The sequence below is a fragment of the Paenibacillus sp. 598K genome (assembly GCF_003851045.1).
In the GTDB taxonomy this organism is placed as follows: Bacteria; Bacillota; Bacilli; order Paenibacillales; family Paenibacillaceae; genus Paenibacillus_D.
This window is the reverse complement of the sequence record NZ_BFBX01000018.1, coordinates 1-57671: the sequence shown is the minus strand read 5'-3', so window position 1 is coordinate 57671 and position 57671 is coordinate 1. Positions and strand designations below refer to the sequence as shown.

Genomic DNA, 57671 nt, shown 5'->3' with positions numbered 1-57671 from the left:
CGCTATAATCATAGCCTTCGATAACGAGACATTATTAGCCTTAGGGCTGTGTTATGGCGCTACCGATTGCCACTGCTGCTCCAACTCAGCCCCTCCTGCCGGCATCTGGACGATCTGATGCGTACCGGGGATCTGCTCGTAGTTTCGGGCGGGTTAGCCAGGAGGGGTAATGAACAGCCTCGAGCTTACAGGCAGGATTAATTTGCACTTGATCGACATGACACAGATGTCATATAATAAATTTATGACACTTGTGTCATGTCAGGAGGTCGAGCTATGGGTCCAAAAGCGGAAAGCAAGAGAAACTATATTCTCGCACAAGCGCAGCATGTATTCGCAGCAAAGGGCTATAAAGATGTAACCATGAAGGATATTATCGCCGCCTGTCAGATCAGCCGTGGCGGCGTTTATCTGTACTTCAAGAGCACCAGCGAGATTTATGAAGCGATCCTGCTCAGGCAAGCCAAAGAGAACCACTCCGATGAGACGACGGATACTGAAGATCCCAATCCTACTGCCACACGACTCATGCAGCGGTTCCTTGCACAACAAAAACAAGAGCTGCTGCATCCCTCCGACAGTTTAATTATTGCAACCTACGAGTATCTTTTTGCCCAACGGCAGCAGCTCGATCCCTCTGCCCTGGAGAGCCGGTTTTCAGCTGCTGCAGCTTATCTGCAAACCATAATTCAACGCGGTATCGAGAACGAGGAATTTGTTGGAAATGCCTCCACCGCGGCGCAGCATATTATTTTTTGCCTGGAGGGGCTTCGTATGTCCAGTACAGTGCTTGCTCTCGATGAGGCTCAGATCGATGCTCAACTGGCATATATGATGGATCAGCTTACAAGCAAAACGCATCACTCCGAATAATCGAAAGCTGGTGATCCATATGAGAATCTTGGTGGTGGGCCTAGGCGTTATCGGTACAACCTACGGCTATGTATTTCAAGCATCCGGGCACACGGTTGAACACTTTATCCGAGAGAACAAGCAGGCCGATGCGCCAAGCCGCCTGACGGTGAAATTGTTTGATGGCCGTTATAACGGTAAAGGAGAGGCAAAGCAGGCTGAGTATTCTCTTGCTTTTGCACAGCCCGATAACAGCTATGATTTCATTGTAATCAGCGTGTCGGCGGGGAAGCTGGCTGCAGCCATCCAGACCCTGAATGAGCACAACCTGCAGGGAACGATCATCGTGTTGAATGGAATATGGGAGGAAAAGTCCGTGGTGGATCAGTGGTTTGGCCACAGGCCATATATCCTGGGGTATCCTGTTGCGGGCGGGAGTATCGAGCATGGTGTATTGGACAGCGTCCTCTTCGGCCACCTCATGCTTGAAAGCCAGGAAAAAGCGAACATCGCCAACTATGCCGATCTGATGGCGTTGCTCTCCTCCTGCCATCTAAAAACCGAGGTTCCTTATGATATGCTGGCGTGGATCTGGATACACATGGCCATCAATGCCGGCGTGATTACGACGGCGGCCAAATACGGCGACGTCTTCGACCCTGCCCGTGCCGCTCAAACGGTAATGACCTCGTCGAAAGCTCTGATGGAGAGCGTATTAACGATCCGCGAGGCCATCCGCATCATCGAAGCACGAGGCGTCTCGTTTCGCCATTACAGGAAAGATCTGCTGCCCTACACAATCCCGCCTCGGATCGCCGGATGGCTGATGAAGCGAATGTTCGCCAACAACGAGCTGACGCGGCGGATCATGCAGCTGCATAGTAATGTCGACGATCTGATCTATGTGTGCAAAAGTGTCTATGACTGCGGCAAGGAGCACGGCATCCCCGCCCCCTTGCTGTATCCCAAGTATGAGCATTTCGCTGCGCAGCTGCGGAAGTGAAAACACGACCGATACAACTGTGTGCCCGATATGGCCACTGTACGGGAAATGCACAACTGTATCACTGTCCCTACTCCTGCGCAATGAACTTGCTTGCTAATTTGTACACCTGTTTTATTTCCTTCGACGATACATTCCACTGTTCTAGTTCCTTTGCGATTAACGCTGGGTGTTTTTTGCTAATATCGCGCAAGGCATTCCCGACCGACTTGCGCATATACAAGCTTTCGTCTTCCTTGTGCGCAGCTAACAAATCGATCGCCAGTTGGGGATGCTCTTTAAAGTAGGGCCGGCCCGTCCATATTCTCAATCCTTCCGAAACCGCTCGCCGCGTGTTGGCGATATCGCTCGCCAGCCAGTCTTTTATGATGGGCAATGCGGTCTCATACCCAATGAGGCTGCAATACCTATCAAAGGCTTTGGCCAATACCTCCTGCACTCGCCAGTTGTCATGTCGACTCACTTCTTCTTTCAGAAACAACAGCGCCTTGTCGTTAGCAGTAGCGGCATAACCGAGCAAATATACGCCCGCTTCCTGAACTTGATAATTACCGGATTGGTATAGCTCCTGCCCCATCGTATAACAGTCTTCCAGAGCATGAGCGGCGTAAAATTGTTCGGCGTCTTTTTCGATCAGCTTAAAGCTAACTTGCTCCGCATATCGTTCCTCCAGGGTTGCCCTATAATCGCTCATGGTTCCGCCTCCGATAAGATCTACTATTTTCTTACAATTAATTATAGCATATCGAATGAGCGGAGGTTATGATCTTGGACACAGTTGGCGCAGCGCTCGGATGTTGTTATTGTATAGATAGGTACGTCTAATATGGCGCGTAAAGGAGAGCTTCCCGTCTGATGAATACATTGGCTTTATTGCTCTCATGGTCCGAAGCGGATCTTGGTGAATGGCTCGAGCGCTTTCGCGCATGGGGTCCATTGCCGGGCATTTTCCTTACTTTCATGAAGTCCTTTGTACCTCCCCTGCCCACGATGGTGATTATCGGGCTCAACGCTGCCGTTTATGGCTTGTGGCAAGGATTCCTCTATTCCTGGTTAGGGATTGTAGGCGGCTGCATCACCACCTTTATCCTGGTGCAAAAGGCCTCATCCCTGAGATATGTCCAGCGCTGGACAGGCAAGCCCAAGGTCAACCGTGCGTTAGTGTGGGCGAGACGCAATGCGTTCAGCTATGTTTTTGTGCTCAGCCTGTTCCCGGCAGGGCCTTTTGTTGCAGTGAACGTCGCTGCGGCGGCAGCGGGTATGCGGCTACGCTCCTATCTGCTGGCGCTGCTGCCGGGCAAGGCCATCATGGTATTTTATGTGTCCTACGTCGGTCATGATGTGCAGCGCTTCATGGAGCGGCCTTGGGAGCTGGCGCTGATTCTCTTACTCGTAGCCGTCTGCTGGTGGCTAAGCCGCAGGCTGGAGCGGCATTTTATGGCTGATCATTGAACACTCCAATCGCTTGTGTTTCTTATGCATTTGCTTTACACTCAATGTCATATTGCAATCTCACCATGAGAAAGGAAAGCACCATGGATTTGTATGTCAAGTATTTTTTGATAGGCTTGGCGATTGCCATGCCAGTGGGCGCCATTACGGTGGAAATGACCAAGCAGGGCTTAAAGAATGGATTTATGCACGGATGGGCCGTCGGACTGGGAGGCATGACGGTTGATCTGGCTCTCATTTTCGCTATGGTTTTCGGATTCGCCTCCATCCTCTCCATCCCTTATGTGCAAGTTCCCTTGTGGATCATCGGCGCAGCCTTTTTAGCCTATCTCGGTTATGATTCCATCCGGAGTGCAGACAAGGATATTACCCCCGCCGACGAGAAAACGAACAAATCGTTCTGGCAGACGTACCGTAACGGCCTGCTGGTCGCAGTTTCTCCTGGCAATCTTGTCTTCTGGGTGTCCGTATTCGGTGCAGTCTTGTCTGATTCCTACAGTTCAGACCATTACGGCACTTTTATTCTTGCTTCAAGCGGCGTGCTGAGCGGTATTCTGGCGCACGATCTCGGTCTGCTATCCATTGTCGCGGTTACGCGCAAAATCATGAGTCGGCGGATGATTCAGGTCGTGTCTGTTGTAGCCGGCCTAATGCTTATCGGCTTCTCCTGTTATTTCTTGTATGAATTCGCGCTCGCGTTGCGATCGTTATAGTCACATCTACAGATGATTTTCACATCCATGAAAAGAGGTTATGCCAATGAAAGAGGTTGCGACATTTGCTGGCGGATGTTTCTGGTGTATGGTAACGCCTTTTGAAGAACAGCCAGGCATTCACGGCATCCTGTCAGGATATATGGGCGGAACTGTCGAGAACCCGACGTATGAGCAAGTGCTTACCGGCGAGACGGGCCATCTCGAGGTTGTACAGATAACCTACGACCCCGACATCTTTCCATATGAAAAACTATTGGAGCTCTACTGGCCGCAGATCGACCCTACCGATGCTGTTGGTCAAGGTAATGATCGCAAGAGCCAGTATCGCGCTGTCATCTTGTATCATACCGAAGAGCAACGTATGCTTGCCGAACGATCCAAAACCGAACTCGATCGGTCCGGGCGTTTTAGCCAGCCGGTCGTCACAGCTATCGAACCCGCATCTGTCTTCTACCCTGCGGAGGAGTACCACCAGAACTTTCACAAAAAAGATCCCGAGCACTATAAAGCCTCGCGCGTCTACTCCGGTCGAGATGAAATCATAAAAAAATACTGGAGCTAGGCAAAAGAACCTTCCCCCTATCTGCAGCAGGAGCGAAGGTTCTTTTGTTGTACAAATAACAAATATAACTATTCGTTGCGTAATTCTATCCTCATCCGATTTATAGCCGTAATAACCTCCTCTTCATCAGAACACACATGACTCGTCGCAATTTTGTTTAAGTCCTCATGATCGCCAACACAGATCGAGCGGCCAGCCATACGAAACATCGACATATCGTTGGCATCATTCCCAACGGCTATAAAAGCAGTCGGCTGAAATCCCAGCTCCTGCAAACCGGACCATTTATCAATATGACCGGGACTAATGTCTACTATGTTTTCCTTTCCATGCATGTACAATTGAACGGGCAATCTCGTTAATTCATCATACAGGCGCTCCATATCCTTGCTTCCAAGCACCACAACCTTCACTATACTTTCCAATTCCTCCAACGCTAGCCGACACGCCTTTCTGGCTGGATCTACATTCATCAGTATGGGATGCTCAAAACTGCAATGGAAAGAATAATCCCAACTGCCATCGACCAGATATTCGGCCTCGAATCGTAGAAGCAGCTCCTTGATCCGCGAAGACAACTCTGGAGTAAACTGATGGATCTTCATTGCTTTGCCTTCAGCGTAGACAAAAGCGCCGTTGCCGCCAATCATAGGGAGGCGTTTATATTTTGCAGGCAATATCGGCAATAAGTCTCGGATAGGCCTTGCTGATGCAAAGGCTATATGATGCCCCTCCTCCATAAGTAAATCAAGCTCTCTGACCATCCTTTTGCTCAACGGTTTCCCTCGAAAACAGATCGTTCCATCCAAATCAAACACAACCTTCATCTCACTCTTCCTCCTTGATTCAATCATACGCCTTTCCTTTATAATGAAAAGGACAGATGACCAAATAGAGGTGACAGAATGAAAATAATTGACCGGTCCAACGACATTCAACAGGAACTAATTACATATTCCTTGTCCTTCCTGTCAGCGCATACCACTCAGCCTGAGCATATTCATCTGCGAGAATATAATCCGGGTGAAAATATTATGCAAGAAGGCGACGAGCTCGATGGATTATATCTTCAAGTCCAAGGAGCATCACGAGTATCGAGCAGCATAGCTACAGGGAAATCGTTGTTGCTTCGTTTTGGCAGACCGTTATCCATATTCGGCGATATTGAACTCATCCGTAATGTCCCTGTTCAATCGCGGGTGGACGCCGCAACCTCCTCCCGCTTCATCTTTCTAAACAAAACATTCGTTCATCGTAAAATCATGCAAGAAACCGTTTTTCAAAACTTGCTTTTAGAACATCTTGCTTACAAGCTGCAGACTTGCACGACTGCGTCGCGTATTAATCTGTTAGCGACTGTTGAAGAACGTCTGGCCAGTTACCTGTTGACTACGCGAGGGAACGATCCTTTCGGACAAGAAATCTATTCTCCTCATATCGCTGACATCGCTTCTGTAATCGGCACCACGCCCAGACATCTTAATCGAGTCCTTCAGAGACTTCACATTGCGGGTATCATCCATAAATCACGACAAAGCCTGGTCATAGAAGACTGGAACCAAATCGAGAATATAGCGAATGGTCTTCGTTATGAATAAGAACGCAGTAAGATATGACCTTCACGGTCCCTCCGCCGCGGGTGCCGCCAAGATCATCCCGTTGAACAACGCCGGGTTTTTGGTCGCTCCGATGCCTGCGCCCCACTCGATCCAGCCGCGGCGGCCCGCTCCGTCATTATCATTGACGAGGACAGAGAACGACAGCCAACCGTCCGAGGTCATCACAGGGGCCAGCTCCGTCCACGGGAGCTCCAGATAGTAATAAGTGACCTGCTCCATCTCATCGCGCTCAATCATCAGATCGAAGCCCTGATCCACCGGACCGACCGGCTGATCGCTCATGCTGATCGAGCGATAGAACTGCGGCCCCTCGGCTGTCAGCGCCATGCCGAACTCATGCATCGATGCGCGCTCGCCCGGCAAGCCGGCGGTTACGGCGAACTGGATGGAGTCCCCTCGCCATATCGACACGCCCGTCTCATTCTGACTATGGACATCGTCGACGACCGTGCCTGTGACATACAGCGCCTGCTCATCCCAATGCACGCCGATCGACCCGCTCAAGTCCGCCTGTCCGCCATAACCGGGCAGCCAATCGTGGTTGCCGTCCAGGAACAGATCGATCGTGTTGTAATTGACAGCGTCCTTCCACACGGGCTGTCCGTAGGGCAGCAGCGGCAGCTCATCCGGGTCGAGCAGCGACAACGGCCCCTGCTTGACGGTCGGCATCCCTTCTGTCCAGATCAACGCCACCTGGTACGTGCTGTCTCCTGGCGTCAGCACGGGGAGCGTCAGGTCGATCTGCGCCGTACCGCCTGCCGTCAGCCCGACTGTCGGTTGGTCGAGCATCGCCTCGTCCCCCACCGACCATTCGATCCGATCCAGATTCATCGTCTGAGCGGACCTGTTCGTCAGATCTAGACGCAGCAGCTCCTCCCCATCGCTCCACACATGCTTCACATCCAGCGCTATCGGCTGGACGATGCGGCTGGTCGACGACAAGCGCCCCGTCCGGTGACCGCCTACCCACACCTCGGCTTGCACCGTCAGCTCCTGCTCGGCCGAGCCTCCAGGGACGGTAACGGCAAGCTCCGCGAGATGTCCGGCATCCGCCGTCAACGTATGGGAGACGCCATACATGCGGAACTCGGCGGTTAACGGCTCGGAGCCGGAGGTATTATCGATGCTGACGGCGACAGGCATCGGCGCGCCGATAATCGTATCCGATGTCGTCATCGCAAATACCGAATCGTCCGCCACCTGAGTTACCGTACCCTCGACGAATACCGGATAGGGCGTCAAGGTCAGACTGACTGCGCCAGTCGTAGGCAGCAGCGTTTGTTGATGACCCATCGCATCGGTCACGGTCAGTCCGGCCGGAGCCGCCAAGCTGATCGTCTGCGGCGTATCCGACCACATCGCTCGCAGCTCTGCGTTATCCTTGTCGAAGAGGTGACTCTTGATGCCCGCAGGCGCTTGCTCCGCTGCTACATAGCTCGCGCCTGTCAACTGACGAGTCAAGGCCGCGTAGGCCGCATATGCGGGTTTAGGCGCATATTTACCCTTGGGATCGTCCGGATGTCGGAAGATGCCGTAATTGTCCTCGACATAGGACGGGTCCATCCCTTTGTTCATCGAGTTGTACCAGAACATCTTTTGCACATTCGCCGCCAGCAGCTGCACCGTGCTCTGCAACAGATAGGCCGTCTGCGTCTCCTCGCTTACGCCATTGCTGTCGACATGGGTCGGCCATCCCCACTCCGTCACCCAGATCGGCTTGGGCTGTCCGTCATTATATTGCTTGATCAAGTTTTGCAGCCTCGTCATCTCGGCTTCCATTCCCTCTGGATGACGCGGGAATCGATAAGGATGGACGGAGAGGGCATCCAGATAGTCCAGCGCGCTGCCATCCTCATCCTCCATCTGGAACAGCTCCTCCAGCCACTCCCAATCGAGGCCTGCGCTCGATGGGCCGATGACGATGATGTCCTCGTCCACCGCCTTGAGCTTCGGATACACTACCTTCAGCATCTCAAAGTAACACGCCGCTTGCTGCGCGCAAGGACCCGAGGAGAAGGAGATATTGTACTCGTTATACACTTGCACCGCCTTGATCTGCCCTTGGAATCGCTCCACAACCTCCACGCCGTAATCCGCAAATGCCGCCAGACCTTCCTCCGAGTAGGGCGTGAAGTCATCGTCATAGTTGGGATTGTTGAACGACATAATAAACAGCGAGTCATGCCCGTAGTTGGCCGCCTCCTCCATATATGCTTCATGCTTGGGCTGTATTTCATAGGTGCCTTTGGTCGGTTCGACGGCATACCAGTACATTTCGTCCCGCAACGTCTTGGCCCCGAGCTTCTCCAACATCGGCATCATCTCTGGCGACCACCACTGACCGAAGTGGGTGCCGATCCCAAATGGCGAATGCGCCACTTGATCCAAATCAAGCGATGGACCTACAACAGCAAACGAAGCGGTCTTGTCGGCGAGCCATGCTCCTGCCTTCGAAGCGGTGACGTCCATCTCGTAATACCCGTTATTCAACGGGGGCAAGGCAATGACCGCTCTCTCGTCCGATACGACTGCCGTCCCCATGTTGACCGTCGCTCCCCAGAAATCCAGGACACGCCATGCCAGCGCATCTCCGTCGGTGCGCACAGGGAAGCTAATGGACTCTCCGCTCACGTATACATGACCAAGCTTCTCCTGTTCGATACGCAATTCCGTATCCCATGCGCTCTCCTCCGCCGTGAATCGATCGACCAGCATGCTGGCCTGGGAGGTACCATTGGTAATGTCATTGCGATCCAGCATAATCGTCAAGGACCGCATCGGACTTTGCCACTGTCCGTTGTTGGCGCCGCCCCAGTATGTGCCTGAGGTCACCTGCTGCACGATGACCTGCTGCCAATCGCCGCTCGCCTTCAGCGGGATGCTCTGGTGGAACGTTTGTCCGGTATGGTCTGTCGTCCGCACCTTCACTGCCCTTAGATCGGAGGTTTTGACCCAGAACGAAACCTTGGCCAGGTCGATGCCTCCCAGCATTTTGGCCATACTGACATAGGCATTTTGGGTCGGAACCGTGTTGGCAAAGTCGCCGCTTAGCCTCCCGACATAGTCCCCGTCATACGCATCGTTCGTCTCGATCCGCTCATATCTGCCGACGATGCCCGGCTGATCGCCCGCATTGTAGTTCCAGACGTCATGCGTCGCTTCGAAATTGCCGAGCGCCACGGGGAGCTCCACCGGTTCGGGCGTCGGGACGAGGGCCGTCACCTGGTCGATCCACAACGTGCCCTCGCTCGTACCGTTCGTAATATCGTTGCGATCCAGCATGATGACCAGCTCGCGGATCATCCCGGTCCACGCTCCGTTGTTCGCTCCCGACCAATACACGCCTGAGGTCAGCTCGGGCAACACCACTTGCTGCCAGTCGCTGGTCGCTGCCAGCGGCTTGTTATGATGGAACACTTGCCCGCTGCCGTCGACGACTCTCACTTTAACGGCCTTGACGTCTGACGTCTTCACCCGGAACGAGATTTGCGTCGCGTCGATGCCGCTGATGATCCGGCTCGCTCTGACGTAGGCATTGCCGGAGGGCGCGTTAGCGAAGCTGCCGCTTAACCGCCCGACATAATCTCCCACATAGGCATCATTGGTCTCGAGTCGTTCGAAGCTGCCTGCGATATTGGACACATCGCCCGATGCATACGTCCATGGAGAGACGCCGCTTTCGAAGTCGCCAAGCATTTCGGCAAAATCATTTGTCACGGCCGCAGCCACGTCAGGCTTGCCGAGCCCTGCGATCAATTGCAATGCGAGAGCGGCAATCACCGCATAACCGATCATTTTTTTGACCATCTATTTCACCACCGGATCGTATTTTGTCGTGCTTTCTATTCGTGCGTATCAGCTCGGAATATCGTCCTGTCGGACAGTTGTCTGCTTCTCCCGGAATTCGGTCGGCGTCATGCCGGTGCTTTTTTTGAAGATGCGCACAAAGCTGTTCACGTTCGTATAGCCCAGCCGCTCAGAGACCTCCCTGATCTTGGCATCCGAGCTCTGCAGCAGGTGGCGCGCCTTCTCCATCCGGTATTCCATCAGATAATCGATAAAATTGCATTCCTGCTGCTCCTTGAATTGCTTGCTAATATACGAGACGCTGAGACCGAACTGATCGGCCAGCAGATTAAGCGACAGATCGCTGCGCATATAGTTGTCATGGATGTACTCCAGCACCTGATCAATGACCGCGTTGCGCTCCCGGCGTCCGCGCTTGGCCCGGATCCGCTCGAGCGCATCCAGCAAGATCCTGCCGATCAAGCCCTCCAGCTCATCGAGACGCTCATAACGGTCGAGCATCTCATACGGATTGTGACGCGCCAGCAGCCCCTCCCGATCGACGCCGAGATCGTCCAGCTCGTTGGCTGCCTTCATCAGCGCTTGCACGACGAGATGCCTGATGATCGGAGGCGGCACGTTCTGCGCCGCGATCGCATCGAACCACTTGGCGATCAGCGCCTTCATACTGGCGGCATCGCCGGTGCGCAGCGCGCCTGTGATCTGGTCGGTCGCGGCAAATAACCGATGATACGCGGTTATCCCCTGCGGCGGCAGATCGTCATAAGCAATGATCGCATCCTGCCCCATGATCATCTTGTAGGACAGCGCCTCGATCGCTTGCCCATACGACAGATGGATATCCTGGATGTCATCGACCGGCAAGCCGATCCCGATCGAGATCGTCCGCTTGAAGTTATCGCTGACGTAATTTTTGATCAAGTCTCCGACAGAGACCGCCCGCATCAGCTGCTGCTCCGCCTCCACCGGATCTCTGAAGCTCATAATGACGGCGCATGCGCCATCCTCCAGCTCGACGGCAACGCCGAGATTTTCCGCATTGATGAGCTCCTCTGCTACATTGCAGAGGGCGTAGGCATACAAACGCAGATCGCTCGGTTGGTCAAATTCGGCTTTGTTGTCGAACTCGATCGCCATCGCGACCAGCTGATGCTCATACAGCTTGATGCCCAGCATATCCATATAGGCTCTGACGTTGGTGAAGCTGCGGCGGTAGTTGGACAACAGCTCGGTGAGCAGCTGCCACCTCAAGATCGGCTTGCTCTCGTTCATCTGCTGGTGCAGCTGCTCGCTGCTGGACACCATATTCTCTACCGCTCGCTCGAGATAGCCGAACTCATAGCTTGGCACGGCAGAGCCGGACTGGGGATGGTGGGCCGTCACATGCCTGGAGATGCTGTGCAGGAAGCCTTGCACCGGCCTCAACGACCAGCGGCTGATCACGATCGTCAGCAAGGCGGCGATGACCAGCAGGATCGGCACCAGCACAAACAACCCGTTACGGATCGCGATCACCGGCTGATTGAGCTGCATGTCGGGCACGACCCGCACGATGTACCAGTCCGCATACGCCACCTCGGCGAAAAATACGGCCGATGCCACCTCGTTGACCGCATGGCCAAAATGTCCTTCCGGGGCACCGCTCTGCAGGATGCGCCTTATGTATGGCGTCTCGCTCACGTCGCGCCCCAGTCTGCTCTTGTCCCGGTCCAAAATGACATGGCCCTCTCGATCGACGATAAACGTGTTCATGCTGCTCGGGCCAAGATCGTCAATCAGGGCATACAGCCGATCTTCCTTAATATTGACTGCAACGGCGCCGCGCCGCGACCCGGGCGAATGCAGCAGCGGATAGGTACGCACCAGCGTGACGACGTTGTGATACGAGCCGAATCGCACCTCATCGATCGGCACGCGGCGCGTCGGCAGCCAATCCGAGAAGCCCTCGTAGCTCTCGAACGGATAGATCCACTGCTTATCCGCATACGACTCCGTATCATTGACCGTTACAGCGCCTGACAGGAAACGCTGGCGCACAAAAGAAAACATGTCGATCGAGGAGATATAGTCGTCGCTGTTGACCAGATCCTCGAGCATGCTGTTGGCGCGATACGCGATCTCCTGATAGCTGCCTTCTTGCCGCTCCGCTTCGAAGAAATGGATCGCTTCCTTGCTGCGCAGCAGCTTGATCGTCGACTTGTCGATGCTCTTGAGCATGAGCTCCAGCTTGTCATCCACTTGCCTCAGCAACTCAAGATGGGTATCGACAAGCTGATGCCGCAACTGCTTGTTGATGACCCAGTAGGACATGAGGGCTACGACGGCGACCACCACTGTCAGCAGCACCGTAAACGTAATCGCCGTTTTTTTCAATAGCCCGTTATGCACCCTGTCATCCCCCTGTCCGTCCTGTCAAAACTGGTCTTTGTTAGCCTCGTACCACTCCTGTGCGATGCGCTCGGCCTCTGGGCCGCCCAGCCGCTCCCACTCCGCCCGGATCTCCGCCAGCGCCTGCTGGCCGCTTGACCCCGAGCTGTTCATGACCGTCCGCGCTCTAACCTCGTCGATGAACGTATCGAGCGAAGCGCGGATCTCGTTGATCTCGTCAAAGTTCGGCTGGTACGGAATATCTCTGCGGAATTCGAAGGCCATCGCCTTCTCCAGCGAGTCGGCCGATCGCCGCGCGATGTCTTGCGACAGCTCGTCTTGCGCCGCCTGGATGAGCAGATGCTCCGGCTGGAACGTATCGTTGCGCAGAACGGCGTATTCGGCCGCATAGGCTACCTCCTTCGTCCGAAGGTTCGGGTCTATCACCTGCGGCACGCCGTCGACGAGCTTGTAGTGCTCATTCTCCAACCCATGCATTAAGGTGAACCATCCGTCCTCGATCAACCAGTCCATATACTCGACTGCGGCCTTCGGGTTCTTCATAGCCTTGTTGAAGGCAATATAGAAGTGCGGCGGCGACTCCTGGAAATAGCCGTAACGCCCAAACTCCGATGCTACCGCAGGCATCGCCACCGGATCGGCCTCCGGCACATTGGTCAGCAGGTCCCGATTAAGGGAATCGACCGTGCCCGAGCCCCATTGCGAGATGAAAATGCCAGCCTTGCCTGTCGCCCATAGCTGATGGGCCCGCTGATTGTTGCTATCCGTCAGGTATTCCAGGTCGACCAGACCTCGCTCATACAGCTCCCGCTCCAGCTCGATCGCCGCAGCGAACCGATCCGTCGTCGCGCCGTATCGCATCTGCCCGGCATCGTCCAGATACCACAGATAGCTGATCGCCCCGTGCATCGCCGCATACACATCCTGCATCGTGTAGCCGACGATCGGCGTAACCCCTGGATAGCTGGTCTTGAACGCCTCGGCGACCTCGATCAGCTCCTCCTTCGTCTCCGGCATCTCGAGCTGCAACTCCTCCAGCCAGTCCTGGCGAATCCAGATGCCATGGTTGGCAACCGAATTGACCGGTCTCTTGGCCGCCATCGCATAGATCTCTCCGTCGAACATAAGATACGGCAACAGATCCGGGTTTTGCTCCAGATACGCCTTGTAGGCCGTGCTGTATTGCTCGATATAATCGCCGATCGGCTGGATCACGCCTTGGCTGACCAGACGACCGATATAATTGCGGTCAAAATCCCATACGAGATCAGGCGCTTGCTTGGAAGCAAACATAATATTGAGCGTATCCTGCGCCTGATTGCGGGGCACCGGGACGATGCTGACGTCGATGCCGGATTGCTCGCGTATCCAGTCGACCCAGCGGTTCTCCTCATACGTGCCTTCATCGCTGGACACCTGCCCGCGGTCGAACATCGAGATGCTGACCGCTCGCGGCAGCGAGGCGTACGGATCGCTCTCCGATTCCTTCCCGATTGCCGCAGCTCCCCCTGACTCCTTAGTCGCGTTAGCGCCTGCCTGACCCCCGGTATTCCCTCCATTGCCGGTGCATGCCGAGAGCATGAATACGCTTACCAAACACAGGATCAACCATTTGCTTACCCGATTGTTTATCATCTGAAGACCCTCCCGAATTTTTCCATTATATCACAGGTGAAGCTGCATTCGCGCTACTTATGAGGCCGCTCCCAAATTTACATCTACGGTCACGGAATCGATTGTCCGATCGCTGTTGTCCCTTCGTCACCCTTTGATAGAGCCCAGCAGCACGCCTTTGATAAAATGCTTTTGCAGGAAGGGATAGACGCACAGAATCGGCGTAATCGCGATCACGATCGCTGCGGCGCGTATCCCCTCAGGCGTGATCAGCACCTCGCTCACTCCTTCGCCGCGCAACAGCTCGGGGCTGACCAGAGCAATCATCTGGTACAGCTTGACCATGAGGGACAGCTTATCCGTGCTCCGAATGTAGATGAGCACATGCATATACGAGTTCCACCAGCCCACCGCATAGAACAGCGTCAGCGCAGCGATGACCGGCTTGGATAACGGCAGCACAATACGCCACAGAATCGTCAGGCTGCTGGCGCCGTCGATGGAGGCGGACTCCTCGAGCTCCTCCGGCAGACCCTCAAAAAAAGACTTCATCACAAACATATTGTAGACGCTCATCAGCCCGGGGAGCCATAACGCCCAATACGTATTGACGAGCCCGAGCTCGTTAATGACCAAAAAATTAGGAATCATCCCGCCGCTGAACAGCATCGTAAACAGGATGATCATCGACAACGGCTTCCTGCCCCGCAAGCGACTCTTGGACAGCGGGTAGGCGGCCATGATCGTCATCACTATATTAAATATGACTCCGATGCAGGTAATCCATATCGTGTTGCGCATCGCAATCAGCAGCTGCCCGTCCTTGAATAGCTTCATGTACGCCTCGAGATTGAACTCCACTGGCCACATAAACACTTCGCCCGAAGTAATCGCGCGGCTGCTGCTGAAGGACACCATAATAATGTTCACAAACGGAAACAAGGTCACATAGGCGCATAATCCAAGCAAGACGCTATTCACGATGCCCGGCAATCGTGCAAGTCCGCGCGGTCTCATCGCTGTTGTCCCTCCCCTCTTCGTCTACCCGCTACCATAGTCCGCGCTCGCCGAGCAGCTTGATCAGTCGATTGACCGACAGAACCAGCGCCAAGCCGACGACCGACTGGAATAATCCCAGCGCCGCCGTATAGCTATACTGCAAATTGACGATCCCTCTCGTATACACGTAGGTGCTGATGACCTCGGACACGCTCGTCACCGAAGCATTCCTGAGCGCATAGATGTGCTCGAAGCCGACATCCATCATGTTGCCCGTCTGCAGGATGAGCAGGATCGCAATCGTGCTCCGAATGCCCGGCAGCGTCACATGCCAGATCTGCCGAAGCTTGCGCGCTCCATCGATCTTGGCCGCCTCGTACAGCGTTGGGTCGATCCCCGCCATCGCCGCCAAGTACAGGATCGTGCCGAAGCCCGCCTCCTTCCAGATGCTCGAGGCGATGAACGCCACCGGCCACCACGTCGTACTCGCCATGAAATAGACCGGGTCCAGCCCAGCCGCCTTCAGCATGAAATTGACGAAGCCAGTCGACGGCGACAGCAGCGCGATCACGATGCTCCCCAGCACAACCCAGGAGATGAAATGCGGAATGTACAACAGGTTTTGCAGCGTTCTCTTGTACCACTCGATCCGGACCTCGTTAAGAAGAATCGCCAACACAATCGGGACAGGGAAGGCAAAGACAAGCTGATACACATTCAGCACAATCGTATTACGCAATACCGTGTAGAACTCTTGGCTGGCAAACAGCTTCTGGAACTGCGCCCACCCGACCCACGGGCTCCCGAAGATGCCATCGGCCAGTCGATAATTTTTGAACGCGATCATCTCGCCTGCGATGGGCAGATACTTGAAGATGAGCAAATAGACCAACACCGGCGCCAACAGGACATATAAAAATCGGTCCTGCGCCAGCGCCCTCCACCACTTATGCTGCGATACGGCTCTCAACTCCTCACCTCCTCCCTTGCGCTTAACGCTCAGTACCGCTTGCGGTATGAATGTAGCACGGAAGGAATCGCGGTCCAATCGCTATCTTTTGGGGTGGTATGCATCATCGGTTTTCGCGGCATCTGCTTTTTTTGTACGGTATGCTTTTTTGGGTTTGGGGGGAGGAGACGATAGAAAAACGCAGCTTGGCTTTGGGCTAAGCTGCGTTCTTTTTGGGGAAAGCGGGGGCTAATCCTACATTACATCGCCAAACAGCTCTTTGGTTGGGTCGTTATCCTTGTCCTGTTGATGGGCTGCTTCTTGAGATTCATGGATTAAATGCTGGACAGCTCCGCGAGCGCGGTTTGTTTCTCGCGGAATTTGGCCAGCAATTCATCTCCCTCATAGCCCGCTTTGATCAGATCGGCCAGGATGAGATCGGAATACTGATCGTTTGCCATGGTATTGTCCCCCTTGCCATTCCGGCATTCGTCGATAACTAGCGCAGCACTTTGATTTCTTCCACGGACAATCCTGTTGCTTCCGAAATGGTCTGAAGGTCTATTCCTCTATTCAAAAGTCTGATAGCAATTTCTTTACTTGTTTCAGCCTTGGCTCCCTCAATTCGGGATTGCTCATCGCTCAATGCCTTCATCCGGGCGTCATAAGCCATGCGCGCTGCAGTATCCTGACTTAGAAATTCAAGCGTATCCATCGCCTTTTTCAACATTGGCTCCTTCATCGTCAGCACCTCCCAATTGGATTTATCTACACCCTTTAAAAACAGTAGCCAGTTTACCAAACTACCATCTTCAAGCTCAGCCGCCTGCTCACTCAGCTTGGTAAGTTCTATGATGTGAATCTCGATATCATCCAGAAGCCGAATGCCTGTGCGATCCTCGCGTAGATGAAACACGCTATGGTAACGATCGTTAGGAAGGAATGAATAATTCAGTATATTGATGGTCACGCATTTCATTAACGTGTTGTAGTTGCCGCCCTTAGATATCTGATGGTAGTACATTTCAGACCAATAAAACAACGTTCGTTTTTCCATATGATACGGATTAAACAATTGCATTTCGATATTCAGGAGCTCGCCCTTGGTTGTCCTTGCCTTAATGTCCATAATCGACTGCTTATCGTTTGGACTATCTGGCTCAGTGTATGGATTAAGCAGAACAATCTCGGTTAGCGGCAATTCGCCAGCCTCACGGAATGTGCTATTCAAAAAAGCCAGCAGCACATCCTTATTATGCTCACTGCCAAAGATTCGTTTGAAGATTACATCGACACGCGGATCCAGCAACTCGAACATGAGCATCTCACTCCATTCCTTATTACCTTCATTATACCATTTTATCCTGACAGGAGAATAAAAAACGCGGCTGGCTTTGAGACCATGAATAACTTCAACTTCTAGTTTTTGATTAGAAAAGGGGCAATTGTTTATGGTGATTGTAGGAACGAGGTCGGGATTTCAAGCTATTAGGTCTGAACATCACATGCATGAATTAGCCTCTACCGCAATAAAAAAGACTAATCGCTTTTGAAACGATCAGTCCAAATTGATTTTGACGTTTTTATTGGAGATACAGTGATTTTACTGAGCGATGAAGAATATCAAGGTGGTTCTCTTCTGAAACGGTTTGTATTTCAAATGTATCCTTATTATCTGTATTAACTTTACCCTGATCGGCTGAATATATCTCATATACTCCTCTGTACTCATTCCATTCTAAAAATAAAATGTATTCTGCTGATTTCACAAGAGGCGTGTAACCCTCAATTGTGTAGCGAGTTTCTCCAAGCTCAATGCCGTTTCTGAACAGATATGTCGGTTCCACAACTGTTATTGTGTCGGAAAGTTCTACCCCGTTTCGATTTTCTAAAATCTCGCTAATGTGAATTTCAGAAAGAGTGTAACCCTCAGGAAAGCCATCTACAGTATATCTGATATTTTCTGAATTCCCTGTTGCTGTTGCTAAAACTACCAGATCAACCATTTTTGCTAGTTCCTTTGCATCTGTATAGATTACACGATCACCATCCACCCTTAATGTTCTTTCTATGTTACGATCCGCAATAAAAAGGGCTACTATTAAAACCGCGAAAGTGCTAAAAGCAATAATAAAAGCTCTTTTACTCATTTTCAATTCCCCCATTGATTTCTGACATGAGAAACATCTGTAGAGAAATCACCCCTGCTTGCGTGCGATAAGCATGACCCTGTCTCACAGGAAGAAGGCGAATTGCAACCGCCAAGGCGTAAAACATGCGAAATCCAGCAGGAGGAATGGGGAACTCGCCAGCCGGTCACAAGCCCTCGTCCTCAGACGTCGGCGGAAGCTTCAGCATCCCCACTGCCAGCTCCATGCCATCCTGGACGCCCTTGAGGTAAAGCAACTCCTGAACGGCTGCTTCGTAGCGATAGCGCTTCTCCTCCCATGCCGTATAGACAGTGAATGCCTGTGTATCCGAGAGTTTGGCATACAACGTCTCGTACGTCTCCTCTTCCTCGCCCCGCAGCTGGCTCAGCCCGGGGTGCTGTTCGGCCTGTGCGACGACCCCCATCAGCCGCCGTCGGATCGCTTGACGGAACCATACCGGGATCTCGATGATCCTCTCCCCCTTGTCTATCTCACCCCGATGCGTATGCGCTCTCTTCCACCGGCTATATAGACCCGTCCACGCATCCACCTTGCGGCTCTGCGCCTGCACCTCTGGATTGTGGGACAACGGCACACCCTGTGCCAGCGACTGCATCCCCAGCTCATTCAGCTTGCGGCGCTCGCGCTCCATCGCTCTTCGTATCCGATGCATCCGTCTGCCCGCTCCTTTGGTTAGGGTGTAGAGAGTGAGTGAGATGTCTATAATGTTTAAATAGTAAATTTTTCTCTCCTTGTTGAATACTTTATCTGTTTCGATTATTATATCAAATTGATAATGGACTTAAAAGGAGTAATTTTCCTTGAGCGAACCGTCCATCTCACTAAAGAAAGTCATCGGCAAAACCGTGAAAGCCATACGCATCAAAAAGGGATTAAGTCAGGAAGACTTGGCCCACGAATGCAACGTCGACCGATCCTATATCTCCATGATTGAAGTCGGCCGCAACGAGCCTTCCATCACCAAAATATTCGATCTGTGCAAAGGGCTAAATATAAAGCCTTCTGACTTTATAAAGTTGGTTGAGGTTGAGTATGAGCAACTATCTGGGGAATAAACGAGGGAAAGAGAGCGAGACAAGGCAATATGCCGTTGTTTCGCTTTTCATTTTTATTGACAATTAATAATTTTAGCAATCGAAAAGGAGTTTGCTGACTTGGACAATCATTCCGTACTCATCAAGCAAATTATCGGCAAGACGATAAAAGCCCTGCGCATGAAGCGTGACCTCAGCCAAGAAGATCTGGCCGGCATCCATGAAGCGGATCGTGCCTATATCTCGAAAATAGAATCTGGCAGAAGCGAGCCTTCTGTACATAAAATATTCGAATTATGTGAAGCGCTGCAAATTAAACCTTCGGATTTTATCAAGCTTGTGGAGATTGAGTATGAGCGGCTGAGAAGTGAACTCCTCATTAAAAAGAGGAGTCTTTTCTAATTTCTAAGGCCGAATAGAATAAGAGCTCAGATTCAATGGTATAAATTTTGAATTTTAGCATATACTATGGATGCCTATGGGTGGTAAAATTTTTTTTTACAACTCATGGTGGAATGAGATATAATCAAAATATAACGTGAATTGAGGTGTTGATATATGAACCCTGTTGTAAACTATTTTGACCATAAACAAACGATTGCAAAAAATTTGCACAACTTCCTTGTGGAAGAGGGATATTCCAAGCGATCTTTTTCGACTTTAACTGGAATCTCACGACCAACAATTGATCTAATCCTGAAAGGTGAAAGTCCGAGCCCTACTACTTTTAATGCCCAAATATTAAAAATCAATGAGATCCTGCAGCTTTCGCCAGAGCAGCTTATTGAAGTCCCCCGTACTTTTAATAATACACAGAAAGTACAAAAACCCGCTTATTCTTATTCAGACCATGGTATAGATGAAGAAAAGAATGAAAGAGCACAAGATTTGCTTAATGGACTAGATAATGTGCTGGATATTTATTCGATGTATGTCTAACTGAACGGGGGCATTTAGGTGAGAATAACAAGTGAAAACTTAGATGAAACGGTTCAAAGGAATGAAGAGATTCACAAAGAAATTCAGCAGCACATTATGCTAATTGAAAGACGGTTAATCAAGTGGAAGTTTCTGCCGATTGAGGAACAAGCTTTAGCGATATTACGAGAGCATAATCTCATTGAGTTGCCCATCCCTGATACAAATTGGGGCGGTGCAATTCGAAAATTTCATGGGAACAAAGCTGTGCCGATCATTAACACTGCGCAGCCCAGAATCTATCAATACTTCATTTATTGGCATGAAATTTATCATCTTACGGAACAGGAAGAAATCAGCCTTCATCATGATCAGAACTATGAAATTATTACTGAGTTTGACCTAAATGAACGTAAAGCAGACTACTTTGCAAGCCAAATGATTTTCGGGCAATCTGATCTGCTAGACTACTTCTACTCATTAACCTTCGAAGATTTCAATGTTAAAGTAGCACATTGCATGAAATCATTCAAAGCTCCCTATAAAGCGGTCTTAATCCAACTGTACCAAACTGCAAAAAGAAGTCAGAATGATTATCTTCAAAAAGAAGTTAAGAAGCATTTTGATTCCCGATATAGCCTCTCTGATTGGAAGAAATTATTCAAGGATCTTGCTTTAGATGACAATTTGATTCAACCCTCTTATGTAACCAATCTAAATTCGATCATCAATGCGATAGGCAATCAACTCAAAAAACATCCTGACGTAGAGTTGTACCGAGATAACTTGAAAGTTGTAAAGGAATGGGAGGCACAATATAAGAATGTTCAGACAGGATTAAAGGAGAGGTCGGATGGGGAGTTATCGTGATTTAGAAGGCGACCTGAGAGGGAAATCAAATGTAAAAATCCTAATCTTGGACACAGGAAATATCCAGTTTCTTTATCAAAATGAACAGCTGCTTCCGAAAGCTAAAATGTTTGAAGCATACGACATGGTTCTTATACCAAGTTGGATCTATGCGGAATATGAACATCATTCTGGAAAAGTTGAGTATGTATCCTCCATCCCCTCTTCCGTTTATTTTGTTGATGAATCTGAAGATTATCTTCCTTTAAGTGGATTTAAGGAAAATATGCTTTTTAATCTCTTCCGTATAGCTGCTCCTTTTAGTGAATCTCAAAAATTTTTCAATCGATATAAATCTGTCGATATGGATGATTTACCTGAAGATTGGATTAAACTATATTATGAACATGGATTTTTCACCAGAGTTACCGATACAAAAACGACGAAGAAAAACGCTGGTGAAGTTTCAATTCTTACTTTGGCTTTCCTTTTGCTCAATCATTATCCAAGTGAGATTTCAAATATATCTATCGCAACCAGCGATTATGGTGTTAATAGATTGAAGAATAAAGTGTTACGAGACGCACCAGGTCTAAATCTATCGTTCGCCCCTCCCCTCTCCTTTTTGAGCAAAGACGTAATTCTTTTTCAAGCTATCAAATCAGGCATTATTTTACCAGACATCATTACGAGTTTACGTACTAATCCCAAGACGACTAACTTTGTAGAGCATTTCAGTGATGGCAGCTCGACTATACATGAAACCGTATTAGAGACGCCCGATTTTATTGAAATGTGCAGCGAACCAGATCGATATACCATACTTTTTTAAGCAACCATTCTGATCTATGACCAAAATCCCAAAAAAGGTAGAGGCTACGCCCCTACCCCCTCTTCTCCTTCTTCCCCAACGTCGCCAGGAGTTGGCTTACGCGACCGGGCGTGACGCCGATCAGGCGGGCCCATTCGCTGTTTTTGGCGTTGGGGTAGGTTTCCATGGCAGCCCTCAGACGGGTGATCGCCTTACCGCGCACCGGGACGGGCCCCGGGGCTGATCCTGGTCCTTGCCATTGCTCCTCGCGGCTTTCGTATGGCTGCACTGTCGTCTGACGGACCGCTTGCGAGACTTCCAGCAAGCAGTCATTGCAGATGAAGTGTCCCTGATAGTAGCTTAATTGCTCCAGCGACATGCAGAACAGACACTCCTGCATCCGATATTTGCGCAGTGCGATGCGCCGGTTCTTATCATCGACCAAAAATTCTAGTGCATCCCCTTCCTCTATGCGTAATGTACGTCGCAGTTCTCTAGGTAATACGAGTCGCCCCAACTCGTCCACTTTACGGACGACACCTGTGTTTTTCAAGCTTTAGCCTCCTTTGCACACCTCGATCGACACCAGCCTCTGAGGAGCGCTATGTATATTGGTATTGGATAGAAAGAAGCGTCCTATGGGAAGCCTACGGCCCCGCTTGAACGCTTCACTTTTCATCGCCTGGTCTGCCACGGCCTCTACTTGTTGCCCGGGTAGGCGTTTTGCAACGCTTCCTTGAACCGGTGTACTTCGTTGCTTACGATGCCATCGCCAACACCGGCAGACTCGTCCACACTCATAGTGGCCCCGTCCCCTGCAGGGTTGGGAGTAGCTGTAGCTGGCCCAGTCAATAATCGGATCAGCAATGCCTTGCGTTGGACAACTTCATCGCTCGGACGACTATACTCATTATCCGACCCGACTGTCGTGGCGGGTATTGCCTCTTGCTGTTGGGCGGAGCCCGCTGATACCACGATACCCCCGGTCAGGATGATCCCTGCCAGCGTCACACCGAGGATGGCCGCGCCATTGCGCTTCCGCGTGACGTCCATGATAGAGGAGATACGCAGCCTCATACTCTTCTTCCCTCCATAGAAGTTAGTCGATAATGGAGTGTACGCCCTCCCTCTCCTCCTGGCAGCGCCAATAATGGCTTCGCCATACTGCATGCGCAATTGACCGTCGGCATCCTGCAGCAGCCGTTCATCGCAGGAGATCTCGCATTGGTCGGCTGCCGCTCTGGCCATCAGATAGACCAGCGGGTTATACCAGTACAGGCAGGTGACGGCTACGAGCACGGCCTTGCTCCACAGGTCATGGCGCTTGAGGTGGATCAGCTCATGCTTCATAATCAGGGTCAAGGTATGCTCTGGTACCTGGATCGTCGGCAGGACGATCATCGGTCGGAGCAAGCCGACCAGCATCGGGCTTGGCAAAGCCTCGCATACCTTGACGCCGATCTGCCTCTGCATCCCCAGCTCCGCCTGCACACGGATCAATATCTCCCATACCCTCGGATCGACGACAGGCTCGCTCCAGCGGCCGACGAAACGCATGAAGCGGCGATGGCGGAGTGCGTGATAGGCGACGGAGCAGGCAACCCCCAGGCCCCAGATGGCTAGCAGCACAACCCATAGCGGTATACTCTCCCGGATAGCCTCCAGACCGCTCGCATCCATCGCTAACAGGTCATGGTTAAGCGATTGCATAACTCTAGCCGAGATGTCTATTCTGTGCGCAGCTCCGATGAACAGGTCTAGCGGCGGACGGAACGGGATGATCCAGCCGACTGCAATGAGCAGCCATCCCATATAGCTCCACTTGGCTGCATACCTTTTGGTTAAGAGAGGCGATAGCGCCGCATACGCGAGCGTTACGCATGACATGGCGACAGTGCTTTGGATCATGATCGTTAGCCATGGCTGCATATTAATCTCGCTTCTCCTTCAGCCACTGCTCGAGCTGGTCGAGGTCGCTGTCTTGCAGCTTGTTCCCCTCATATAGCGTAGCCACCAAGCTGAGGAAGGAGTTGGAATGGAAGCGCTCGATAAAGTCGCCCGTCTCGAACTTCAGATAGGACTCCTTGCTGATCAACGGATAGTAATAGAGCTCCTTGCCGTTTTTCTTCTCCGTGCGGATAAAGCCGCGCTCCACCAATCGCAGCGACAGCGTATTCACCGTCTGAGGCTTCCAGTTTCGTTGGTTCCCGATCTCCTGCATGATGACACTGGTCGTTAACGGCTCATCATGAGCCCAGATTACTTTCATGATGTCAAATTCGGCATCCGGCAGCTTCTTCATAGCACTCATAGGATCACCCTTTTCAAGACACTTGTCTACAATAATATTCTACAGTTGTCTTGGATCAGTGTCAACTTTCTCTTAAAATGCAGAGACTTTTTTCCCAAGCCATTCCAATTACATATATTAAGTGATATGATATAATCACCCAATTAACCAAATGCTGCATTACTCAAGTCCCTGCTCCACTCTACCAAAATCCAATCTAACGGAGGAACCTGCTTATGGGAAAAAATGCACTCTCGCTCTTCACCATTCCCGCCCTTCTTATCGCCTTGACGGTACCCAGCATCTCGTCGGCAAGCGATCAGCCAAGCATCAGTTATGCCGCCCTATCGTCCGAACAACTCGCCTATGCCGATTTGGACACAGCGCCCGAGGAATGGAAGGACGCGATCCTGGATTCGAGAGAAGCTATTATCTATAGCACTTCCTGGACTGTAGATGGACAAATGTCGGTCGAGCATGCGGATGGCACGATTGAAGAGCTCCCTGAGTTTTCGGACCTATTCCCGGATTGGGACGTCCCTAACTTGTATGAGACTGCGCCCACCTCGTTGACAGCGCGGGCCGATACCCCGAATATGCGTCTATCGGCCGCCAGTTATGTCGGGTTTGTCTATCTGTTCGCACCGTCCAATACGTCGGCGTCGCTGCCCTTTTACAGCTTCTCCTCAAGCGCGAACCGAGTGACGATGCAAGCATCCTCCTTGCCAGGGACGAGTTGGAATGGCGGCTTCACTAATCTGAACACAGGCTCCGATGTCGGCTACTACACGTACTTGTCTGCCAGCAGCAGGATACATCTCAATACCCCTAACTCCAGCACGTCTTATGGTGCGAGGGCGAGTACATACAGCACAACCGGGTCTGCGCTGATGAGCGTATACGACGATCCGATCTAATCCACCACGCACAAAGCGTGGACGCCCAAGCTCTTGCCTTGGGGTCCACGCTTTTGGTGTTCTAATCGATCGAAATGTCCGTACCATAACGATGAAGCTGTAGTCGTCTTGCTATAGACTGGGAGGCATAATTGTCCCAGGATGTACTATACAGCGGTATCCTGCCGGACTGGCGAATCACATGAGCCCATGAGGCTGCTGCCCGCGTCGTATAGCCTCTACCACGATAGCCCTCCAACGTCTCGACGCCAGCCTCTGCAGCCCTGTCGTTGTATCTTGCGCTATAGCATACCGACACCGCCATGTGGTCCGCGAGCATCATATAACACGGTCCGCGAGAGTGCAGCTCGGATAGTAGATGAGGGAACCCTCGTTCCAACAAGGACGTATTCTCTTCCGTGACCAATACAGCATCGCTGTCATCTATTATACCCTGCGGAAATACAAAGGCCGGCCCCATCCATATCTTGTTGATGCCGCTATGCTTTGCGAGGATTCGAATAACCCCCGCCAGCTTTTCGGTCGCACCCGCTTGATCGATCACCTGCAAAACCTCATCCACCACGGGATCCGGCATGTCCTCGCGAAATCGGACTACACTTCCTTCTTCGGTATGTCCCCAAAATAATCTCGGCGCAGCTTGGCCGGCAGGTTCATTCGTCACGGTGATCCGGCCCGCCTCATCATGAATATAGAGCACCTCGGCTTGGACGGTCATAAGGTCCATAGATTTGAGCAATGACGAACCACCTCCCTGTAACCTCTCCACGGTTGCAGCCATCGTTCATGAGCGAGTATGCCAGACTGCCCTCAAAACAGAGCCTACGGTCACGGGATCGATCTTCCGATCGCTGTTGTCCCCAGATTTCTTTGTTTCTAACCGCTGTAGCGGTTGAAATCCGGGGGCTACACGCTTTCTGCAAGAAAGCGACTTCGGAAGCATAGGCTACACGCTTTCTGCAAGAAAGCGACTTCGGAAGCATAAGCTTCGCTTCTACAGATTCGTTCCCGTGCCTCTTCGGCCTTTTGAGGACACCCTGAGTATGCTGCTCTATACAATCTCGCCCAACCACACATCCCCGACACTCACTTTATATACCGTATCCTCGCCCGCACCCGATCGTATCGTCTCGCTTGCGTACGCTTTATTCTGGATAGCTTCGATATCCCTCGCCCTACTAAATCCCCATTCAATGTCCTTCTGCAGATCAGAGAGCCAATACCGATCCGCATCGACGGCAAGCTCCCATTGGAATGGTTGCAGGCCAGGCACTGTCCCATACAGCTGCGTGGGAAATGCTTTGTTATCGTTGCCTGGATCGAAGGTATGGTCGTAGAAATGCAAAGCCTCGCGATACGCGACGACGACTTGGGAATTAATGAAGTGCGGATGATAGAGCCAGATTTTCAGGTAATACGGTTCATTTAATCCGCTCATCTGCCGAGACCACGATTGATACACTTCGATCATCGCCGCCAGGAGCAACCGTGCATACCACACCGGAGGGTTGCGCCGCGTTAGTCTATAAAACGGGTCGATCCATAGCTTGACATAGTCTCTATGATTACGTTCCAGCTCTTCCATGTCTAATTCGAGATAACGTTGCTTCCATTGCTCAATCTGCTTTACTCTGCGTTTCCAACCCCGGATTTTCTTTTGGTTCGCCCATGGATTAGCCATCAATATAACCTCCACGATTCATCCTGACGAATCTATTATACTTCAGGAGCGGTTACGGAGCATTCGAAATTCGCATCTCATCGACCGTCATCGAGGTTCCCGGTCCGCCGATTTGGAACAGGACGAGATCAAACTTCTTGCCCGCGCTCCAGCCCGTAAGGGAAGGGATATGGTACGTAAAGCTGCCTGTCGCATAATGATCGGCTTGAATGACCTTCTCTACGGTGCCGTCGTTGACCTTCAAGGCCCAGCCCGCTCCGCCCGTCAGCGTCGGTACGACAATGGTCAGATAGGGATATCGATTCAGGTCGTACTCGACGGTTCGGACGATGTTTCCGTTTGGCCCGCTCGCAGCAGACAGGGTGGTCATACCGTTCGACGAGCTCGCCGTCATATTATGGCGCACCGGCCAGTCAGCGACATTACTATAATCCTCGAGCGTATAGGCAGGTCTCGCGATGGCGTCTACCTTGAAGCTCGACCCTGCCGGACCGATGACATAGAGCAGGATATCAAAGGTTTGCTTGCCGCTCCAGCCCGTGATCGTCCGCAGGTCATAAGTAAAGGTGCCCGTCTGGGCATTGTCCGTCCGCACATTGATATCTCCAGCGCCTTTGTTTACTTTTAGCGCCCACTGGCTCCCTGGCGATACCTGCGGTACGGTAATCTGCAATAGCGGCGAATCGGTTAGATTAACCGTGACGCTCTTTTTGACGGAGCCATAGTGACCGACGCCAGCGGATACGGTCGCTACCCCCGAGGCTGTCGAGATCGAGGCATTAAATGGATTCGTCCAATCCGAAACGTCCGTGAAATCCTCCAACAGCGGAGTTGGAATCGCATGGATCGTATCGGCCTTCACCCAACCATCGACGGCAAACAGCTTGATCTTGAATGCTTTTGCCCCGGACCATCCGGTGATCCCCTTCAGATCATACGTGAACTCTCCGACCTGGGAGGTAGCCGGCTGCACGTCGATATCGACGCCGCCATCATTCACCTTGAGCGCCCAGCCGCCGCGTACCTGATCCACCTTGATCGTCAATTGCGAAAATGCGTCGACATCGTAGGAGACCGGCTTGGCGGCATAACCGTAGTTGAAAGGGCTTGCGGAAGCGTTGAATACCGTCCCTGCTCCGCCGATCGCATACGTCCCGGCATTGACACGCTCGGTCCAGTCCCCCACATGATTGAAGTCCTCGATCGTAGGCATCGCGTTCGGAGCGTTCGGCAGCGAGAAGGCCGATGAGTTGAACGCAAAGCTCGTCGCCGAACCAGAATCGATACGCACGCCGTTCAACAACCAGGTGAATTCGATGACGGCGCTTGCCATAAACAGACTCGGTCGTACGCCGCCGGTTACGGGCTGATTGGAGCCGCCGGGCAGAAGCATCTCTGCAAAGTCCGGGGCTCGTATCGCATCGCGCAGATTGGCTTCGATATATTCCTTCGCTTGCTTGTGCCCGCCATTATTGAGCAGACCGTATATCGCCAAGGAGGTGTTCGGATACTTCATGGCGCCAAAGCCGCTCATTTGCCCGCTTGGATCGTGGATGCCGGTGAAGAAATCCTTTAACCGGGCTAACGGCTGCGAGGACAAGCCTTGAACCGCCAGCGTGCTAATCTTGATGTAGTCGCCCCCGAGGCTGACTGGGCCCGTTACCGTATCGTAGTACTGATAGATTTGTTGAGGCTCTGCGAAAAACCAGGTGTCCATATTGGCGAGCATCGACTGTTTTTTGGCTTGCCACATCGTGACGTCTCCCGTGATGCCTAGCTGACTGGCGATCTTGATCGCAAAATCCACGTCGAACAGCCACGAAGCGACGAAGTCCAAATCCTTGGACGTAGGCGGCGTATTAACCCCCTCCATAAACCAATACGGATGATCCTCGGCCCAATCCAAATGCCGCTTCAGATTCGGGTATACGGACTGTAATTTGCTCAGATCGTTTGTATTTTTGTACAGCATCCATGCGGTCTGCGCCTTGCGAGTCGGCAACGATTCGCCTGCCAGCGCTCCGTTGGCATCGACCAGACTCATCAAGCCCAGATAAGCGCTCCACGCTTCGTTCGGCATCACATAAGCGAGGTACTGGTAGCCGAACAGGCTCTCCCACTGCGCGGACCCGGGATTGCGCGGCTCGCCGAAGCTCCAAAGGGAGGGCTTGCCCGTCATCACTTGCGGATAAGGGAACGAGGCTGCATTTTCCGGTAGCGCTTTCATATAGTTCTGCAAATAAAACGTCCACGCCTTGTAGTAGCTATTGCGATGCTGCTGAGCGGTGACGCCGTAGGGATTGACCTGAGTGAAGCCCCATACGGATGGTAGCGGAGCTTTTCGGAGCTGTGTGTCGAAGTAAGCCTTGGCAGCCGCTAACCGATCGGATACTTTAACGGCAAACGCATCTTTGGCGCGAGCGATCGCTACCGAGCTGCCTTCGACTGCGGCGGCTACGCCTACGCTTACCGCCATCCTGCCGCCCGAGCCGAAATGCTTCCTAAAGCTCCAGGCCGATGCGTTCACCACAGGAACCTCATCTAGCGCAGTCGGGGTCGTATCCGCCGACAGGCCGACGAAACGAATGGCATAATAATAGTTGGTATCGGATACGAGCAGGACACGATTCGCGCTGTCCCACTGGGCTCCGCCCGATCCGGTGATCGTCCCCCCTACGAGGATATCGTTAGGGACGCCTGCATTGTTCTGAAGGTAGCGGACAAAGGTGCCGTTATCATCCACGAAAAAATCGTAGCCGCTTAATGATTGGTTCGCCAAGCCGGAATACGTGGCATTAAAATCGATTTTGTAAGGGAACCAAGTCGACTGGACGGCGCTGGCCGGGCTGCCATTCGTCCCGGTTGCCACCAATCTTGTCGTGACGACCGAAGGCCATTTGAAGATCGAAGACTTGAACCATCCGCCCATATGCGCCGCCAGGTTTCCATTTAATGGCCCGGGCGGCGTCGAGGAGTCCCCCATGTTGGCGTTCAGCGAGAGGCGGCTCCCCGGATAACTAAGCCAGCGGGGCTGCTGCGGGCTGCTGTCCGCAAGGCTATTGCTATCGAACGTGGCGTCCCCCGCCATCTCCACATTCCCGATCATCGCAGCATGCGCGTTCGTCGACCCAAAGGAACTGCCAAGCCATGTTGCAACCATAGCGACGACCAGAACATACAAAGCTGACCTTTTGACTTTTGGCCCCATTTACCATTCCTCCTCCATCATTAAAAACAGTCCGCAGCATATCGCGTGGAGAGGAGAGGGACAACAGCGATCGGAAGCCCCCTCTCCTCAACGCGGATCGAAACGTTATTTCAGAAGCGAATGACTAGCTTGGTTCTGGCGATCTTGCTGCGGACTGGTTATACCGGCCCATCGACGAAGCTCTGACTGACCATACGCAGATGATCGATCGTAATGGAAGCGCCTGTGCCGCCCGTGACGAAGAGCTTGATCACGAACTCCTGCTCGCCGGTCCAGCCGGACATCGGTCCGTAATCCGTCAGCTTGTAGTTGAACGTCCCCTCCGATCCGTCCTCCGGCTTCAGCGCTTGATCGACGCCAATGTCCTGGTTCTCGATTTTGATCGTCCAGTTGTTCACTGGCGCGGAGGTGCGAATCTGCAGGATCGGCGTCTCATCGACATTCACCTTCACCTTGACCTTCGTATAGAAATGTTGCCAAGGCGGATCTGCCAGCGGCGTCGTCGTTAATCGAATGCCATCGATGCCGCCGTTCACCTGCTCGACATGGATGCCGCCAGGATTAGAAGAATACCCGTATTCCCACTGCTGCAAGTCCGTGAAGTCTGCCTGCCAGCCCAAGCCCTTGGCATACACCGTCACCGGGAATGTCTTGGTTGCCGAAGGATACCCCGTCTTGGACAACGTCAACGTCACATTGGCCGTCCCCTCGGAGATGCCGGTAATCGACAGCTTCCCGGCTTGGACCGTCGCTTGCACGATAGCGCTATCGCTGGATACCGGAACGATCGTGACGTCGCCTGGTACGGCAGCGACCGCTACTTGCTTGCTCGCATCGACCGAGACCTGCTGCGGCGCAATATCGCCTACGGTAATGGCCAATGCGCTGTTGTCGAGATAGGTCTGGCTGACCATCCGCAGTTGATCGATCGTGATGGAAGCGCCCGACCCTCCGACCAGATACACCTTGACGAAAAATTCCTGCTCCCCGGTCCAACCGGACATCGATCCAAAATCCTTCACATTCCAGTGGAACGTGCCTTCCGAGCCGTCCTCTCCCTTCAACGCCTGCTCGTCTCCAAATTCGCTGGTCCCGATTTTCACCGTCCAGTCTTTGGAGACGTCGGAGGTTCGAATTTGCAGGATCGGCGTCTCGTCCACATTCACCTTGATCTTGGTATAGAATGGCTGCCAGGTCGGGTTGGCCTGATCGGTCACCGTCAGCTTGACGCCGTCCGCTCCCCCATCCAACTGTGCAACATTCATGCCGCCCGGGTTCGTGGAATAGCCGTAGCTCCAACGCTGCAAGTCCGTGAAGTCCGCTTGCCAGCCCAAGCCCTTGGCGAACACGGTCACTGGGAATGTCTTCGTGATGGACTGGTACCCCGTCTTCGAGAGCGTTAATGTGACGGTCGCCGTCCCTTCGGCTACGCCTGTAATCGAGAGCTTCCCGTCTTGTACCGCGGCCTGCACGACACCGCTGTCGCTTGACACCGGTACGATCGTTACGTTATCCGGAACGGCAGTCACCTGTACTCGCTTGCTCGCATCGACCGATACATACTGAGGCGCGATATCGGCAGCCGTCACATCCGGGACGCTAACGCTCGCCTGGAACGAGAGCTCGCGATCTGCATAGAAGTCTCGCTTCAATAGAATCGTGATCGTCGTCGTCCCTTCGCTCAGCGCTTGCAGCTTCAGTCGATTGCCCGCCATCTGCGCCGTAGCGATCTCCGGATGCTCCGAGGTCAAGTGATAGCTGACCCGTCCAGGGACGGTCCGCAGCGGAATGCTCGTCTCCGTATACGCCTCGACTTCATAGTCGGCGATGCTCTGCATACCGATCTCGGGCTTGCGTAGCAGCTCCAATGTACGGAAGCTCACGCTTCCGCCGGACTGCGAGGCATAGATCCGCAGCTTGAAGGTCTGCTGGCCCGTCCAGCCCGTCAAGGCTGCCACATCAAAGAGGTGCTCGCCCGTTGCGTCTCCGATGGGTTGCAGGACGATCTCCTGATTATTGCCGTCGATCAAGCTGACGCCCCAACGCGCGTTGGCCTGCTCTACCGCGAGCTTCAGCAATTGTACCGATTCGGCATCGGCTGCGATGACCGTCTCGATGTAATGATCCTGCACCACATCAAGCCGAAGCTTCCCGCCTGTCTGGCTCGCCTGGAGCTTGCCGCGATCCCAGGTCCATGCATCCAGGCCGCCCGCCTGCTCGTGCTGCCATCCTGCAGGAGACACGGCTACATGAAACGTACGGATCGTATCGGAATAGCCATTCCGGGTAGAGACGACGGTGATTACCGCGTTCCCGGCAGAGCGACCGGTCACCGTGAGTACGTTGTCGGTCAACTCGGCGGAGGCTATTGCAGCATTGCTGCTCGCCACCGAATAGCTGATCGAAGCTTGCAACGGCAGCTTCGCCTGCTCGCCAATCCCGAGGATGCGATCCTCGAGCGGCGATTCCGCGACGGCGGGCAAGCGCACCGGCTTATGATCGGGAGCCTGGATAACAGCCGTCGTCCCGCCCATCCAGGAGCCCGACAACTGGATCTCCTGCTTGGCAGCATCCAATGCGAAGTTCATGATCGACCCGCCAAGGGAAAGATTGGACACTTCTCCATTCGTGTCGAACAGATTCGTGAACAGCGGCTCGCCCAGGTCTGTGCGCAAGCCATTGCGCTGCAGCACGTTATCGACGAGCATCGTCGCGCCAAACGATGACGGACGGACGCCTTGCGGATAAGGCACGCCGGGCACCACATACTGTTCGGCGAAGAAATGAGCCTGGGTTACATCCCTTACCATCGTCTCGATAATCACTCTCGCGTCATCGACGAAGCCATGCTCGATAAGACCGTAGGTCAAATAACTAATATCCGGATGCTTCGGAATAAACAGCCCGGCGAACGGCTCCTCCGGCTTCATATTCGCCTTCAATCGCGCATACAAGCTCTCGCGCAACGTCGAGTCCAGATCGGTAATATACATGCCTGTGGACGTCCAAAGCGGGTTGCCCGGCGTGAATTCGCCATTCACCAGATTATAGTATTGGTAAGGCACGCCATCCTTCCAGAAGGTCGTCGTGTACTTGATGTACAAGTCCCGATATCGATCCTCCCACACATCCACCTTGTCGGTATAACCCAGGATTCGGGAAATCTGAATCGTAAATTCGATATCCTTCAGCGCAGAGACGGCAAACTCCGCATCAATGACCGTCGGATCGTCGATGCCAGGCATAATCCAGCGCAGATGATCGATCCTCCACAACAGATACCGCTCCAGCGCAGGGTAGATGTCTTCCAAAGACTCGGCGTCCTTGGATATGTTGTAGAGAATGAGCGCCGTCTGAGCCTTCCTCGAAGGCAAGCTCTCCCCTGCCATCAGTCCGTCTTCATCCACCAGAGACATCAGTCCCTTGAAGGCTTCCCATGCCAGGTCGACGTCGATGTAGGCATACTGTTGAATCGACAGCAAGCTTTCCCACGAAGCGGAATATGCCGCTTTGGGGTCGCCATGTGCCCATAGCGAGGCTTTCCCGGTCACGATCTGCGGATAGTCAAAGCCCACTTCGGGAGCGGCGGCCAAAATATTGGAAGCCGTGAATACCCAGGCCTTGTAATACTCCTGCTCGATCTGCTCGAAGGTGACACCCTGCGAATCGACATATTCGAGCTCGAAACGACCCGGCGCAGGTACTTTGGCCAAATATTGATTCCACTGGTTCAATCGTTCCTTCGCTTTGCGATCCCGATCGTTGTTCGCAAATGGTTGGCGAACCGCTGCGAGAACACTCGCCTTGCTATCCGCCGACGTCCCGATGCTGAAGGCTGTAGCTAATCCTCCAGTCGGCATTACCGTCAGGTCGAAGTCCATCAGCCAGTACCCTCTGCCGAATGGCTCAGGCGAGCCGTTGTCAGTCAGCATATCGGCATAGCTCGCGAAATACCGAATCCCGCTGGAGGACAACTGACCGAAGGAAATCGCGTACTGCTGATCCTGCTGGTCTTCACCCGTGGATACGTACAGCGTGTTGATCTCTTCCATCCATTGGATATCCCCTTTGTATTGCCCAAACAAGGAGAGGGAGGAGCTGGTTCCTTGGCGCTTCGCTTGAATCGTGCGCACAACCGTGTCCTCGTCATAGAAGAAATCAGCCCCTTCCAATCGCAGACCGCTCTTATAGTCCGCCCCGAAGGTCAGCTCATGCGGTGCCCAGGTGGTCGTATATGCCTCGGCCTCCGCCAGTGCCGACTGAATCTCGACGATCTCCAGCGTATCGATGTTGAGGTAGCTGCCCTTGCCCACCTGGAAGATGCGCAGCAGAATATCCTTTTCGCCCTTCCAGTCCGGGACCATCTTGGCGATATCGATCGTCTCTGTTCCGTCGCCCGAGCCTTCCGCCCGCAGCACCCGTTCATCTCCGCGGTCGCCCTTGCTCAAGTCGTAGATCTTGATCGCCCAGGTGCCTGTCGTCTCGGTATGAAGCTGCAATAAAGGCTGCTTGTCCAGATCGATTGCGATCGATTCGCTGGTCAGGAATTGCCAAGGATAGGTCGCATCGTTTTTGACATGCAATCGGATATACTCCGGATCGAAGTCGACGATCGCATCCTCTGGAAATTCGAACTCGCTGATGCGCCATTTGTCCGGATCGTCAAAGCTGGCCGACCATACGGTGTCGACCGCCTGGTCTGTCTGCGACTTATCGAAGACGCCCATAACGTTCGGCAACGTATATCCCTTGTAATCCGTCGGCCATGGACTGAGGAACCCGATATTCAGTGGAAGAATCGGGCTATTGCTGTAATGAACCTGCGTCGTCGGGTCTGGTAGATGGAAGTCGAACGGATTAACGACAATTCGGCTGCCGGGCACGCTCATCCACCGACGCTGCTGCGGACCATCCTCTTCGGCGAGCTGCTGGCTGAGCATCGCGCCTACCGGATCTGTCGGATCAGTTGGATCGATGGGGGTGGTCGGCCCAGTCGGTCCGCTCGGGTTGGTCGGGTAGACGCTGCCCCCTCCCGTGCCCGTCGAGCCCGGATTGTTCAAGTCCTCGGAGGTGACTGCCTTGCCCGCGATCGTGACGCTTACACCCGGGGCAATACTGAGCTTGCCCGGTTGGCGATCCATCGTCACGCCGCTGGCCTTAATATCGGCTTGCTCGATCCCCTGGGCGCCTGTGATGGCGATAGCGGCTTGGGCGACGAATTGCCCCACGCTCGATTGCGGATCGAGATGCAGCTCGCTCCCCGCTCCCTTGGCGCCAAGCGTCATCATGTCCGCCTTGGAACCATTCAAGCGTATCGTTGCCGGCTTCGCCAGCTCCAGAGCATGGATGATGCTGTTATTCACCTCAACATTGAGCTGCCCCTTGTTTACGATAACCGTTCCCTTCACCTGAACATTGGAGAAGGTTATCCCTTCCGTCCCGGCGCCATCGAGGTATACATTTCCTTCGACCTCGACCTGATCCAGTGCGAGTGCGTCCGCATCGACTCCAGCCGTAATGTAGAGATTGCCTTTGATTTTCATCTTGGAGAGTACGACTGGATTGCCGTTCACGATGACGCTTTTGGCGTAGTCTCCCGAGTAGGTGCCCGCATCGCTTATGACTTCATCCACGACATTATCGAAGATCTGGAAGGCTTCTGCACGGGTTAAGCGACCCTTGGGGTCAAAGACATTGCCGTTCTTCCCGCGGATATAGCCCTTCTCCTGCATCGCCTGAATCGCATCGCGGCTCCAGTCGGCGATCAGCGCGTCATCGGCAAACGTATGCGCCTGCGATGGCTCGCTCGCCTGCAATTGGAATACGCGGGCATACAGGACCGCCGCTTCCTCGCGGCTAATCGTATCCAGCGGTCTGGCCCTTCCATTCGCATCGCCTACGACGATCCCCGCACGGTAGGCCTTCGAGAAATCGGACGCATACCAGGCATCGGCCGGCACATCGACAAAGGAGGTAGCGCTCGTTTCCTGCAGATTCAGTATCCGTACGATAAAGCTGGTCAGCTCCGCCCGGGTCATCGGTCGATCCGGCTTGTACGCCTGCTTGCCATCCCCCCGGATGATCCCCTTGTCGATCCATTTCGTCATGGCCGGTTGTGCCCAGTGATTGTCCAGCTCCGAGCTCTGCGCAGCGATCATACCCGGATAAGATAATAACAGACATGCGATGAGCAGTAGTGCAATCGGTCTATTCCATCTCGCGAACCTATACATACGATATCCTCCCTTTTGTTGTATCAACGGTTAGTTCGGTTACTCTAGGTTGAAACCATTGACTACAAACTGCTCCACTGTATCGATAGGGAGCATGGAACATGTCACCGTAACGCTCTCTCCCGGAAAAATAGAAAGATAGTTACGATCGAACGAAGCAAATCTCGACGCTTCCTTCTCTTGAACCATAACCCCTACGGCCGCAATATCGGAGACGTTCCGAATATGCAATTGCCCCTGCTCCCCAAGCTCGATCGCTAACGATGCGTTGGGCAACTGACGCAGCGGACGATACGGGGAGGCCAAGTCCAGCGAATACAAGTAGGTGTTGGAGCTGACCACCGTATGGTCGCGATCCCGCACCTGCAATCTCAAGAAGAAGAGCGCGTACGGAGCCGCCGCGACGATCCATTCCAGCTCGCCTGCTTGCGTCGCCGAGGGCCCGGAAGCGCAGCTATACCGCTGCTGCTTGTACACCGTGCCATCGACCCCAACGACCTCGGCCAGCACTTCAAAGCTGTCCCCGTCTGCGCCAGACTCGTCGTGCCAATACAACGAACAGGCGAACCGCTCGCCTTCGCTGTACTTGATCTTGTCGTACCTCGCCGAGATATGGCGCGAGGCGAAGGCATCCTTCACCGCATAATAAGCCGGCTTGACCATCCCGTCGTATTCGATGACGGAGGTGTTGGAGTTGTTGGCATACGGTTCATTGCCCATCCAGATGATAAAACCGGAGGACGCCGGCTCCCTTCTCCGCGTCGCTTCGATCGCATAACGGAGCGATTCCATCTGCACATAACGGCTCGCCTGACTGTAGAGCTGCAGCTCGTCATGCTCGCGGCTCCACTCGCCGAAGAGTCGGTTCAACTGCTCCCACTGAATCCACCACGCCCCCCGGTGAACCCAATACGGATTATCCTTGGTCGGCGGCCAGGCCGAGCAGTCGATCGCATACTTCTCGATATTCTCCGCTCTTGCTACACCCGGAGTGCCCATCTCGGACAGCAAGAGGGAGTCGTCCTGATTAAAAAACGCGTAATGCTCCTCCTCGAGATAAACCCAAGGCCCGTGTACATCGTGATGAAGCCCTTTGCCCATCTGCCTGATATCCGCCGTAAAGCGGGGACCGGAGGCGCTCGTCGGCAAAAAGATGCGGCCCGGATCAAGCGCCGCGACGATTTTTTCCAGCCTTGCGATGTTGGCATGTCGCTCGTCGACAGGCTTGAACCCTTCCCACATCAGCTCGTTGCCTCCGCACCAGATGACGAGACTCGGATGGGCTCGTTTTTCCTTAATCGCATGGCTCGCCACCTGCTCCAATTCATCGAGAAACCGCGGATCGTCCGGCGGTGTATTGTTGATGCCGCTAGAGGATTGCAGGAACTCCTGCCACACCATCAGTCCGTTGGCATCGCAGTACTCGTAGAAAGCTTGTTTTTCGATAATCGCCCCGCCCCACACGCGCAGCATATTCGCGTTCATCGCTTTGAACCGGCCAAGGTAGTCGGCATATTCGTCCGCCTGGACGTCTCCGTAAAAGGGGCGAATCGGCACCCAATTGACGCCTTTCATGAAGATCCGTCTGCCATTGACGACGAGCGTATAAGGCAGCGCCTGCTCGGGGGAACCGGGATTCGGAATACATTGCACGCTGCGGAATCCGATCGACTTGCTCGCGTGGCAGGCGATGGTCTGCTGCTCATCCGCAATCTCGATCCCCACTCGATACAGCGGCTGCTTGCCGTACCCGTTGGGCCACCACAGCGCAATGTCGGGTACTGCCAGCTCGTGCTCGATACGATACGTCCCGCATCGCAGCTCCTCCGTATGGACGGCACACGCCTTCTGCTCGCCTTGGTCCGTCGTCACCGTATAAGAGATCGTATACGTGCCTCGTCGCTCGACGGTCACCTCCGTAGTGAATCGCACCTCGCCATCCGCCATATTGTCCTCTACATTCGCCTGAGGGTAGAAGTCATTGATCTTCGCGTCGCTGTAGGTGTGAAGATAGACATCTCGCCAGATCCCGACCGGGACGATCCTCGGGCACCAATCCCAGGCATAGTTGAACCGCGATTTCAGCTTTCGTATCTGATTGGAATAACCGAATTGTCCGTCGACATCCGGCGCGGTATGGAATACGACGAGCAATCGGTTCGGTCCATCGGTCCGAAGCCGGTCCGTGACATCCAGTCTGACGGGGATAAACATCCCCTCGAACATAGCTAGCCTCTTGCCATTCAGATGGATCTCTCCGGAGTAATCCAGCCCTTCGAATACGAGCTCGCACCGATCCTCCAGCCAGTCCTCGGGCAGACTGAAGTTCGTCTCGTACACCCATTCCCGATTATTGACCCATTCCCCCTCCAGGCTGGCCAAGCCTATGTTCGGATCGGCGAGCCAGCCGCTGGTCATGAGATCCGTTTGGACGCTGCCGGGAATTTTTGCTTTCATATAGCTGATCGCAGGATTGATCTCATGTCCGAGCTCCATGGACTCATACAATCGCCATTGGTTTTTGTAGAAGCCCATCAATCCCCATTCGCAATCGCGTAAAGATACGATATTCGTCAGTTTCGACACTCCCAATCCTTGAAATCTCTATGGTTGAATCCGTACTTACCAATGCTCGACCAGCCCTTGCTCCTGGAACAGATCCATGCGATAAGGCTGGCCTAGCTCCAGACGATACCCGTTCTTGAGGAGTACGCACTCGATCAGTTGCGCGCAGCCGAAGATCGATGGCCTCACTCCCGTCGGATGGGGGAGGTCCTCCACGTCATACTGCTCCGCAAAAAAGCCGGACCTCGTCACATCGCGGATACATACCTCGATAAGCTGTCGCGCCTCCTCCGCATAACCTAGCCGAATCAAGCCATAGATGTCGAAGTTCACGTCCGGATGCTTCGGATAAGCCAGACCTCCGAACGGCTTGCTCGGGGCGAATTCCGCCTGGAAGCGTCGGATCAGGCTATCCGTATACGGCGATTCCAGGGAAGGCAGGTGTACGCCCGTCAGCACCCATGCGGTGCAGCCCGGTTTCCTGATGCCTGTGGCGACATCGTAATATTGATGAGGAAATCCGCCCGGCGTATCCCAGAACCATGTGGTGTAGTCGTGCAATAATGCGGCATACGTCTCCTGCCAGAGCGGGATCTCTTCCTGCATGCCGAGCAATTGCGCGATCTGAATGTAATAAGAAATATCGATCAGGGCGGACACGACAAACTCCGAATCCTTCGAATTCGGATCATTGATCGATCCCAGTATCCAGCGCGGGTTGTCCACGCGCCAACGCAAGTAGGAACGGATCGAGGGAGAGACGGACCGCAAGGCGTCCAGATCGCCCGTCAGCTCGTATAAAATCATGGCCGTCTGCGCTTTTCTGGAGGGCAGACTTTCTCCCCCCAGCATGCCGCTGGCATCGACCAGCGACATCAAGCCCTTGAACGCCGCCCAGGCGACATCAGGATCGATATACGCATACAGTTGGATCGCGAAGAGGCTCTCCCATGCCGCAGAGTAAGGCGCTTCATTCGCCCCGGAGCCCCATAGCGAAGGCTTGCCGCAGCATAATTGCGGATAGGGATAACCAGCCTCCGGCGATACGTCCAGCACGTTGGACGCCAGGAAGATCCAGGCCTTGTAATACTGCGCCTCTACCTGCTCGGGCGTTACGCCTGCGGAGGGCACATGATCCAGCGAGAACAGCGAAGGCGAGGGAACCTTGTCCAGATAATCGTTCCAGAAGCGTTCATTCTGCTGCCGATGCTCGGCTAGATGCTGCTCGAGCGACTCCCCGGGCGAGATCGCGCCGAGATCGCGCACCAGGTCCTCGACGGTCTCCAGCGGACCCGGGAAGGCGACCAACAGATGCAGCCCCTCTCTCTTGTACCGCTCGGGCTTGATCCGCATCTGCCAATATCCGAACGGCGGCGGCTCCTGCAAGGGCCGGGCGCCGGCTATGTAGTCGCAATAATCGGCATAGTAGACGATCTCCCCGGCAGACTCTCCCAACAGTCGAAGGGCGCAGCTATAGCGACTGTCCGAGACAACAAGCATGGACAGGCCCGGATCGTACGTAACCTGTCCCGTATAGCGGCCGCCCAGGATGATATCTGCGTCTGCCTCCGCTGCTTGCGTACAAGCGATCGATCTGCACACCGTGTTGCGGGCGTACCCAAAGTCTCGCCCCTCCAACGTCATCGCATCGCCGTAGCTCGCTTGAAAGGCCAGCTCGTGAGGCGCCCATTCGGTCGTATAGCGTTCGGCAGCGGCGTAGGGCTGCACAACCCCCGCGAGCTCCAGCTTCTCGAAGGCGATCGATTGGCCGAACCCGTAAGCGTATAACCTCAGCTTGAAGCGCCTGCGGCCTCGCCAACCCGTCGCTGCGGCGATATCGACGTGAAACGCGCCCGTGTTGGAATTTTCCGCGATCAGCTCGATATCCTCGGCTGCCGATGCCGCCTCGAGCGGCGCGACCTTGATGCTCCATGCGGACTTGCAATGGGGAATGGCCGCAAGCAGCATGGGCGTCTGGTCCAGATCCACCTCAAGCTCTGTCGTCAGGTACTGCCAGTAATCTCTCGCGTCGCTATGAACGGTAACCGTGATGCCGGCGTCTGCGAACAGGACGGACCCATGCTCAGGCACATCGTATTCGCTTAGCGTCCAGCGGGCCGGGTCCGATCCATCCAACACGCCGCCTTCGATGCGCTGCGGATCGAGCCCCGTATCGGTATGGATCATCATCATATCGCCGAACTCCAGCCCGATCTCGGACGCGGGGATATGCGGCGCGAGGTATCCGATATTTAGAGGCAGCGAGGCCCGATTGCTGTAGGAAGCAGGGGACGTCGTCCCCGCCTCCTTGAAGTTGAAGGGATTGACTACGACGCGGCTGCCGGGTAGGCTAAGCCACCTTTGCTGGTTGCTGCCGCTCTCCCGCAGTTGATCAACGGTCCAACGCGTGTTCCTCATTGCTCGTCCAGGAACGCTTGCAGTTGCTTGACGAGCTCCGCCTTGATCGTCTGGATATCTTCCTGCAGCTTTTTGTCCTTCAACAGATTTTGTTCCTGTTTGGCTTTGCTATCGGCGATATTTTTGATCAGTCCCAGCTCGAAGCCTGCGTTATCCGCGGCCATTTTTGCAAAGGATGGGTTGGTCAATTCGGTTTTTACAGGCTCCCCGTTAAATGTAAAGCCCGCGCTGATCTGCTTGACGAACGTCGAGTCCTGGGCAACATAGCTGTAATACTTCACGATATCTTGCGGATACGCTTCGGCCAGACGCATGTAGGTCGGATTCCAGGTGAGCTGGTAGCCAGGGAATGCATAGTTCTGGCCCGGGTCTACGCCATCCGGAAGCTTGTATTTGTCGTCCCCTACAGCGACCCAGTTCTTGCCTTCGATGCCGTATTCGAACAAGTCGTGATTCTCCTGGCTTGCAAAGATCCAATCGAGGAACATCATGGCGCGATCTGCGTTTTTGGACGAAGCGGGAATGCTAAGGAAATTCCAGAATTTAAATTCGGTGAGCAGAGAAGCCGGCTCCATATTGCGTACGTTGTTCTCGTATACATAGACGCCTAGCTCGCTGTCCGCTACCGCTGCCTTCAGGGCGTTCTCCAGCGCGACATAGCTGTCCAGCGTCTGCATGTACGAGCCTGCGGTACCGGCCGTAAATTGATCCTGCGCATCCTTGCGGTTAATCGCATTGGATTCGATGAAGCCCTGCTCGTTCCACTTCAATATCTCTTCGTTGGTGCTGAAGTCGGGCGCTTGGTAAGGCGCAGGGAAGTCCTTCAGCGCTTCCGTGCTTTCTCCAGGCAAATAGGCCGCCTTGATCTGGTTGTCTACGATATGCAATTTGGCGACGCCCGCAGCGCCTGTCGATACTTCCCAGATATCGTTTTGGGCCTGCTTGATCTTCAAGCCGCTATCCCCGTCGATGATCCAGGCCGGCGGGTATTGATCCTTATTGAAGATGTAAGGCGTCATGCCAGGCTCATTATTTTTGATGGCGTCGAAGTAAGCGATCATATCGTCATACGATTTCAGCTCCGGGATGCCGTGCTTCTTGCTCAGATCCTTCCGATAATACAGCGCATATACAGGAGCATACCCTTGGCCGAGCGGCACGCCATAGAGATGCTGCTCTTTGTCGGGACCGACGAACGTATTGTTTTTCAGCAAGCTTTCGCCAAACGCTTTTTTCAAGCCCGGATATTGATCGTTATTGAAGTATCCGTCCAATTCGATATAGCTTCCGTTGGCAATCAAGCTGGGCATGTTCAACCACGGCGCATCGAAGGCCAGATCGATCTTTTGACCGGCCGAGAGCATCAGCTTGATTTTATTGCCGTAGTCGGCCAGCGGCGTCCAGGTCACATTCAGGTCGATGTTCAGCGTATCCTGGGTCTGTCTCTCGAACTCGGCGACGATCTCGTCGAATTGCTTGGGCTTATCTCCCCAGAGCATAACCTCCAGCTTGACCGGCTCCAGCGTCTTGGACTCCGGCGATGTCGACGGATTGTTTTGCCCCGAGTTGGTCGAGGACTCCTTGCCTGTGTTCGATGTCGATGGCGTGTTGTTTCCTGTGCAGGCGGCAAGCAAGGACATGCTCATGGATGCTGCCAGCAATAGAGATAGTGTCTTTTTAGTCCCTTTGTTCATCGTTAACCCCTCCGATAGGTGTGTATGCTAATTCAGCTTAGGCTGATGATAGCTGTGTCTTAACCTTTGATGGCGCCGATCTTCAAGCCTCCTACAAAATAGCGCTGCAGGAACGGATAGAGGAAAATAATCGGGCCAATCGTAACCATGGCTGTCGCCAGTCTGACGGTAAATGCCGGCGGACGTTGGGTGTTGATCAACGAGCCGCCCGTGCTGGTCACGGCGATATTTTGCGCAATATCAATGTTGCGGATAATCTGCATGATGATATATTGCAGCGAGAATAGCTTGTCATTGTTGATGAAGAGCATCGCCGGCTGCCAACTGTTCCAATACATCAGCGCATAGAACAAACCGATCGTAGCCATCGCCGGCAAGGACAACGGCAATACAATCTGCCACAGGATCCGCCACTCCCCCGCTCCCTCCAGCCTCGACGATTCGTACAGCTCGTCCGGGATTTCATTGAAGAAGTTGCGCATGAGAAACATGTTCCACGGATTGAGCACAAACGGGATAATATAGACCCAAATGGAGTCCGTCAGATGCAAGTAACGGGTGATCAGAATATAGAAGGATACGAGTCCGCCGTTAAACAGCATCGTGAAATAAAAAATGAAATTGATATGATTGCGGTAATAGAGCTTGCGGCCGGATAAGGCATAGGCGATCATGCTCGTGACGATCAGGCTGATCAACGTACCTGCAACCGTCACGAATACGGTTACAAGATAAGCTCTCGGGATCGTCGAGGTGCTGAAGATCGCCTTGTAGGCCGCAAACGACCAGGTGTCGGGAAATAAAGCGTAGCCATTGCGGATCAGCTCCACCTCATCCGTCAACGAGCTCGTCAATACGAGCGCAAACGGGTAGATGCAGGCTAAGGAAAACAAGGCCGTAAATAGATAAAACAACGTCGACAATGACCATAAGGACGATATTCTCATTGCTTTCACCGCTCCACTCTAGAAAATGGATGAATCTTTATCGAATTTTTTGACCAGTTGATTGGAGAGCACGACAAGGATGAAGCCGATGATCGATTGATACAACGCCACGGCCTGGGACATCCCGAACGAGCCTTGCGTACGCAGCGCGCGGAAGACATACGTATCGATCGTGTCTGTCGTCGGGAACAGGAACGAGTTGTCGCCGACCAACGAATACACCATATCGAGCGTCCCGGAGAAGATGCCGCCCAGGGCAAGCAAAAATAACATGATGATCGTGCTCTTAAGCATCGGAAGCGTAATGCGGAAGATGCATTGGAGCCGACTGGCGCCATCGATCTTCGCCGCTTCATATAACCCCTTGTCTATGCCGGCGATCGCCGCCAAGTATACAATCGCTCCGAAGCCTGCGCCCTTCCATAAGCTGAAAAAGAGCAAAATCGCCGGCCAAATCGAATATTCCATGTAGGCATCCGAGATTCCCAGCCAGTCCAGCAGTCCGTCCAAGGTACCCGAATCGGCAGTCAGAAAAGCGACAGAAAACAGTCCGACAATCGGCCACGATATAAAGTTGGGCAAAATCATGATCGACTGCATGCCTCGAACCAGCAGGCCTTTGCCAAGCTCGGACAACATAATCGCAAGCGTGATCGACAGCACGGTGCCGAAGCCGATAAACAACAGATTCAGAAAGACGGTATTAAACGTCACCGTGAACCAATCCCGACCTCGGAAGAAAAACTCAAAATTGCGCAGCCCTATGAATTCGCTTCCAAAAATACCCTTGATCGGATGGAAATCTTGAAAGGCCATGACGATGCCTGCGAGCGGCAAATAGGAAAAGATCAAGCTGAATAACAAAGCCGGAAGCGCCATCAGATATATGTAACGATGTTTCACCAAATCCCTTAGTCCCTTATGCTTCAATGGACGTCCACCACAATCATCTTCAACCATTCCCCTCATCTCTTTTTTTTGTAACCTTACTTTTTGGTGTTTTTAAGTAATTAACCTTTCCTCGCCAGTATATTTCACTTCGTATTTTTGTGTCAACACTTTTAATTTGAATCGTCACAATTTTTGTTTTCGCTTTCATTGTAGATATATAGCGCCCTGACCCTCTTTTGATCGGTTATGAAATCTTTGTTTACTTTGTTGACCAGTAAGGTTACTCTATTGTATAGTTATCGTAATGCATATCTAAGTATCTGCTACCTTTTTTTAGGGGGGGTTGAGAATGACGAAGGAAAAAGTAACATTGGATACGATCGCCAGCAAGCTGGGGATTACGAAGGTTACGGTGTCGAAGGCACTAAAAAACCAGCCCGGCGTCAGCGAGGCGCTAAAAAAACAAATCATCGAAATAGCCCAACAAATGGGGTATGTCAGTCGCAAGGAAAAATCGAGTCAGACCGCCTATAAGCTGGGGCTCATCGTTCCCAAACGTTTTTTTCTGGAGATCGATGATTTCTATACGAAGATCTTCTATTACTTGAATCGAGAGTGCGCCCTCCTGCACTATAGCTTAAGCCTGTACATCCTTGAGCCGAGGGAAGAGGATACTTTGACTTACCCTTTAGCGTTTTCCCAAGAGTACAGCGAGCTGAACGGTCTGTTTATCGCAGGCGAAATTAATAGCAACTATCTAAAGTCGCTATCCGATCTGCCGATACCGGTCGTTGCGATCGACTTTTACAAAAACAATCTGCGCTTGGACTATATCGTGTCCGATAACTACCGGATGGGTTATTTCACTACAAATTATTTGGTGGAGCAAGGACACAAAGCGATCGGCTTTGTCGGCAACCCGAACTACACGAGCAGCGTTATGGATCGATATTGCGGGTATTTCAGAGCCTTAACGGAGCATGGACTCGAGCATCGCCAGGATTGGAATATCGTCAATAACGACGAAAGCGGCAAATATCACCTCGACTTTTCGTTGCCGGAGCAGCTCCCCACGGCGTTCGTCTGTTATTGCGATATGGCTGCGCACATCCTGTTATCCAAGCTCCAGATCAGCGGCGTCCGCGTGCCGGAGGATGTGTCGCTCATCAGCTTCGATAATACCGATCTCAGCCAGACGATGGTCCCGGCACTGACGACCATGCATATCGACAAGTTCGAGTTTGCCGAGAAGGCGCTCAAGCGCATGCAATGGCGATTGCAGCATCCCGATGAAGAAGCGCAGTTTGTGTACGTGAATTCCACCTTAATCGAACGCGATTCCGTCAAATCCTTATTGGTGCCGTCCCTCATCTGATGGCAGCTATCAAATCGACTCTTGGAGCGTGAACATGATATGCCCGATAAACCGCAATCTGCTGCAACGACAAAAAAGACGTTTCATTTTGTTTCCCATACCCACTGGGACCGCGAATGGTACTTAACGTTTGAGCAATTTCGCTATCGGCTGGTCCAGTTGATCGACAATCTGCTCGTCCTCTTGAAGGAGGACCCGAAATTCTCCCACTTTCATCTCGATGGACAGACGATCGTCATGGAGGACTACTTGCAGGTACGGCCTCATAAGCGGGAGGAATTGCAACGCTATATCCGGGAAGGCCGCATTCTGATCGGTCCGTGGTACGAGCAAAACGATTTGTTCCTGACCAGCGCCGAATCGACGGTTCGCAACTTGATCGAAGGCATCCGCGTGTCGAGAGCGCTGGGCGGCGAGATGAAGGTGGGCTACTTGCCCGACCACTTTGGTCTGCTCGGTCAAATGCCTCAAATCTTCCGGGGGGTCGGGCTCGACGCCAGCGTTTTTGGCCGCGGCTACGATCTGGAAACTCACGGGAGCCCCTACGCGATCTGGCGCGGCGCGGATGGCTCGGAGGTGACGGGCATCCTGATGCCGCATTGGTATAATAATGCGCAACGTCTGCCGACCGATGACGAACAGCTGCGGACGCTCTTCGAGATGATGAGCAAGCGGGAGAGCGAAGCGGGACCGATCCCCTACTATCTCATGATGAACGGCGTCGATCACCTGGAGGCTCAGGAGGATCTGACCGTGGTGCTGGACAAGCTTCGCGCGATGTACGGGGACGAGCATACCTTCGTCCAAGGCACGCTGCCAGCGTATGTACAGCGGATCCAACAGATCATGCAGGAGGATGCCGAGCGGGGGACGCGAGCCTACCCTGTCGTCGACGGCGAATTGCGCGAAGGCGAGGAATACTCCATCCTGAGCTCGACGCTCTCCAGCCGGGTCTACATCAAGCAGGCCAATGCAGCCTGTCACGATCTGCTGGAGAAATGGATGGAGCCGCTGTCCGCCTGGTGCGCGCTGCAGGATCTGGATGACCATGACGCCGATTATATGCGCCTCGTATGGAAGATGTATATGCAGAATCACCCGCATGACAGCATATGCGGCTGCAGCGCAGACGCCGTGCACGATCATATGATGGATCGTTACGCCAGTATACGCGAGATCGCCGAGGAATGGATCGACAAGAAGCTGACGGTACTCGCCCGACAAGTATCCGACGCCGGCCTGGAGCCTGACGATCAAAAGCTGGTCGTCGTCAATACCTCGCAACTGACGGCACGCTCGGTCATACGCTCTTCGATCTACTTCCTGGCGGAGGATCAGGTGGAGCAGTTCGTGCTGGAGGATCCGGACGGCAACGCGATCCCTTATCGGATCGTCTCCGAGCACCCGAGCAACAAGCGCGTGCTCAGTCCGATCAACCTGCCGGGCGTCCTGCAGGTGAGACGATTCGATATCGAATGGCAGCCTCAAGTACCTGCTCTATCTTACATAACGTACCGGATCAGACCGCATGTCCAAGCTCCGGCATGTCCGCCTGTCGAGGACCTCGATACAGGAGCGACGCTCGCAGCGCCTGTGCTAGAGAACGCGTTCCTCCGTGTAGAGATGCAGCCGGACGGGACCTTCCACGCGACGAACAAAGCAACGGGGGTTACGATACGCGGACTCGGAAGGCTGGAGGATGCCGGCGATCGGGGCGATCTGTACGTACACACGCCAGTAGAAACGGCGATCCAGTGGGACGGTCCCGTCGAATGGACCTCCTATGTTCGTAATGAGCTGTACGAAGCTTGCTCGTACCGCATCTCCTGGGCGCTGCCTGCGGGTCTGAACCCGGAGCTGACCGAACGTCTCCAGGAGCAGGCTGCATGCGAGATGGTCGTCAGCCTGCGTCTGGACCGCGAGAGCGAGAGCATCGATGTGCGCCTGGACGTCAACAATACGGCTCGCGACCACCGACTACGGTTGCTATTCCCGCTGGATACGCCGGCAGCCGGGATCTGGGCAGGCGGTCAGTTCGATGCCGTCGAGCGAGCCTGGGATACGGGCCGCCAGTGGAAGCGCGATTGCAATGGCCAGCCGTTCTGGAAATGGGTCGCCGCCCTCTCCTCGACCGAGGATCGCGCTGGCGCCGCCGATGGCCTAAGCGTATTCGCCAGGGGCCTGATGGAGTACGAGATGATCGATGAAGGCAGGACGCTGGGACTGACCCTGCTGCGCGGCGTGGAGACGATCAATATTCGCGAAGCGATCGCGCTCGAAGAGGACATCCAACCGAAAGGTCAGTGCCTCGGTCGGCATACGCTGGAGCTAGCCGTACGACCGTTCGCAGGCTTGTCTCGTACCGCGCTCTACCAGGAAGCCGAGCTGTGGCATCAGGGAGTGCGTACCAAGCAGCTCGCGGTCAACGAGGAGAAATGGTCTCAGGGCCGCACCTGGGTTCAAGGGACCAGCATCGGCCGATCGTCCACTCGTCCCGTTCCGAATCGGGAGAAACCGCCCTTGCCAAGGCAAGCGGCCCTGCTCGCCATCGACGGAGCCGTCCTGTTATCTGCATTCAAGCCCGCAGAGGATGGTACGGGGACGGTGGTCCGTCTGTACAATGTCGAGCCGAGCTCAAGCGTAGTGCGAGTCAGCGCGCCGGTATCGCTGGACAGCGTCCGCCTGACCAACCTGTTGGAGGAGCAGGCGGACCAGGCAGATGGCTCGCTGTCGCTGCAACAGCAAGACGTCGCCCTTAGCGTAGGCGCGAAGCGGATCGAGACATTGAAGTTGATTCATGCTTGACCCTTTAGCTTCATTCCCCCTTTAGCAGCAACCCCCCGAGGCTACCTGAGCCCCGGGGGATTTTTGGTGCGTGATTGGCTATTATTGACTAGGCTCGGTGTTGAAGGTCCATTTCGTCTCGTAAGGGTAGTTGCTATAATCGATTTTCTTCACGATAAGACGAGCGCCGCTGCTGGTTGAATAATCTTCAACACCTATCGTTAATCCGCCATGACTTTCAATTCCGTAAGGATACAGCTTCCATTGCTGTGTAGCCGATCCATTGCATTCTGCCAGGACGAGAGGGGCTCCATCTGGAGGAGATGAGCCTGCATCGAGACAATGCGTCTGTGTGTGCAGCGTCCCGTCGGCGGCAAATACAAATACCTGATTGCTTCCGTTATTGCAGGGATACTGGATGAGCTGTGCTCCCGCTTCGCTACTGCCGTTCATGACGTCCGCGCACAGGCCATTCGCCTGATTGATCAATTCGCCGCCCGGAGAGTTGCCAATCCCGTATTCCTGAACAGCTTGATCCCCATGGATCATAATTTTGCTGGCCCCCGGACAGTCAGAGCTTATCTTAAAATAAATATAGGATGCTGTTTTTACTTTGCCGTTGTAGATCGTAGTAGGCGCCTCATTGACTAGCCTGGAGTAAGGTTCGTCTCCGCAACGGGTGTTCGTGTTATTCCAGTCAAAGTATTCCGTAAAAGGTCTGACTTGAGTCCCTGATATCTCCAAATCTGGTTCGATCCGAACTTGTCCAAGATCAAACGAAGTACCTGCCGTAACGTCCGTTACCTCGACCCCATAATAGCCAGGAGAGCGTTCCTTCAGATGGAACTTATAGGTGTGGCCTGTAATCGGCCTTGTTACGATATGGCATCCATATCCCTTCCCATTCTCCTCAAACGGCGAGCATACTACGTTCGGGTTGCTGGAGGACGAAGCGGTCGCTCCCCAGACCGAAAATAAAAACTGTCCATCCCCGCTCTTCCAGCTCTGAAAGCCGGTATAGCCATACACCGTTCGGTTAAACTCAAATTCCGTGCCCCAAAAGACGTTGCCTCGACCGGGACTATCCAGAATCGTCTGCGTAAAGGTCATTTCCTTGAGCGGTTCAGTATAGAAGCTGTAAACCACCTCTCCTCCGGGGACCTTAGCGACAGCATCATTATCGGGCGAACAGGCAGCCAGACCCGCAGCCACCGCGACAATCCCTCCGAGCAACAGAACCTTTCTGTAGATGGACCAAGTCTTCCATCCCTGTCTTACGGACCCGAGGTGCGCATATTTCTTCAACCATTCGATCATCGTAATCCCTCCATGCCGTAGAGAACCGGCCGGCTCTCTGGATTAGCGTTTGTTTACGCCTGTCCACATGGTATTCATCGATGATAAGGGAAGTGACAATTTCTAGGAAAATAGGTTGTCCATGCGACATTCGACTCAACCTTTCTTCCTTACGTTACGTCAAAGACTTCGGGAGAAGAAATTCTATGAAACAGCCATTCCAGGACAATAAGGAGCTAACGATGACCAAACAACGGAAGATGATCTTAACCTTATCCGTACTCTATACGGTTGCTATTCTTTACTTCATGTTTTTCGCCTTCGGCCGAACGGACGCCAAAGAACACATCTCTGGATACACCTTTATCTTTGTGCCAGACAGCTTCTTCAAGATGCCGGCTCTAACTGATCTTCTTCATCCTAGTCTCATGACGCTTGTCGACCTTGGCAACATCGCCGCCTTTATTCCCTTTGGCCTTTTGATCCCATTGTTCTTTCGGGTCAATTTTGTTCGATTCATGACCTTGTTTTTTGTGTCGATTCTCGTACTGGAGACACTGCAGGCCCTTACGTTCCTCGGCAGCTTTGACATGAACGACGCCGTTCAGAACTCTTTAGGCGCAGCCATCGGTTTTGGAGCGTACAAGCTTGGTTTTCGTGCGCAAAATGATTGGCGCAATCTGATACGAGCGGCCATCTCTTCCGCGGTTCTTTTTGCAGGGGTATGGGGACTGTGCGGAATTGTGGATCAGGCGTTAACAAAAGAAGAAGGCCCCTTTGTTGCGATAAACGAATGGATAGACAGCTCCGGGAACCTGACAACAGGACTAACGCCGCATCCTTTTTCGGTAAATGGTCAGGACGTAACCCCCCAATATAATCTGTATGCTGCCGGAAGCGACCATCCAGAAACATTCACCTATACGAATGAAGAGGAGATGATTTTGTCCTTCCATTATGGCATACCCGAACCGTTGGATGATGAGGGGAGCATCCGTCTGTCCGTCAATGGACGCGAGGTGTTGACCAGCTCGGGAGAGGAGCAACGTCTATACCCGGAGCTGTTCCCGGCGACGTTTGAGATGCCTGTGGAGGCGGGGAGCGAGCTTAGGATTACCATCGAGGGCAACCAAATCCTATGGGATGTCGGGTATAGGAAGATGCAATATTTTTGGAACTGAGTACATGCAGTCGTAATAATAGGCCGTCCACGCATTGGCCTGTTACAACGACTGCATTTTTGTTTTCCGCCCTTTTTACGGATTTACAGGGCATTTGGATGTACAAGCTCGAGAGCTTGGACATAACGTACAGTAGACCACCGGATGCGGCATACCGTATAAGCTTGCGCTCCTGCCTGTCCGGTTGTCGCCTGCAATGAATCGACACAGTCAAGTAAAAAGGAGGTGTGCAGCCTATGTCCACTCCCAATCTGCCCACTATCACCCCGACCATAAGCTTATCGCGCGACAGGCCCTCGCTTGCCGCATAGCGCATTTAAAATGGCGTTTTCGTGAGGCGGCTGTCGCGCCGTTCAATACAGACGAAGGAGGGCTTTATTTGTCGACACCCAATATTCCAAATATCTCCCCATCTATTACTTTATCGAGGGATGATGTAATCAACCTGATTTTCTCTTCCATCGCGATGGAGGAACTGGGCTTGGCTCATATTATTAATGCGGAAGGAGAAAAGATCCAGTTCGCCCTGGGTACTCTACCCGGTCTTAGCGGACCGCCTGCCTCCCTGGCACAAATCCTGCAGGTAAATAACAGCGCACAAGGTATGCTGGATACGGTTTTAAGGCAGGAAATGATGCTGGATTCCAAGCTGAGGACAGCTTCCAGCGTTCCCAATCTGGCGGGTCCGATAGGACCCACAGGGCCAACTGGCGCCGCAAGTGAGGTTACCAGTATTAACGGACTAAGCGGGGCTATTGTGCTGGAGCCCGAGGAAGTAGGGGCTCTACCGGATAATGAGGCGCCCTCTTACTCTGACCTGGGCTCATTCATCCAGCCCGGCGTCTACAGCTCCGACAATCCCAATGGGAGAGCGCCAAGGGACACGCCACCTGTCACGCATAAGGCGGTTTGGACGCTGTATGTGTCGCGGGTCGGACCTTACGTTCAACAGCTTTATATCTCCAATCCCGCCCTGTATTACCGCAGCAGCCCCAATGAAGGGACTTACTGGACCGACTGGCAAGAGATTGGCGAACGCGGGATGACAGGGATTACGGGGCCCACCGGCGCAGGCATCACTGGCGCTACGGGCGCTACAGGCGCCACGGGTGCCACAGGAGATACTGGCTCCACAGGCAGCAGCGGACCTACGGGCCCCACCGGGCTCACCGGAGCTACGGGACCTACGGGCGCCGCCGGGCACACCGGGGGGACCGGACCGACAGGCGTTACCGGACCTACGGGAGTTACAGGCCCCACTGGCTTTACCGGACCCACCGGACCTACCGGAGCGACAGGCTTCACTGGACCGACAGGCGTTACCGGGCCCACAGGGGACACAGGTCCCACAGGCTTTACTGGATGGTCAGGCCTCGCCGGACCCACGGGCTCTACCGGGTCTACAGGCTTCACTGGAGCTACGGGGATCACCGGGCCGACAGGGCTTACGGGGCCCACCGGGATTGCTGGGTTGACAGGCTTCACCGGGCCCACAGGCTCTACGGGACCGACAGGATTCACAGGGCTCGCGGGGGTTACCGGACCGACAGGCGTTACCGGGCCGACGGGGGCCACTGGATCAACAGGTATAACCGGGCCCACCGGGGCCACCGCTTCTACCGGCACTACCGGACCTACGGGTGTTACCGGCCCCACCGGACCGACCGGCTTTACTGGCGTTACCGGGCCCAGCGTAATCGGGCCAACGGGCGTCACGGGGCCAACCGGCGTCACAGGGATAGCCGGGACAACCGGTCCCACCGGTACGACTGGCATAACTGGCGTCACCGGATACACCGGCGTTACCGGACACACCGGCGCCACCGGACCGACAGGCAGTACAGGGCCGACCGGCGTCACCGGACATGCCGGAGTTACCGGGCCAACGGGAGACGTTACCGGGCCCACGGGCGTTACGGGGCCCACAGGCGCTACCGGACCGACTGGGATCACGGGTCCGACAGGGATCGGACCTACGGGGGTTGCCGGATCTACCGGGGCTAGCGGACACACTGGCGCCACGGGGTCGACGGGCGTCACCGGACACACCGGCGCCACGGGATCCACAGGCCCTACCGGTCCGACCGGCATCACTGGAGCTACGGGCTTTACCGGTCCCGCCGGCCATACTGGTCTGACAGGCATCACCGGACCTACGGGCATTACCGGCCCCACCGGACCTACCGGTCTAGTGGGAATAACAGCATTATCCAGCGATTTTGCCAATGCCACCTGTACGGGTGCTGCTGATCCTACAGCTAATGCGAATTCCCCCGTTCCCTTTAATACTATTATTCCTGCAACAGGAAGAACCAATATAGACCTCGATTCTACAACGGGAATATTCACGCTAACTGGCGGTCATATTTATCTGGTCATCTTTTCCGTCGGTTCATCAGCGCGGGATAGACAATTTCAATTGGCTACAGGCCCAGGCCCAACGTTGGTGCCAGGTACACTTACAAAGGCAACAAACAGCTCGGAAGCAAACTACTTTTCGTCTACGATAATCGATCTTACGACAGAACCAGACACTACCCTGCAAGTTCGGAATGTTCTAAATTCGAGTGCACCAATTGTTATTGCAAGAAGTCAAATTACGATTGTCACACTGAGATGATCTGCTGAACGTCCAAATTAAAAAGGAGGGCTCCATTTGTCTACACCTAATATCCCGAATATAACGCCATCTATTACATTGACGCGGGACGATGCCGTCAACCTGTTGCTCTCTTCCATCGCGATGGAGGAACTCGGATTATCCCACATCATTAATGCAGAAGGAGAGAAGATACAATATGCACTGGGCACCCTGCCGGGGATGAGCGGTCCGCCGGCCACACTGGCACAGATCCTGCAGGTCAATGATAACGTCCAATCCATGATGGATACGATCTTCATGCAACAAATGATGCTGGATTCGAAATTAAAGACGGCCGCTAATCTCCCCATCGTGATTGGCCCCCCCGGGTTGACCGGACCTACGGGCGCTGCAGGCGGCGTCTTAAGTGTCAACGGCCAGACTGGAGTCGTTACGCTCGATGCTGCTGCGATAGATGCTCTGCCCTTAAACGTAGAGTCATCCGATTCCCGGTTAAATTCATTCACACAAGCCGGTGTCTACAGCTCGGATGACCCTGATGGGACGCCACCGCCTCTGCTCGAACGTCCTCCAACGACAGAGCATCAGGCCGTCTGGACATTGTATGTCTCTGGAGTCGGAGCTTATGTCCAGCAACTGTACATCTCCAATCCTGTCCTCTATTACCGCAGCAGCCAGGATGACGGGGGACAGTGGACTGTCTGGCAAGAGATCGGTCAACGCGGCCTAACCGGCCCTTCCGGACCGACGGGTGCAGGAGCACCCGGGGCCATCGGTATGACCGGACATACAGGGATGAGTGGGCCGACAGGCCCTACTGGACCTGATGGTGTCGATGGCACCCCCGGTGTCACCGGTATAGCTGGCATTACTGGTCCCACCGGCGTCATGGGACCGAGCGGCATTACGGGACCGACCGGGACAATACTGAGGGGAATCAGCGGACCGACCGGCCATACCGGACCGAGCGGCGTCACCGGACCCACCGGTACCTCAGGAGCCACTGGCATCACTGGACCCAGCGGCGTCACTGGACCTACTGGTCTCACCGGGTCCACGGGCTTCACCGGGCCCACTGGCCCGACTGGGCCTATCGGCTTCACCGGATTCACCGGGCTTACCGGGCCCACTGGCGCCACCGGAGCTACTGGGGCTACCGGGCCGAGGGGCGTTACGGGACCGACCGGCTTCACTGGACCCACCGGCGTCACTGGACCCACCGGCGTCATCGGCCCCACGGGCATCACCGGACCCATAGGCGTCACCGGATCGACTGGCTTCACTGGACCGACGGGCGTCACCGGATCGACGGGTCTCACCGGACCCACCGGCTTCACTGGATCGACTGGCTTCACTGGACCGACCGGCTTCACTGGACCGACCGGCTTCACTGGACCGACCGGCTTCACTGGACCGACTGGTCTCACAGGACCCACGGGCTTCACTGGACCGATCGGCTTCACTGGACCGACCGGCGTCACCGGACTTACCGGCGTCACTGGACCGGCCGGCTTCACTGGTCCGACCGGCTTCACTGGACCGACCGGCTTCACTGGTCCCACAGGCTTCACCGGACCGACGGGCTTTACTGGACCGACCGGCTTTACTGGACCGACTGGCTTCACTGGACCCACAGGCTTCACCGGACCGACCGGCTTCACTGGACCGACCGGCTTCACTGGACCGACCGGCTTCACCGGTCCCACAGGCTTCACCGGTCCCACAGGCTTTACCGGACTCACGGGCGTCACCGGACTCACCGGGCTTACCGGGCCCACTGGCGCCACCGGACTCGCCGGGGCTACCGGACCTACAGGCTTCACCGGCCCCACGGGCGTTACCGGGCACGTCGGCTTGACCGGACCTACGGGAGCTACCGGGACAGCCAATGAATTCATCTATGCTACATTATCCGCGGATGTAAATCTCCCAACCGGAGAAGGCGTACCATTCGACCAATCCATTGGAACAAACAATAATGTTCAACATAATCAGGCCACAGGAACCTTTACTCTAACTGCCGGGCATGCCTACCTGGTTATTTACACGATAGGGGTTAACACGAATGCCATTTTCCGCCTGGCAACGGGCACCCCGCCTAACGATCCCAACATGTTTGTTCAGGGTACGCTTACACAGGCAACCAATAACTCATATACCAACCATTCAACAAGCGCCATTATTGATCTTCGCGTCGAGGGAGATGCTACGTTGGAAGTTCAAAATGCCGGAGGTGCAGCCGTCACTATTTACAGCGACAGATGCGGCGTAACCATTATTACTTTGATATAACGTAATCAAAAGGAGGGTTTTATTTGTCCACTCCCAATATCCCCAATGTATCTCCTACGATCACCTTGTCAAGGGACGATGTCGTAAACCTGTTGTTCTCGTCGATCGCCATGGAAGAGCTTGGTTTGGCTCATATTATCAATGCAGAGGGCGAGAAGATTCAATATGCTCTGGGCACCCTGCCGGGAATAAGCGGCTCGTCCGCTACGCTGGCCGAAGTTCTGGAGGTGAATGCCAGTACGCAGACGATGCTGGAGACCATCTTCCGTCAGGAGATGATGCTGGACTCGAAATTAAAGAGCGCCTCTGCCATTCCGACCATACCCGGACCAACGGGTCCCACTGGTGTCACGGGTCCAGCAGGGGCGGTTGACAGCGTCAATGGGCAGGCAGGAATGGTTGTGCTGGATCCTCAGGACATTGAGGCGCTACCATTTACCGAGCAGCCCTCTGTAACCCGTCTGAACAACTTGACCGAAGCTGGCGTCTACAGCTCCAGTAGTCCCACTGGAGACCCGCCACCTGATGGCCCGCCAGTCGAACATCCGGCTATATGGACCGTATATGTCTCGCAGGTTGGAGATTATAGTCAGCAGTTGTATATTTCGAACCCCGTCCTCTATTACCGCAGCACCCAGACTGCAGGAGACTCCTGGACCGACTGGCAGGAGATCGGTCAACGCGGAGCGACCGGACCGACGGGGTCAACGGGTGCAGGCGTCCGCGGTCCAACCGGAATAACTGGCTCCAACGGGGCCCGAGGCGTCATCGGGCCAACAGGCGCTACCGGATTAACAGGCATCACAGGACCGACCGGGGGCGCTGGACCCACGGGTCCGACCGGCAGCACAGGACCGACCGGGCCGACGGGCATCACAGGGCCGACGGGCGCTACCGGATCGACAGGCGGCACCGGCATCACAGGACCGACCGGGCTCACCGGACCGACCGGGGCTACCGGCATCGTAGGACGGACCGGACCAACGGGCGGCACCGGCATCACAGGACCGACCGGGCCGACGGGCAGCACCGGCTCCACAGGACCGACCGGACTGACGGGCGGTACCGGCATCACAGGACCGACCGGACTGACGGGCGGTACCGGCATCACAGGACCGACCGGGCCGACAGGCTTCACCGGCATCACAGGGCTGACCGGGCCGACGGGCGCCACCGGTACGAGTCCTACCGGGCCGACCGGGCCGACCGGCACCACAGGGCCGACCGGGCCGACGGGTGCCACTGGCATCACGGGCCCGACTGGGACGACGGGCGCCACAGGCATCACCGGGACGACCGGGCCGACGGGCGCTACCGGCATTACGGGACCTACTGGGCCGACCGGCTCCACCGGCATTACCGGGCCCACCGGACCGACGGGCGCCACCGGCATCACGGGACCTACTGGGACGACGGGCGCCACAGGCATCACCGGGCCGACCGGACCGACGGGCGGCACTGGCATCACAGGGCCGACCGGGTTAACAGGCGCCACCGGCATCACGGGGCCGACCGGGCCGACGGGCGTCACCGGGATCACCGGGCCGACCGGG

42 protein-coding genes are annotated in these 57671 nt (G+C 54.1%); 18 read left to right on the top strand and 24 right to left on the bottom strand.

All coding sequences use genetic code 11. The features are described from left to right. The first annotated feature begins 276 nt into the window (after positions 1-276). A complete protein-coding gene (locus PA598K_RS08395; protein ID WP_185601710.1) occupies positions 277-873 on the top strand; it encodes a TetR/AcrR family transcriptional regulator in 597 nt (198 codons plus the stop codon). A gap of 19 nt (positions 874-892) precedes the next feature. Further along, on the top strand, positions 893-1855 hold the full coding sequence (locus PA598K_RS08390; RefSeq protein ID WP_128656520.1) for a ketopantoate reductase family protein: 963 nt from the start codon (positions 893-895) through the stop codon (positions 1853-1855). A gap of 70 nt (positions 1856-1925) precedes the next feature. Here the strand turns inward: PA598K_RS08390 and PA598K_RS08385 are convergent, their stop codons facing one another. Further along, positions 1926-2549 carry a DNA alkylation repair protein gene (locus PA598K_RS08385; RefSeq protein ID WP_128656519.1) on the bottom strand — a complete coding sequence of 208 codons (624 nt, stop codon included), beginning with the start codon at positions 2547-2549 and terminating at the stop codon, positions 1926-1928. 161 nt (positions 2550-2710) lie between these two features. Between PA598K_RS08385 and PA598K_RS08380 the strand changes: the two genes are divergently transcribed. The 3 genes from PA598K_RS08380 to msrA all read left to right on the top strand — a co-directional run bounded on the left by PA598K_RS08380 (position 2711) and on the right by msrA (position 4585). Continuing rightward, positions 2711-3307, top strand: coding sequence for a TVP38/TMEM64 family protein (locus tag PA598K_RS08380; RefSeq protein ID WP_128656518.1), 597 nt, complete (start codon positions 2711-2713; stop codon positions 3305-3307). Positions 3308-3390: 83 nt separating this feature from the next. After that, a complete protein-coding gene (locus tag PA598K_RS08375; protein ID WP_128656517.1) occupies positions 3391-4020 on the top strand; it encodes a LysE family transporter in 630 nt (209 codons plus the stop codon). Positions 4021-4066: 46 nt separating this feature from the next. Continuing rightward, a complete protein-coding gene (gene msrA / locus PA598K_RS08370) occupies positions 4067-4585 on the top strand; it encodes a peptide-methionine (S)-S-oxide reductase MsrA (protein ID WP_128656516.1) in 519 nt (172 codons plus the stop codon). A gap of 68 nt (positions 4586-4653) precedes the next feature. Here the strand turns inward: msrA and PA598K_RS08365 are convergent, their stop codons facing one another. After that, entirely contained in the window at positions 4654-5412 is a 759-nt protein-coding gene (locus tag PA598K_RS08365) for an HAD-IIB family hydrolase (RefSeq protein ID WP_128656515.1), read from the bottom strand. Positions 5413-5490: 78 nt separating this feature from the next. Here PA598K_RS08365 and PA598K_RS08360 point away from each other — a divergent pair, with 78 nt between their 5' ends. After that, on the top strand, positions 5491-6183 hold the full coding sequence (locus tag PA598K_RS08360) for a Crp/Fnr family transcriptional regulator (protein WP_128656514.1): 693 nt from the start codon (positions 5491-5493) through the stop codon (positions 6181-6183). 21 nt (positions 6184-6204) lie between these two features. Here PA598K_RS08360 and PA598K_RS08355 read toward each other — a convergent pair whose 3' ends face one another. The 9 genes from PA598K_RS08355 to PA598K_RS08320 form a co-directional block, all read right to left on the bottom strand. Then, positions 6205-10011, bottom strand: a complete 3807-nt coding sequence (locus PA598K_RS08355; RefSeq protein ID WP_128656513.1) for a glycosyl hydrolase — start codon at positions 10009-10011, stop codon at positions 6205-6207. Positions 10012-10059: 48 nt separating this feature from the next. Then, entirely contained in the window at positions 10060-12399 is a 2340-nt protein-coding gene (locus PA598K_RS08350) for a helix-turn-helix domain-containing protein (RefSeq protein ID WP_128656512.1), read from the bottom strand. 24 nt (positions 12400-12423) lie between these two features. Further along, positions 12424-14034 carry an extracellular solute-binding protein gene (locus PA598K_RS08345; RefSeq protein ID WP_128656511.1) on the bottom strand — a complete coding sequence of 537 codons (1611 nt, stop codon included), beginning with the start codon at positions 14032-14034 and terminating at the stop codon, positions 12424-12426. A gap of 126 nt (positions 14035-14160) precedes the next feature. Beyond that, complete coding sequence (locus tag PA598K_RS08340; RefSeq protein WP_128656510.1) at positions 14161-15030, bottom strand: carbohydrate ABC transporter permease; 870 nt, start codon at positions 15028-15030, stop codon at positions 14161-14163. A 31-nt stretch (positions 15031-15061) separates the two neighbouring features. Further along, positions 15062-15982 carry an ABC transporter permease gene (locus PA598K_RS08335; protein ID WP_260405317.1) on the bottom strand — a complete coding sequence of 307 codons (921 nt, stop codon included), beginning with the start codon at positions 15980-15982 and terminating at the stop codon, positions 15062-15064. A 314-nt stretch (positions 15983-16296) separates the two neighbouring features. Further along, positions 16297-16422, bottom strand: coding sequence for a hypothetical protein (locus PA598K_RS37835; RefSeq protein WP_260405316.1), 126 nt, complete (start codon positions 16420-16422; stop codon positions 16297-16299). Between the two features lie 38 nt (positions 16423-16460). Then, positions 16461-17279: an Rpn family recombination-promoting nuclease/putative transposase gene (locus PA598K_RS08330; RefSeq protein ID WP_128656509.1), complete on the bottom strand. Its 819-nt coding sequence runs from the start codon at positions 17277-17279 to the stop codon at positions 16461-16463. Positions 17280-17544: 265 nt separating this feature from the next. Beyond that, positions 17545-18111 (bottom strand): hypothetical protein, encoded by a 567-nt coding sequence (locus PA598K_RS08325; protein ID WP_128656508.1) that lies wholly within the window; start codon positions 18109-18111, stop codon positions 17545-17547. Between the two features lie 166 nt (positions 18112-18277). Beyond that, a complete protein-coding gene (locus PA598K_RS08320; RefSeq protein ID WP_128656507.1) occupies positions 18278-18784 on the bottom strand; it encodes a hypothetical protein in 507 nt (168 codons plus the stop codon). Between the two features lie 148 nt (positions 18785-18932). Here PA598K_RS08320 and PA598K_RS08315 point away from each other — a divergent pair, with 148 nt between their 5' ends. The 5 genes from PA598K_RS08315 to PA598K_RS08295 all read left to right on the top strand — a co-directional run bounded on the left by PA598K_RS08315 (position 18933) and on the right by PA598K_RS08295 (position 21765). Continuing rightward, entirely contained in the window at positions 18933-19187 is a 255-nt protein-coding gene (locus PA598K_RS08315; RefSeq protein WP_260405315.1) for a helix-turn-helix domain-containing protein, read from the top strand. A 99-nt stretch (positions 19188-19286) separates the two neighbouring features. Further along, the gene (locus PA598K_RS08310) at positions 19287-19568 is read left to right on the top strand and encodes a helix-turn-helix domain-containing protein (RefSeq protein ID WP_128656506.1); all 282 of its coding nucleotides are present in this window, start codon (positions 19287-19289) and stop codon (positions 19566-19568) included. Positions 19569-19724: 156 nt separating this feature from the next. Continuing rightward, positions 19725-20105: a helix-turn-helix domain-containing protein gene (locus tag PA598K_RS08305; RefSeq protein ID WP_128656505.1), complete on the top strand. Its 381-nt coding sequence runs from the start codon at positions 19725-19727 to the stop codon at positions 20103-20105. Between the two features lie 18 nt (positions 20106-20123). Continuing rightward, positions 20124-20954 carry a hypothetical protein gene (locus tag PA598K_RS08300; protein WP_128656504.1) on the top strand — a complete coding sequence of 277 codons (831 nt, stop codon included), beginning with the start codon at positions 20124-20126 and terminating at the stop codon, positions 20952-20954. Next, a complete protein-coding gene (locus tag PA598K_RS08295) occupies positions 20938-21765 on the top strand; it encodes a hypothetical protein (protein ID WP_128656503.1) in 828 nt (275 codons plus the stop codon). The genes PA598K_RS08300 and PA598K_RS08295 overlap by 17 nt, the downstream gene beginning before the upstream one ends. 52 nt (positions 21766-21817) lie before the next feature. On the opposite strand, the gene PA598K_RS38760 is transcribed toward PA598K_RS08295, so the two are convergent. The 3 genes from PA598K_RS38760 to PA598K_RS08280 all read right to left on the bottom strand — a co-directional run bounded on the left by PA598K_RS38760 (position 21818) and on the right by PA598K_RS08280 (position 24055). Then, positions 21818-22297 carry an AbrB/MazE/SpoVT family DNA-binding domain-containing protein gene (locus tag PA598K_RS38760; RefSeq protein WP_128656502.1) on the bottom strand — a complete coding sequence of 160 codons (480 nt, stop codon included), beginning with the start codon at positions 22295-22297 and terminating at the stop codon, positions 21818-21820. 146 nt (positions 22298-22443) lie between these two features. Beyond that, entirely contained in the window at positions 22444-23673 is a 1230-nt protein-coding gene (locus tag PA598K_RS08285) for a M56 family metallopeptidase (RefSeq protein WP_128656501.1), read from the bottom strand. Between the two features lies 1 nt (position 23674). Next, positions 23675-24055 (bottom strand): BlaI/MecI/CopY family transcriptional regulator, encoded by a 381-nt coding sequence (locus PA598K_RS08280; protein ID WP_128656500.1) that lies wholly within the window; start codon positions 24053-24055, stop codon positions 23675-23677. Positions 24056-24270: 215 nt separating this feature from the next. On the opposite strand from PA598K_RS08280, the gene PA598K_RS08275 reads away from it, so the two are divergent. Further along, positions 24271-24951: a hypothetical protein gene (locus PA598K_RS08275; RefSeq protein WP_128656499.1), complete on the top strand. Its 681-nt coding sequence runs from the start codon at positions 24271-24273 to the stop codon at positions 24949-24951. Positions 24952-25012: 61 nt separating this feature from the next. Here the strand turns inward: PA598K_RS08275 and PA598K_RS08270 are convergent, their stop codons facing one another. The 9 genes from PA598K_RS08270 to PA598K_RS08230 form a co-directional block, all read right to left on the bottom strand. Further along, entirely contained in the window at positions 25013-25690 is a 678-nt protein-coding gene (locus PA598K_RS08270; RefSeq protein WP_128656498.1) for a GNAT family N-acetyltransferase, read from the bottom strand. Between the two features lie 312 nt (positions 25691-26002). Beyond that, positions 26003-26632 carry a hypothetical protein gene (locus PA598K_RS08265; RefSeq protein WP_128656497.1) on the bottom strand — a complete coding sequence of 210 codons (630 nt, stop codon included), beginning with the start codon at positions 26630-26632 and terminating at the stop codon, positions 26003-26005. A gap of 52 nt (positions 26633-26684) precedes the next feature. Continuing rightward, complete coding sequence (locus tag PA598K_RS08260; protein ID WP_128656496.1) at positions 26685-29840, bottom strand: hypothetical protein; 3156 nt, start codon at positions 29838-29840, stop codon at positions 26685-26687. Positions 29841-29998: 158 nt separating this feature from the next. Further along, entirely contained in the window at positions 29999-36073 is a 6075-nt protein-coding gene (locus PA598K_RS08255) for an S-layer homology domain-containing protein (protein ID WP_128656495.1), read from the bottom strand. A gap of 39 nt (positions 36074-36112) precedes the next feature. After that, positions 36113-38659 (bottom strand): glycoside hydrolase family 2 protein, encoded by a 2547-nt coding sequence (locus tag PA598K_RS08250; RefSeq protein WP_128656494.1) that lies wholly within the window; start codon positions 38657-38659, stop codon positions 36113-36115. Positions 38660-38695: 36 nt separating this feature from the next. After that, on the bottom strand, positions 38696-41056 hold the full coding sequence (locus PA598K_RS08245) for a hypothetical protein (RefSeq protein WP_128656493.1): 2361 nt from the start codon (positions 41054-41056) through the stop codon (positions 38696-38698). After that, positions 41053-42750 carry an extracellular solute-binding protein gene (locus tag PA598K_RS08240; RefSeq protein ID WP_128656492.1) on the bottom strand — a complete coding sequence of 566 codons (1698 nt, stop codon included), beginning with the start codon at positions 42748-42750 and terminating at the stop codon, positions 41053-41055. The genes PA598K_RS08245 and PA598K_RS08240 overlap by 4 nt, the downstream gene beginning before the upstream one ends. A gap of 59 nt (positions 42751-42809) precedes the next feature. Next, positions 42810-43697 (bottom strand): carbohydrate ABC transporter permease, encoded by an 888-nt coding sequence (locus PA598K_RS08235; RefSeq protein WP_128656491.1) that lies wholly within the window; start codon positions 43695-43697, stop codon positions 42810-42812. Positions 43698-43715: 18 nt separating this feature from the next. Continuing rightward, positions 43716-44600: an ABC transporter permease gene (locus tag PA598K_RS08230; RefSeq protein ID WP_260405322.1), complete on the bottom strand. Its 885-nt coding sequence runs from the start codon at positions 44598-44600 to the stop codon at positions 43716-43718. 337 nt (positions 44601-44937) lie between these two features. Between PA598K_RS08230 and PA598K_RS08225 the strand changes: the two genes are divergently transcribed. Together PA598K_RS08225 and PA598K_RS08220 are read left to right on the top strand one after the other, a co-directional pair. Next, the gene (locus PA598K_RS08225) at positions 44938-45963 is read left to right on the top strand and encodes a LacI family DNA-binding transcriptional regulator (protein WP_128656489.1); all 1026 of its coding nucleotides are present in this window, start codon (positions 44938-44940) and stop codon (positions 45961-45963) included. Positions 45964-46002: 39 nt separating this feature from the next. Beyond that, positions 46003-48768 carry an alpha-mannosidase gene (locus PA598K_RS08220; RefSeq protein WP_128656488.1) on the top strand — a complete coding sequence of 922 codons (2766 nt, stop codon included), beginning with the start codon at positions 46003-46005 and terminating at the stop codon, positions 48766-48768. Positions 48769-48849: 81 nt separating this feature from the next. Here the strand turns inward: PA598K_RS08220 and PA598K_RS08215 are convergent, their stop codons facing one another. Then, positions 48850-50064 carry an RICIN domain-containing protein gene (locus tag PA598K_RS08215; RefSeq protein WP_128656487.1) on the bottom strand — a complete coding sequence of 405 codons (1215 nt, stop codon included), beginning with the start codon at positions 50062-50064 and terminating at the stop codon, positions 48850-48852. 221 nt (positions 50065-50285) lie between these two features. Between PA598K_RS08215 and PA598K_RS08210 the strand changes: the two genes are divergently transcribed. The 4 genes from PA598K_RS08210 to PA598K_RS38755 all read left to right on the top strand — a co-directional run. After that, entirely contained in the window at positions 50286-51224 is a 939-nt protein-coding gene (locus tag PA598K_RS08210; protein WP_128656538.1) for a VanZ family protein, read from the top strand. A gap of 379 nt (positions 51225-51603) precedes the next feature. Continuing rightward, on the top strand, positions 51604-53844 hold the full coding sequence (locus PA598K_RS37825) for a collagen-like protein (RefSeq protein WP_305779508.1): 2241 nt from the start codon (positions 51604-51606) through the stop codon (positions 53842-53844). Between the two features lie 36 nt (positions 53845-53880). Then, positions 53881-56118, top strand: a complete 2238-nt coding sequence (locus PA598K_RS39200) for a collagen-like protein (protein WP_446674096.1) — start codon at positions 53881-53883, stop codon at positions 56116-56118. Between the two features lie 23 nt (positions 56119-56141). Continuing rightward, a partial coding sequence (locus tag PA598K_RS38755; RefSeq protein WP_305779505.1) for a collagen-like protein occupies positions 56142-57671 on the top strand: 1530 nt, incomplete at its 3' end.

Excerpts from the sequence above, each read along its gene's own strand:
- PA598K_RS08275 (WP_128656499.1), top strand. The coding sequence starts at position 24,271 with ATGGGAAAAAATGCACTCTCGCTCTTCACCATTCCCGCCCTTCTTATC.
- PA598K_RS08255 (WP_128656495.1), bottom strand. The coding sequence starts at position 36,073 with ATGTATAGGTTCGCGAGATGGAATAGACCGATTGCACTACTGCTCATC.
- PA598K_RS08295 (WP_128656503.1), top strand. The coding sequence starts at position 20,938 with ATGGGGAGTTATCGTGATTTAGAAGGCGACCTGAGAGGGAAATCAAAT.
- msrA (WP_128656516.1), top strand. The coding sequence starts at position 4,067 with ATGAAAGAGGTTGCGACATTTGCTGGCGGATGTTTCTGGTGTATGGTA.
- PA598K_RS08215 (WP_128656487.1), bottom strand. The coding sequence starts at position 50,064 with ATGATCGAATGGTTGAAGAAATATGCGCACCTCGGGTCCGTAAGACAG.
- PA598K_RS08305 (WP_128656505.1), top strand. The coding sequence starts at position 19,725 with ATGAACCCTGTTGTAAACTATTTTGACCATAAACAAACGATTGCAAAA.
- PA598K_RS08385 (WP_128656519.1), bottom strand. The coding sequence starts at position 2,549 with ATGAGCGATTATAGGGCAACCCTGGAGGAACGATATGCGGAGCAAGTT.
- PA598K_RS08375 (WP_128656517.1), top strand. The coding sequence starts at position 3,391 with ATGGATTTGTATGTCAAGTATTTTTTGATAGGCTTGGCGATTGCCATG.
- PA598K_RS08360 (WP_128656514.1), top strand. The coding sequence starts at position 5,491 with ATGAAAATAATTGACCGGTCCAACGACATTCAACAGGAACTAATTACA.
- PA598K_RS08280 (WP_128656500.1), bottom strand. The coding sequence starts at position 24,055 with ATGAGTGCTATGAAGAAGCTGCCGGATGCCGAATTTGACATCATGAAA.
- PA598K_RS08265 (WP_128656497.1), bottom strand. The coding sequence starts at position 26,632 with ATGGCTAATCCATGGGCGAACCAAAAGAAAATCCGGGGTTGGAAACGC.
- PA598K_RS08325 (WP_128656508.1), bottom strand. The coding sequence starts at position 18,111 with ATGAGTAAAAGAGCTTTTATTATTGCTTTTAGCACTTTCGCGGTTTTA.
- PA598K_RS08320 (WP_128656507.1), bottom strand. The coding sequence starts at position 18,784 with ATGCATCGGATACGAAGAGCGATGGAGCGCGAGCGCCGCAAGCTGAAT.
- PA598K_RS08285 (WP_128656501.1), bottom strand. The coding sequence starts at position 23,673 with ATGCAGCCATGGCTAACGATCATGATCCAAAGCACTGTCGCCATGTCA.
- PA598K_RS08240 (WP_128656492.1), bottom strand. The coding sequence starts at position 42,750 with ATGAACAAAGGGACTAAAAAGACACTATCTCTATTGCTGGCAGCATCC.
- PA598K_RS08345 (WP_128656511.1), bottom strand. The coding sequence starts at position 14,034 with ATGATAAACAATCGGGTAAGCAAATGGTTGATCCTGTGTTTGGTAAGC.
- PA598K_RS08260 (WP_128656496.1), bottom strand. The coding sequence starts at position 29,840 with ATGGGGCCAAAAGTCAAAAGGTCAGCTTTGTATGTTCTGGTCGTCGCT.
- PA598K_RS08395 (WP_185601710.1), top strand. The coding sequence starts at position 277 with ATGGGTCCAAAAGCGGAAAGCAAGAGAAACTATATTCTCGCACAAGCG.
- PA598K_RS08390 (WP_128656520.1), top strand. The coding sequence starts at position 893 with ATGAGAATCTTGGTGGTGGGCCTAGGCGTTATCGGTACAACCTACGGC.
- PA598K_RS08380 (WP_128656518.1), top strand. The coding sequence starts at position 2,711 with ATGAATACATTGGCTTTATTGCTCTCATGGTCCGAAGCGGATCTTGGT.
- PA598K_RS08210 (WP_128656538.1), top strand. The coding sequence starts at position 50,286 with ATGACCAAACAACGGAAGATGATCTTAACCTTATCCGTACTCTATACG.
- PA598K_RS08365 (WP_128656515.1), bottom strand. The coding sequence starts at position 5,412 with ATGAAGGTTGTGTTTGATTTGGATGGAACGATCTGTTTTCGAGGGAAA.
- PA598K_RS08355 (WP_128656513.1), bottom strand. The coding sequence starts at position 10,011 with ATGGTCAAAAAAATGATCGGTTATGCGGTGATTGCCGCTCTCGCATTG.
- PA598K_RS08235 (WP_128656491.1), bottom strand. The coding sequence starts at position 43,697 with ATGAGAATATCGTCCTTATGGTCATTGTCGACGTTGTTTTATCTATTT.
- PA598K_RS08245 (WP_128656493.1), bottom strand. The coding sequence starts at position 41,056 with ATGAGGAACACGCGTTGGACCGTTGATCAACTGCGGGAGAGCGGCAGC.
- PA598K_RS37835 (WP_260405316.1), bottom strand. The coding sequence starts at position 16,422 with ATGGCAAACGATCAGTATTCCGATCTCATCCTGGCCGATCTGATCAAA.
- PA598K_RS08330 (WP_128656509.1), bottom strand. The coding sequence starts at position 17,279 with ATGTTCGAGTTGCTGGATCCGCGTGTCGATGTAATCTTCAAACGAATC.
- PA598K_RS08220 (WP_128656488.1), top strand. The coding sequence starts at position 46,003 with ATGCCCGATAAACCGCAATCTGCTGCAACGACAAAAAAGACGTTTCAT.
- PA598K_RS08225 (WP_128656489.1), top strand. The coding sequence starts at position 44,938 with ATGACGAAGGAAAAAGTAACATTGGATACGATCGCCAGCAAGCTGGGG.
- PA598K_RS08340 (WP_128656510.1), bottom strand. The coding sequence starts at position 15,030 with ATGAGACCGCGCGGACTTGCACGATTGCCGGGCATCGTGAATAGCGTC.